At 35.9% G+C, this 45,644-nt stretch carries 39 protein-coding genes, 3 tRNA genes and 18 pseudogenes (1 of these 60 only partly in view); 8 read left to right on the forward strand and 52 right to left on the reverse strand.

Annotation, left to right across the window (positions count from 1 at the left end; translation table 11 throughout):
- The 7 genes and pseudogenes from hemL to hemA all read right to left on the reverse strand — a co-directional run.
- Positions 1 to 60, reverse strand: partial view of a glutamate-1-semialdehyde 2,1-aminomutase gene (gene hemL, locus JCM13188_RS08540; RefSeq protein ID WP_054753459.1) — the beginning only. Its footprint begins 1,227 nt before the window's first position; the window shows 60 of its 1,287 coding nt (coding positions 1-60); its start codon is at positions 58 to 60; the stop codon falls past the left edge of the window.
- 15 nt (positions 61 to 75) lie between these two features.
- Positions 76 to 1,052, reverse strand: a pseudogene (gene hemB / locus JCM13188_RS08545) (porphobilinogen synthase).
- Complete coding sequence (locus JCM13188_RS08550; RefSeq protein WP_054753461.1) at positions 1,045 to 1,368, reverse strand: uroporphyrinogen-III synthase; 324 nt, start codon at positions 1,366 to 1,368, stop codon at positions 1,045 to 1,047. The pseudogene hemB and the gene JCM13188_RS08550 overlap by 8 nt, the downstream one beginning before the upstream one ends.
- An 89-nt stretch (positions 1,369 to 1,457) precedes the next feature.
- Positions 1,458 to 1,823: a uroporphyrinogen-III synthase gene (locus tag JCM13188_RS08555; RefSeq protein WP_054753463.1), complete on the reverse strand. Its 366-nt coding sequence runs from the start codon at positions 1,821 to 1,823 to the stop codon at positions 1,458 to 1,460.
- Positions 1,823 to 2,755, reverse strand: coding sequence for a hydroxymethylbilane synthase (gene hemC / locus JCM13188_RS08560; RefSeq protein WP_054753465.1), 933 nt, complete (start codon positions 2,753 to 2,755; stop codon positions 1,823 to 1,825). The genes JCM13188_RS08555 and hemC overlap by 1 nt, the downstream gene beginning before the upstream one ends.
- Positions 2,756 to 2,765: 10 nt before the next feature.
- Positions 2,766 to 3,593 (reverse strand): cytochrome C assembly family protein, encoded by an 828-nt coding sequence (locus JCM13188_RS08565; RefSeq protein ID WP_054753467.1) that lies wholly within the window; start codon positions 3,591 to 3,593, stop codon positions 2,766 to 2,768.
- Positions 3,594 to 3,608: 15 nt separating this feature from the next.
- Positions 3,609 to 4,977: pseudogene (hemA, locus tag JCM13188_RS08570) on the reverse strand (glutamyl-tRNA reductase).
- 269 nt (positions 4,978 to 5,246) lie between these two features.
- Here hemA and JCM13188_RS18650 point away from each other — a divergent pair.
- Together JCM13188_RS18650 and JCM13188_RS18655 are read left to right on the forward strand one after the other, a co-directional pair.
- A complete protein-coding gene (locus JCM13188_RS18650) occupies positions 5,247 to 5,420 on the forward strand; it encodes a hypothetical protein (protein ID WP_279401613.1) in 174 nt (57 codons plus the stop codon).
- Between the two features lie 3 nt (positions 5,421 to 5,423).
- Positions 5,424 to 5,645: a hypothetical protein gene (locus JCM13188_RS18655; protein WP_279401604.1), complete on the forward strand. Its 222-nt coding sequence runs from the start codon at positions 5,424 to 5,426 to the stop codon at positions 5,643 to 5,645.
- Positions 5,646 to 5,745: 100 nt separating this feature from the next.
- On the opposite strand, the pseudogene yihA reads toward JCM13188_RS18655, so the two are convergent.
- The 12 genes and pseudogenes from yihA to JCM13188_RS20750 form a co-directional block, all read right to left on the reverse strand.
- A pseudogene (yihA, locus tag JCM13188_RS08575) lies at positions 5,746 to 6,331 on the reverse strand (ribosome biogenesis GTP-binding protein YihA/YsxC).
- 28 nt (positions 6,332 to 6,359) lie between these two features.
- The gene (locus tag JCM13188_RS18660) at positions 6,360 to 7,292 is read right to left on the reverse strand and encodes a S16 family serine protease (RefSeq protein ID WP_439646624.1); all 933 of its coding nucleotides are present in this window, start codon (positions 7,290 to 7,292) and stop codon (positions 6,360 to 6,362) included.
- Positions 7,284 to 7,904, reverse strand: a pseudogene (locus JCM13188_RS18665) (AAA family ATPase); the annotation flags it as partial. The pseudogene JCM13188_RS18665 and the gene JCM13188_RS18660, both read right to left, overlap by 9 nt.
- Before the next feature lie 11 nt (positions 7,905 to 7,915).
- Positions 7,916 to 8,143: a hypothetical protein gene (locus tag JCM13188_RS18670; protein WP_279401605.1), complete on the reverse strand. Its 228-nt coding sequence runs from the start codon at positions 8,141 to 8,143 to the stop codon at positions 7,916 to 7,918.
- Between the two features lie 100 nt (positions 8,144 to 8,243).
- Positions 8,244 to 8,615 (reverse strand): LON peptidase substrate-binding domain-containing protein, encoded by a 372-nt coding sequence (locus JCM13188_RS18675; RefSeq protein WP_439646625.1) that lies wholly within the window; start codon positions 8,613 to 8,615, stop codon positions 8,244 to 8,246.
- A 231-nt stretch (positions 8,616 to 8,846) separates the two neighbouring features.
- Positions 8,847 to 10,125 (reverse strand): annotated as a pseudogene (gene clpX / locus JCM13188_RS08585) (ATP-dependent protease ATP-binding subunit ClpX).
- A 233-nt stretch (positions 10,126 to 10,358) separates the two neighbouring features.
- Positions 10,359 to 11,646 (reverse strand): annotated as a pseudogene (tig, locus tag JCM13188_RS08590) (trigger factor).
- A gap of 133 nt (positions 11,647 to 11,779) precedes the next feature.
- Complete coding sequence (locus tag JCM13188_RS08595; RefSeq protein ID WP_054753469.1) at positions 11,780 to 11,974, reverse strand: hypothetical protein; 195 nt, start codon at positions 11,972 to 11,974, stop codon at positions 11,780 to 11,782.
- On the reverse strand, positions 11,953 to 12,273 hold the full coding sequence (locus JCM13188_RS08600; RefSeq protein ID WP_054753471.1) for a hypothetical protein: 321 nt from the start codon (positions 12,271 to 12,273) through the stop codon (positions 11,953 to 11,955). Before JCM13188_RS08600 ends, JCM13188_RS08595 begins: the two co-directional genes overlap by 22 nt.
- Positions 12,231 to 12,764 (reverse strand): tetratricopeptide repeat protein, encoded by a 534-nt coding sequence (locus JCM13188_RS08605; protein ID WP_054753473.1) that lies wholly within the window; start codon positions 12,762 to 12,764, stop codon positions 12,231 to 12,233. Before JCM13188_RS08605 ends, JCM13188_RS08600 begins: the two co-directional genes overlap by 43 nt.
- A 227-nt stretch (positions 12,765 to 12,991) precedes the next feature.
- Positions 12,992 to 13,689, reverse strand: a pseudogene (locus tag JCM13188_RS20745) (aldehyde dehydrogenase family protein).
- The gene (locus JCM13188_RS20750) at positions 13,676 to 14,449 is read right to left on the reverse strand and encodes an aldehyde dehydrogenase family protein (RefSeq protein WP_369404909.1); all 774 of its coding nucleotides are present in this window, start codon (positions 14,447 to 14,449) and stop codon (positions 13,676 to 13,678) included. The pseudogene JCM13188_RS20745 and the gene JCM13188_RS20750 overlap by 14 nt, the downstream one beginning before the upstream one ends.
- A gap of 149 nt (positions 14,450 to 14,598) precedes the next feature.
- Here JCM13188_RS20750 and JCM13188_RS08615 point away from each other — a divergent pair, with 149 nt between their 5' ends.
- Together JCM13188_RS08615 and JCM13188_RS08620 are read left to right on the forward strand one after the other, a co-directional pair.
- Positions 14,599 to 14,829 (forward strand): DUF1450 domain-containing protein, encoded by a 231-nt coding sequence (locus JCM13188_RS08615; RefSeq protein ID WP_054753475.1) that lies wholly within the window; start codon positions 14,599 to 14,601, stop codon positions 14,827 to 14,829.
- Positions 14,830 to 14,864: 35 nt separating this feature from the next.
- Entirely contained in the window at positions 14,865 to 15,341 is a 477-nt protein-coding gene (locus JCM13188_RS08620) for a DUF1189 family protein (RefSeq protein ID WP_054753477.1), read from the forward strand.
- Between the two features lie 129 nt (positions 15,342 to 15,470).
- On the opposite strand, the gene JCM13188_RS08625 is transcribed toward JCM13188_RS08620, so the two are convergent.
- The 7 genes from JCM13188_RS08625 to JCM13188_RS08655 all read right to left on the reverse strand — a co-directional run bounded on the left by JCM13188_RS08625 (position 15,471) and on the right by JCM13188_RS08655 (position 20,030).
- Complete coding sequence (locus tag JCM13188_RS08625; RefSeq protein WP_054753479.1) at positions 15,471 to 16,343, reverse strand: DUF2326 domain-containing protein; 873 nt, start codon at positions 16,341 to 16,343, stop codon at positions 15,471 to 15,473.
- Between the two features lie 542 nt (positions 16,344 to 16,885).
- Positions 16,886 to 17,074 carry a hypothetical protein gene (locus JCM13188_RS08635; RefSeq protein ID WP_054753483.1) on the reverse strand — a complete coding sequence of 63 codons (189 nt, stop codon included), beginning with the start codon at positions 17,072 to 17,074 and terminating at the stop codon, positions 16,886 to 16,888.
- On the reverse strand, positions 17,058 to 17,291 hold the full coding sequence (locus JCM13188_RS08640; protein WP_054753485.1) for an ABC-three component system middle component 7: 234 nt from the start codon (positions 17,289 to 17,291) through the stop codon (positions 17,058 to 17,060). The genes JCM13188_RS08635 and JCM13188_RS08640 overlap by 17 nt, the downstream gene beginning before the upstream one ends.
- Positions 17,291 to 17,575: an ABC-three component system protein gene (locus JCM13188_RS20755; RefSeq protein WP_369404916.1), complete on the reverse strand. Its 285-nt coding sequence runs from the start codon at positions 17,573 to 17,575 to the stop codon at positions 17,291 to 17,293. Before JCM13188_RS20755 ends, JCM13188_RS08640 begins: the two co-directional genes overlap by 1 nt.
- A complete protein-coding gene (locus JCM13188_RS18680) occupies positions 17,545 to 17,907 on the reverse strand; it encodes an HNH endonuclease (RefSeq protein ID WP_369404917.1) in 363 nt (120 codons plus the stop codon). The genes JCM13188_RS20755 and JCM13188_RS18680 overlap by 31 nt, the downstream gene beginning before the upstream one ends.
- Before the next feature lie 1,136 nt (positions 17,908 to 19,043).
- Positions 19,044 to 19,117 (reverse strand) — tRNA-Arg (locus JCM13188_RS08650).
- A 49-nt stretch (positions 19,118 to 19,166) separates the two neighbouring features.
- Positions 19,167 to 20,030, reverse strand: coding sequence for a fructosamine kinase family protein (locus tag JCM13188_RS08655; protein WP_054753487.1), 864 nt, complete (start codon positions 20,028 to 20,030; stop codon positions 19,167 to 19,169).
- A 93-nt stretch (positions 20,031 to 20,123) separates the two neighbouring features.
- Here JCM13188_RS08655 and sda point away from each other — a divergent pair, with 93 nt between their 5' ends.
- Positions 20,124 to 20,270 carry a sporulation histidine kinase inhibitor Sda gene (gene sda, locus JCM13188_RS18685; protein WP_279401607.1) on the forward strand — a complete coding sequence of 49 codons (147 nt, stop codon included), beginning with the start codon at positions 20,124 to 20,126 and terminating at the stop codon, positions 20,268 to 20,270.
- A 145-nt stretch (positions 20,271 to 20,415) separates the two neighbouring features.
- Positions 20,416 to 20,538: a hypothetical protein gene (locus tag JCM13188_RS18690; protein ID WP_279401608.1), complete on the forward strand. Its 123-nt coding sequence runs from the start codon at positions 20,416 to 20,418 to the stop codon at positions 20,536 to 20,538.
- A 61-nt stretch (positions 20,539 to 20,599) separates the two neighbouring features.
- Here JCM13188_RS18690 and JCM13188_RS08660 read toward each other — a convergent pair.
- The 23 genes and pseudogenes from JCM13188_RS08660 to zapA form a co-directional block, all read right to left on the reverse strand.
- Positions 20,600 to 20,676 (reverse strand) — tRNA-Arg (locus tag JCM13188_RS08660).
- A 20-nt stretch (positions 20,677 to 20,696) separates the two neighbouring features.
- A tRNA-Gly gene (locus JCM13188_RS08665) sits at positions 20,697 to 20,770 on the reverse strand.
- Positions 20,771 to 21,105: 335 nt separating this feature from the next.
- A complete protein-coding gene (locus JCM13188_RS20760) occupies positions 21,106 to 21,396 on the reverse strand; it encodes a non-canonical purine NTP pyrophosphatase (protein ID WP_369404910.1) in 291 nt (96 codons plus the stop codon).
- The gene (locus JCM13188_RS20765; protein WP_369404911.1) at positions 21,393 to 21,695 is read right to left on the reverse strand and encodes a non-canonical purine NTP pyrophosphatase; all 303 of its coding nucleotides are present in this window, start codon (positions 21,693 to 21,695) and stop codon (positions 21,393 to 21,395) included. The genes JCM13188_RS20760 and JCM13188_RS20765 overlap by 4 nt, the downstream gene beginning before the upstream one ends.
- A gap of 13 nt (positions 21,696 to 21,708) precedes the next feature.
- Entirely contained in the window at positions 21,709 to 22,455 is a 747-nt protein-coding gene (rph, locus tag JCM13188_RS08675) for a ribonuclease PH (protein ID WP_054753489.1), read from the reverse strand.
- Positions 22,456 to 22,582: 127 nt separating this feature from the next.
- A complete protein-coding gene (gene racE, locus JCM13188_RS08680; RefSeq protein WP_054753490.1) occupies positions 22,583 to 23,386 on the reverse strand; it encodes a glutamate racemase in 804 nt (267 codons plus the stop codon).
- A 2-nt stretch (positions 23,387 to 23,388) separates the two neighbouring features.
- The gene (locus JCM13188_RS08685) at positions 23,389 to 23,865 is read right to left on the reverse strand and encodes a MarR family winged helix-turn-helix transcriptional regulator (protein ID WP_054753492.1); all 477 of its coding nucleotides are present in this window, start codon (positions 23,863 to 23,865) and stop codon (positions 23,389 to 23,391) included.
- Between the two features lie 158 nt (positions 23,866 to 24,023).
- Positions 24,024 to 24,185 carry a helix-turn-helix domain-containing protein gene (locus JCM13188_RS08690; protein WP_054753494.1) on the reverse strand — a complete coding sequence of 54 codons (162 nt, stop codon included), beginning with the start codon at positions 24,183 to 24,185 and terminating at the stop codon, positions 24,024 to 24,026.
- 259 nt (positions 24,186 to 24,444) lie between these two features.
- Positions 24,445 to 24,816 carry an acyl-CoA thioesterase gene (locus tag JCM13188_RS08695; protein WP_279401609.1) on the reverse strand — a complete coding sequence of 124 codons (372 nt, stop codon included), beginning with the start codon at positions 24,814 to 24,816 and terminating at the stop codon, positions 24,445 to 24,447.
- Between the two features lie 92 nt (positions 24,817 to 24,908).
- Complete coding sequence (gene sdhB / locus JCM13188_RS08700; RefSeq protein ID WP_054753496.1) at positions 24,909 to 25,676, reverse strand: succinate dehydrogenase iron-sulfur subunit; 768 nt, start codon at positions 25,674 to 25,676, stop codon at positions 24,909 to 24,911.
- Between the two features lie 15 nt (positions 25,677 to 25,691).
- Positions 25,692 to 27,449: pseudogene (sdhA, locus tag JCM13188_RS08705) on the reverse strand (succinate dehydrogenase flavoprotein subunit).
- A gap of 47 nt (positions 27,450 to 27,496) precedes the next feature.
- Positions 27,497 to 28,117 (reverse strand): succinate dehydrogenase cytochrome b558 subunit, encoded by a 621-nt coding sequence (locus tag JCM13188_RS08710; RefSeq protein ID WP_054753498.1) that lies wholly within the window; start codon positions 28,115 to 28,117, stop codon positions 27,497 to 27,499.
- Positions 28,118 to 28,269: 152 nt separating this feature from the next.
- Positions 28,270 to 30,067 (reverse strand): annotated as a pseudogene (gene uvrC, locus JCM13188_RS08715) (excinuclease ABC subunit UvrC).
- Between the two features lie 97 nt (positions 30,068 to 30,164).
- On the reverse strand, positions 30,165 to 30,479 hold the full coding sequence (gene trxA, locus JCM13188_RS08720) for a thioredoxin (protein ID WP_054753499.1): 315 nt from the start codon (positions 30,477 to 30,479) through the stop codon (positions 30,165 to 30,167).
- 333 nt (positions 30,480 to 30,812) lie between these two features.
- Positions 30,813 to 31,775 (reverse strand): electron transfer flavoprotein subunit alpha/FixB family protein, encoded by a 963-nt coding sequence (locus JCM13188_RS08725; RefSeq protein WP_054753501.1) that lies wholly within the window; start codon positions 31,773 to 31,775, stop codon positions 30,813 to 30,815.
- 29 nt (positions 31,776 to 31,804) lie between these two features.
- Positions 31,805 to 32,576, reverse strand: a pseudogene (locus JCM13188_RS08730) (electron transfer flavoprotein subunit beta/FixA family protein).
- 19 nt (positions 32,577 to 32,595) lie between these two features.
- Positions 32,596 to 33,369: an enoyl-CoA hydratase gene (locus tag JCM13188_RS08735; RefSeq protein ID WP_054753503.1), complete on the reverse strand. Its 774-nt coding sequence runs from the start codon at positions 33,367 to 33,369 to the stop codon at positions 32,596 to 32,598.
- A gap of 12 nt (positions 33,370 to 33,381) precedes the next feature.
- Positions 33,382 to 33,971: pseudogene (gene fadR / locus JCM13188_RS08740) on the reverse strand (fatty acid metabolism transcriptional regulator FadR).
- A 71-nt stretch (positions 33,972 to 34,042) separates the two neighbouring features.
- Positions 34,043 to 35,750: pseudogene (locus tag JCM13188_RS08745) on the reverse strand (long-chain-fatty-acid--CoA ligase).
- Between the two features lie 283 nt (positions 35,751 to 36,033).
- A pseudogene (locus tag JCM13188_RS08750) lies at positions 36,034 to 38,375 on the reverse strand (endonuclease MutS2).
- Positions 38,368 to 40,093: pseudogene (polX, locus tag JCM13188_RS08755) on the reverse strand (DNA polymerase/3'-5' exonuclease PolX). Before polX ends, JCM13188_RS08750 begins: the two co-directional pseudogenes overlap by 8 nt.
- A 126-nt stretch (positions 40,094 to 40,219) precedes the next feature.
- Positions 40,220 to 40,731: pseudogene (locus JCM13188_RS08760) on the reverse strand (CvpA family protein).
- A 27-nt stretch (positions 40,732 to 40,758) separates the two neighbouring features.
- The gene (gene zapA, locus JCM13188_RS08765; protein ID WP_054753505.1) at positions 40,759 to 41,022 is read right to left on the reverse strand and encodes a cell division protein ZapA; all 264 of its coding nucleotides are present in this window, start codon (positions 41,020 to 41,022) and stop codon (positions 40,759 to 40,761) included.
- Positions 41,023 to 41,192: 170 nt separating this feature from the next.
- Between zapA and JCM13188_RS18695 the strand changes: the two genes are divergently transcribed.
- Positions 41,193 to 41,441, forward strand: a complete 249-nt coding sequence (locus JCM13188_RS18695) for a DUF3378 domain-containing protein (protein ID WP_279401616.1) — start codon at positions 41,193 to 41,195, stop codon at positions 41,439 to 41,441.
- Positions 41,442 to 41,472: 31 nt separating this feature from the next.
- Positions 41,473 to 42,074 (forward strand): annotated as a pseudogene (gene rnhC, locus JCM13188_RS08770) (ribonuclease HIII).
- 66 nt (positions 42,075 to 42,140) lie between these two features.
- On the opposite strand, the pseudogene pheT reads toward rnhC, so the two are convergent.
- From pheT to pheS, 3 genes and pseudogenes are all read right to left on the reverse strand, one after another.
- Positions 42,141 to 44,032 (reverse strand): annotated as a pseudogene (gene pheT / locus JCM13188_RS08775) (phenylalanine--tRNA ligase subunit beta).
- Positions 44,033 to 44,091: 59 nt separating this feature from the next.
- Positions 44,092 to 44,565: a YtpR family tRNA-binding protein gene (gene ytpR, locus JCM13188_RS20770; protein ID WP_369404912.1), complete on the reverse strand. Its 474-nt coding sequence runs from the start codon at positions 44,563 to 44,565 to the stop codon at positions 44,092 to 44,094.
- A gap of 18 nt (positions 44,566 to 44,583) precedes the next feature.
- Positions 44,584 to 45,617, reverse strand: a pseudogene (pheS, locus tag JCM13188_RS08780) (phenylalanine--tRNA ligase subunit alpha).
- Positions 45,618 to 45,644: the final 27 nt, after the last annotated feature.

Raw genomic sequence — 45,644 nt, forward strand, 5'->3', positions numbered from 1 at the left:
CCCGCCTGGCAGTAAATCAACCGCTTCGTTAAATAATTCTTGTGATTTTTCGTAACCCATTTAATAACCTCCTTCTTATTGCTTAAGCCATTTTGCGACATCTTTTGCGAAATAAGTCATAATTAAATTAGCGCCTGCTCGTTTCATTGAGGTTAATTTTTCTAAAACAATTTGTTGTTCATTAATCCAGCCGTTTTGAGCGGCAGCTTTGACCATAGAGTATTCACCGCTGACGTTATAAGCCACAATTGGCACATTATAACGGTCTCTGACTTCTCTCATTATATCTAAATAAGTCATAGCAGGCTTCACAATTAGAAAGTCTGCACCTTCCATAATATCAGATTCAGCTTCTCTCTGTGCTTCAAGACGGTTTGCTGGATCCATTTGATAGGTCTTACGATCGCCAAATTGCGGAGTACTGCCTGCAGCGTCTCTAAATGGACCATAAAATGCTGAGGCATATTTAATAGCGTAAGACATAATAGGAATATTCTCAAAACCAGAATCGTCCAAGCCCTTACGAATAGCTGCAACAAAACCATCCATCATATTGGAAGGAGCAATAATGTCTGCCCCAGCCTTTGCTTGCGAAATAGCCGTTTTAACTAATAAAGGTAATGATTCATCATTATGAACGTATTGGTCATGAATCACACCACAATGTCCATGGTCTGTATATTCACACAAACATGTATCCGCCACAACTAGTACATCTGGATAGTTTTCTTTTATAAAACGAGTAGCTTTCTGGATAATTCCTTCGTCATTATAAGCTTCTGACCCTACTGAATCTTTAACATCTGGTACTCCAAATAAAAGAACTGCACGAATACCCAATGAGACAACTTCATCCATTTCTTCGGATAACCGATCTAAGGAAATTTGATAAATGCCTGGCATCGAAGGTACTTCATTTTTTGCCCTTCTTCTTCTAAAACGAAAATAGGATAAATTAAATCTTCGGTTCTTAAATGAGTTTCTCTAACTAAAGCTCTCATACTATCAGAACTTCGAAGTCTTCTATGTCGATCAAAATTTAAATCACTCATCATCATTCTCCTTTATAGAGTAATAGTGAACCACAGCGTCGGATAATCCTTCCAGTGTAAAAACTTCAGGGACAATTGTATTAGTGAAACCAGATTGTTCAGCTTTTTCTCTTGTTGTCTCTCCAATACAAAAGCAAGGTTTGATTAAATAAGCCTGATTGATCCCAACTAACTTTTCGAATGCATTAACAGAAGAAGGCGATGTGAATACTAATCCATCTACATTTTCAGTCAATTCTTGATTTATAATGCTTTCTACTTTGTGATTCACAACAGTCCTATAAACAATCATTGTATCGTATGGAATATTTTGCACGATCTAACTTGTGATCAATCACATCACGAGATAAATTACCTTTTATGAGTAACACATGCTTTGGTTTCATGTCACTTATAAACGAATGACTAAAAATGTTCAGCATCATAAATTTCTGGTAAAAAATGAGCTTGTACGCCATATTGTTCTAAAGCTTCTTTGGTCTTTGAGCCAACGACAGCCTTTTTAATATGTTGAATTTCACTAGGCGAAATTGCGTGATTGTCTAAAGTTTCAAAAAAGTACCGAACACCATTTGCACTTGTAAAAACGACCCAATCAAATTGATTAAATTGATTTATAGTCTCACGATGAGAAACAGATTCCTCTAACTCAAAAGTAATTAAAGAATAAGCAATGACGTTTACACCATGTTCTTTAAGTGGAACGATAAAATCTTGAGCTTTAGCAAATTCACGAGAGATAAATAAGGTCTTCCCCTTTAATTGAGACATTATTGCTCTCCAAGTTCCTTTTTAGCTTCCTCAACTAAGTCTTTAGCCCCTTGTTTAATCAGTTCATTCGCTACTTCTTCACCAGCTTGAATAGGGTCGTTAGAAGTACTCTGTGTTTTAAGAACGGTTTTGCCGTCTGATGAAGACACTAAACCAGTTAAAGTAATTTGGTCTCCTTCTCTAATTGCGTATGCTGCAATTGGTACAGAACAACTACCTTCAAGCATACTTAAAAATTTACGTTCGGCAGAAACGGTTGTTGCCGTGTATTCATCATTAATGTTTGACAATAATTCTTTCAAATCGTCATCACTCTCACGGCACTCTATCGCAAGTGCACCTTGACCAACTGCAGGTAAACTTACTTCTGGTTCTAAGTATTGTGTAATTAATTCAGTTGACCAGCCCATTCGTTTTAAGCCGGCTGCAGCTAAAATAATGGCATCAAAATTCTCTTCTTTTAGTTTTCTGAGTCTCGTTTCAATGTTACCGCGAATCCAATGTATTTTTAAATCTGGTCTGTAAGCTAAAATTTGAGCCCCTCTACGTAGACTACTAGTTCCAACCACAGCTCCTTCTTTTAAATCATCTAACTGAACATGATCATTGGATATAAATGCATCACGGTGATCTTCACGTTCAGGAACACACGCAATTTCGAGACCCTCTGGAAGTTGTGAAGGCATATCCTTCATACTATGTACCGCCATATCAATTTCATGATCAAACATAGCTTGTTCAATCTCTTTTACAAAAAGGCCTTTCCCGCCAACTTTAGATAACGTTACATCTAGAATTTTATCTCCTTTAGTAACGATCTTTTTAACTTCAAATTCATAATCTTTCGTATGTTTCTTCAGCTGCTCAATAACCCATTCAGTCTGGGTCATTGCTAAATTGCTTCGTCTTGAGCCTATTACGATTTTTCGCATCGTAAACCTCCTAATTAAAATGAAAATTTGATAATAATGAGAATAAGAAATAATTTAAAAACAATATCGCAAATGCCATCGTATTCGCATGCGCTAAATCTTTTCCAACTGATTTATTCACAACTTTTCTATAGATGATAAACCCATATAAAATAATGACAATAAATGAACCAATCGTTTTTGGGTCAATCCAATAAAATAGCTCGTTGGCCATATATGCCCATACAACTCCTAATATAAGAGAAATGAACAATAAAGGTGTTGAAATAATGATTAATAAAAATGACCATTCTTCCATTTGCCCTAAACGACCTAACTTTTTAAGTGTCCGTCCCCACTTTTTCTCCTTCAACATCTTAAATTGTAATAAATATAAGACAGAAAAAGCAAAAGATATTGTAAACAGCGTATAGGATAAGAATGCTAGCACAATATGAAATAGCAATAATTCACCTATAAACTGATCTCCAAACGTATTACCACCACTTGTTAAATGTGAAACTAAAAAGACTAACATAATGATGAAGCCAATCACATTCATCACAAACACTAAAAAGTCAACTTTAAAAAAGTAATTGACTACTACGGATACCAAGAGTATTAACCAAGCATAAAAATAAAGACCTTCCGTTATACTCAGTATAGGCAATGTCCCTGTAATATAAATCTCTCTAAATAAAAAAATGGTCTGTAAAAACCAAACCAATAAAAGTAACCAGAAGGCCATTTGATTGGCCTTCCGGTCTTGCTTAACAAAATCATAGAAATACATCATTAAACTTAATCCATATAATATAACGATTAATTCATAAATTCTTAAGTCTTCAAAGGCACTCATGTGAGTTTCCCCTTATTAACGATGTTGAATCGCTTGTATTAAGCCTGATAAAGGTAATGAACGACTAACTTCCTCATGAGACTGATGTTTTGAATTTTGTTTTCTAAGCTCCTCTTCAACCTCATCGTCAATGCCAAACACTCGAATAAATAATTTAAGCATATCATCCGCATGCTCTTCTCCAGCCATTTCTTTAGCTTGAAGAATTGGTTCTTTAAGCATTTGATTAATAATACTTTTCGTATGTTTATTTAATACCTTTTTCTCACGAGCCGTTAAATCAGGCATTTTACGTTCAATGGATGCCATTGTTTGTTCTTGAATTGTTAAAGCCTTTTTACGTAGAGCTGAAATAATTGGCACAACACCTAATGTTGTTAACCATTCTTCAAACTCATCCATTTCGGCTTCAATCATTTCATCAATTTGAGCTGCCGCCTTTTGTCTTTCTGATAAGTTTTGATCAACAATGCCTTGGAGATCGTCTATATCATATAAAAAGACACTATCTAAATCATTAATGGCGGGATCAAGATTACGCGGAACCGCAATATCTACAAGAAAAATTGGCTTCCCATTTCTCTTTTTAATAAGTGAAGACATTTGTTCCTTAGTCAGTACATAATCTTGAGTCCCGGCAGATGTAATTAGAATATCAGCATCTTTTAATGTGGACTCAAAATTCTCTAAAGGAATGGCTTCACCATTAAAGCGATTCGCAAGTTCTTCAGCTTTTGAAAATGTTCTATTAACGACAGTTACACGATCAACACCACTGCCGTGTAAATTTTGTACAGCTAATTCACCCATCTTGCCAGCGCCTAAGATGACAACGTGTTGATTCTTTAAATCGCCAAAATAGTTTTCGATAATTCTACAGCTGCATAACTAATAGATACCGCATGTTCACCTATCTCTGTATCACGATGCCCTTTTTTAGCTGCAGTAATCGCCTGCTTGAACAATTGATTAAAGATGAGTCCTGAAGCCTCACGCACTTGCGCAACATGAAATGCTTGTTTAACTTGTCCCAAAATTTGAGTTTCACCTAAAACCATGGAGTCTAAACCAGCTGATACACGGAATAAGTGGCGAATTGCATCTTGATCTTCATAAATCTCTACATGTTTTGTCACTTCATCAAGATCCACATCGAACCAATTGATACGAAGCGCTTCACATAATAACGACCAGTATGCAACTGGTCTGCCACAACATATAATTCCGTTCTGTTACAAGTTGAGACGATAACATTTTCTAGGATGCTCTTTTCTTGATTCAGAGCAACCATCGCATCGCCTACTTGATCCTCTTTAAAAGCTAACTGTTCCCTTAATTCAACTGGGGCTGTCCGATAGTTTAAGCTTACTACTATGACATGCATACCCTTCACCCCTTATCTATACGAACCATTCTTATAATGTTAGTATACCAATAAAGTCGTTTTTATTACGTTTAAAAACATGAACATAATATGAAAATTTGTGATAGTATTAATTTAGAATAATTATTATCTACTAATACAAGGTTAACACATGGCCATTTAGCCTTCAAGAAAACTGATTTTAGGAGCGTATCTCATGAACCAACAAAATCTTTTTAGGTATTATTCTAATTGGAATCGGTATTTATTTCTTATTACAACAATACTCCATCCCATTTTTATCGCGTTTTGATACGTGGCCAACCATACTTATCATATTAGGAATCGCGTTCTTATTCAATGGTTATACACAAAAACAACATGATAGTATTTTCCCTGGAGTCGTTTTTACTCGGGTTAGGTATTCATTTTCATGCACTGACACATTCCGTACAATGGATTGACCATTGGGGTATGTATACCTTAATTATTGGATTTGCTTTTTTATTACGTTCTCAAAAACAAACCAAGGTATGGTGATCGGTCTCATATTTATTATCATTTCATTTATGGCCATTACATCTATTGCAATGCCTGATTGGTTCAGTTGGTTTGATTTTGTGTTTGTGCAGCTCGAGAAGTTTTTGGCCAATCCTGCTCATTCTAATCGGAAGCATTTTATTATTTAAAAAGTAACATCTTGTGAGGTGCGAAATTTATAAATTTCCTCCAAACAAAAAGGACTTTCTCAGCCACTTTTTGCTAAGAAAGTCCTTTTTCAAACTCATACTATGAAATAAACCCGCTTAAATGTCTCCAAGCTTGATCCTTACCTTCACCAGTCTCGGCAGAAAAAGCAACCAGTTGGTCTTCTGGCTCTAAATCTAACGCTTCCTTAATAACTTTATAATGCTGATCTCTCTTGGCCTTTTTTACTTTATCCAGTTTTGTCGCCACAACCAAAACAGGAAGTTCAAAATGCTTTAAAAAATCATACATAATAATATCATCTTCAGTAGGAGGATGGCGCATATCAATCAGTAAAACCGTTGCTTCAAGAGTTTCCCGCTCTTGGAAATACTCTTCCATCATTCTCCCCCCAAGCTTCACGTTCCTTTTTTGACACTTTGGCGTAACCATATCCAGGTACATCTACAAAAAAGAACGACTCATTGATCTTATAGAAGTTAAGAGTTTGTGTTTTACCTGGTTTTGAAGAGGTTCTCGCTAAGCTTTTACGCTGAATCATCTTATTGATAAAAGATGATTTACCGACATTGGACCTGCCTGCTAATGCAATTTCAGGCAATCCGTCATTCGGATATTGTTTTTTACTAACAGCACTTATCACAATTTCAGCCTGTGTTACTTTCATAATAAATTCTCCTTAGGAACAACACGTATTACTGTTTATTAGGTAGTAGAGCATGTTCTAGTACTTCATCTAAATGTTTAACTTTAATAAATGTTAACCCTTCTCGAACGCTTTCCGGAATTTCTTCTAAATCTTTATCATTCTCAGCTGGCATAATAATGGTCGTTAAACCAGCACGATGGGCGCTAAGTGATTTTTCTTTTAAACCACCAATAGGGAGAACTCGACCCCGTAATGTGATTTCACCTGTCATACCCACTTCTTTACGAACAGGTCTTTCAGTTAAGGCAGACACGAGAGCTGTTGCCATCGTAATACCAGCAGATGGCCCGTCTTTTGGAGTTGCACCTTCTGGGACGTGTATATGAACATCATATTTTTCGTGAAAATCTGGTTCTATTTCAAGCTCATCTGCACGTGAACGAATGTAACTAAAAGCAGCTTGAGCTGATTCTTTCATAACATCACCAAGTTTACCGGTAAGGGTTAATTTACCCGTACCTTTTGATAATGAGATTTCAATGGATAGCGTATCGCCCCCTGCTTGTGTATAAGCAAGACCAGTTGCAGCTCCAATTTGATCATCGACTTCAGCTTGTCCATATCTAAAACGCGGTTTTCCTAATAGTTCGTCTAATTTTTTCTCTGTTACAACCACTCGTTTCTTCTCTTCAGCAACGATAATTTTGGCTGCTTTACGGCAAATCGATGCAAATTGACGCTCTAAGTTACGCACACCTGCTTCACGAGTATACATTCTAATCAGTTTTAAAATGGCTTCATCACGGATTTGCAGTTGCCCTTTTGATAGACCATTTTCTTTAAGCTGTCTTGGAAGAAGGTGTTCTTTTGATATATGAAGCTTCTCAAGCTCTGTATATCCCGCAATTGAAATGACTTCCATACGATCAAGTAATGGACCAGGAATTGTCTGTAAATTATTAGCAGTTGCAATAAACATGACTTTCGACAAATCATATGGTTCTTCAATAAAATGATCGCTGTAAGAATGGTTTTGTTCAGGGTCTAACACTTCTAACATAGCCGATGATGGATCGCCTCTGAAATCACTTGCCATTTTATCAATTTCATCTAATAAAAAGACTGGATTAATGGTTTCGGCCTTTTTTCATTCCTTGAATAATGCGTCCAGGCATAGCACCTACATAAGTTCGTCTGTGACCTCGAATTTCAGCCTCATCTCTTACGCCACCTAACGATGCTCTAACAAATGGCGATTGATCGCTCGTGCAATGGACTTTGCTAGTGACGTTTTACCGACACCTGGTGGTCCCACTAAGCATAAAATAGGGCCTTTTATAGAATTCGTTAATTTTTGAACTGACAAGTATTCTAAAACGCGTTCTTTAACTTTATCTAAACCATAGTGATCTTCATTCAAAATTCGCTCAGCTCTGTTAATTTCTAAGTTATCTGTTGTTTCATTTGTCCAAGGTAACGAAACAAGCCACTCAATGTAGTTACGTATAACTGAACTTTCAGCAGATGTTTGAGGAACTTTCTCATAACGGTCAAGTTCTTTTAAAGCAACGTTTTCAATTCGCTCAGGCATATTAGCTTCATCTATTTTTCTTTTAACTCAGCCACTTCGCCAGTTTTTCCATCTTTTTCACCAAGCTCTTTTTGAATCGCTTTTAGTTGCTCCCTTAAATAATACTCACGCTGGGTTCGTTCCATTGAACGTTTAACGCGTTGACCAATCTTTTTCTCCATACTTAAAACTTCTTTTTCATTATTAATTAGTTGAATAATGAAATCGAGTCGTTCAGGTATATAGACTATTTCAAGCACTCGCTGTTTTGTTGGATTTTTAATGAAAGATTGGAACTAATCATATCAGCAAGGCGACCAGGTTCATCAATATCTTTTACAGAATCAAATGTCTCCTGATTTAACTTCTTTGATATTTTAGTGAATTCATAAAATCATTAATGAGCATTCTCATCATGGCTTGTTGCTCAAGGTTCTCACCTTGCTCATCGTCTAGTGATTCATACTCAACAATAAAAAAGTCATCTTCTTTATTGAAAGCTTGTACTTCTGCACGATGTAAGCCTTCAATTAAGATTCGCCTTGTTCCATTTGGTAGCTTAACCATTTGTTTGATTTCAGCAACAGTTCCAGTTTGGTAAAGGTCGTCTTTTGTTGGCTCATCTAAAGACGTTTCTTTTTGAGTTGCTAACAGTATATGATGGTCTTTCATCATAGCATCTTCTAAAGCTTTTATTGATTTTTCTCTTCCTACATCTAAATGCATAACCATTGATGGATAAACAACAACGCCACGCAATGGTAGGAGGGGGATATCTGTATGTTTATCTGTTCCCAATGATGAACACCTCCAAGATTTTCCGTACTTTAATCATATAGAATTCCAATCATGTTGTAAATTGTTCTTATGCTTTAAATAAACCACTCTTATTATGTACTAATTATTAGAAATAAATAAACTCGCCAAGCTGGCGAGTTTATTTAAGGCCTAACTGTTTGAGTTTTAAGCACTTTCTTTAGGCTCTTCATTCTGATCAATTACCGAACCATCCTTCATGACTAACTTTGGTTTACCGTTATCGAGTTTGACTGTATCTTTTGTAATAATACATTTCTCAATATCATCACGCGAAGGTAAGTCGAACATCACATCTAACATAATACCTTCAATAATGGATCTTAACCCACGCGCTCCTGTTTTTCGTTCAATGGCTTTATTTGAAATTTCACGTAAAGCTTCTTCTTCAAATTCAAGCTCTACATCGTCAATTTCAAATAACTTTTCGTATTGTTTAACTAGAGCGTTTTTTAGGTTTAGTTAGGATTTCAACTAATGCATCTTCATCTAATTGTTCAAGGCTTCCGATTACTGGAAGACGGCCAATGAATTCTGGAATTAATCCATAGCGTAATAAGTCTTCAGGAAGAACCTTTGTTAATAAATCTTGTTCATTGACATTGGCGTTATTTGCTTCAGCACCAAATCCAATGACTTTATCACCGAGCCTACGTTTAACAATTTGATCGATGCCGTCGAATGCACCACCAACCACAAATAAGATATTAGTTGTATCGATTTGAATAAATTCTTGATGAGGATGCTTACGTCCGCCTTGAGGTGGTACGCTTGCTTGTGTACCTTCAAGAATTTTTAGTAAGGCTTGTTGTACACCTTCACCTGATACATCTCTTGTAATTGACGGGTTCTCGGATTTTCGAGCGACCTTATCAATTTCATCGATATAAATAATACCTTTTTCAGCTTTTTCTACATCATAGTCTGCTGCTTGAATTAGTTTTAGTAAGATGTTCTCAACATCTTCACCTACATAACCCGCTTCAGTTAATGACGTTGCATCTGCAATAGCGAAAGGTACATTAAGAATTCTTGCTAATGTTTGTGCAAGTAATGTTTTACCACTACCTGTTGGTCCAAGTAATAAGATATTACTTTTAGCCAATTCAACATCATCGTTTTTTACATTATTTGAATTAATACGTTTATAATGGTTATATACCGCAACTGACAAGGACTTCTTCGCTTTTTCTTGACCAATCACATAATCATCAAGGATTTCACAAATCTCCTTAGGTTTTGGTACATCTTTGAATTCTTCCGTATCTGTTGAACCTAATTCTTCTTCTACAATTTCAGTACAAAGGTCAATACATTCATCACATATATAAACGCCTGGTCCTGCGACTAACTTACGCACCTGATCTTGCGTCTTTCCACAAAAAGAGCACTTAAGTTGCCCTTTCTCTTCATTAAATTTAAACATTATTTCACCCCATAAAAATCAAAGTTTTATCTGTATGTTAACTAGATGTCATATTATTGTTTGTATAAATGAATTCCGTAATTCTCATTATGTACTTGAAAATTAAATTAGTCAAAAGAAAAACTTACAATCATCTTATGCTTTGTTTTTGAAAAGTTACACACCTTTTCCGAATATGTAGATGTTACTTATTGAAAAACAAGGCACGTTCAACACGCGCCTTGTTTTAATTATTATATAGTTTTGCTTTCTTCAACTAAGAAGTCAATTGCTTTTTTCATTTTAAGATCATCTTTAAGCATGTCAGTATTTCCGCCTAACATTTGCTTTAAGTTATCAACATCTGTGTTGTACATAGAGGCCATTTGTTCTAATTCTTTTTTAACGTCTTCTTCTGTTACCTCTAAGTTTCAGCTTCTGAAATAGCTTCTAAAGTTAGATTAGTTTTAACACGTTTCTCAGCGTCATCTTTCATTTGTTCCTTAAGCGCATTTTCATCTTGGCCAGTGAACTGAGCGTACATGTCTAATGATAGACCTTGCATTTGTAGACGCTGCTCAAATTCCTGCATCATACGATCAAGTTCTGAGTCAACCATTGCTTGTGGAATGTTCATTTCTGAGTTGTCAGCTGCTTGATTAACTAGTGATTCACGTTTTTTCAACGTCAGCATCATTTTTCTTCTCTTCTTCTAAACGTTCACGAGTTTTATTTCTTAACTCATCTAACGTTTTCTACTTCTTCATCAACATCTTTTGCGAACTCATCGTCAAGTTCAGGTAATTCTTTTGTTTTAATGTCATGAATTTTAACTTTGAATGTAGCTTCTTTACCCGCTAACTCTTCTGCTTGATAATCTTCTGGGAATGTTACAACAACATCTAGTTCTTCTCCAGCTTCTTTACCAACTAGTTGCTCTTCGAATCCAGGAATGAACTGACCAGAGCCAATTTCTAATGAATGGTTTTCTGCTGCTCCACCTTCAAAAGCTTCGCCATCAACAAAACCTTCAAAGTCAATAACAGCTGTGTCACCTTCTTCGATTGTTCCTTCTTCTTTAACAACTAGCTCTGCTTGTTTTTCTTGAAGTGATTTTAATTCTTCTTCAACATCTTCATCTGTGACAGTTGTATCTTTTTCTTCAACTTCAAGACCTTTATATTCACCTAATGTAACTTCTGGCTTAACCGTTACTTCAGCAGTAAATACTAATGGTTTTCCTTTTTCAATTTGTTCAATATCAACATCAGGACGATCAACCGGAGTAATACCTGCTTCTTCAACTGCTTTCATATAAGCATCAGGTAAGACAATGTCAACCGCATCTTGATATAATGCTTCAACACCGAAACGTTTTTCGAAAATATTACGAGGTACTTTACCCTTACGGAATCCAGGTACCTGCACATCTTTAACTACTTTTTTAAAAGCTTGATCTAAGGCTTTATCAAATTCATCAGTGTCGACTTCAAACGTTAAGACACCTTCATTGCCTTCTTTCTTTTCCCATTTTGCTGACATAAAACTTCCCTCCAAAAACTATTTATTCCAATATTTTTACATAGCGATCATTAAATCTCACTATTCATGCATAATGCAACCACTATATTATAACATAGAAATTTATCCGTTCAATAATCTAAACTAGAAAATGTCAATCCTCAATTTGAGAGAAATATAATTTTTCTAGTTGCTCAATCTCATCCATCCACTTCCTAGTATTTTCAGTTATGTATGTAGGGTGTTCGTCTTGATTTAAATTCAAATATTTCTCAGCTAATTTAGATACCGCTTCAGCGATTTCACTCGGTTCAGCATCAATAGGCGTTAATGGGTATAAAATATACAAAATCGAAACAAAATCTGCTTTGTAAATTGGTATAGAGTAGGATCATCATGTTCAATTTCTTCTAATTCTATTAAACAAGTCTTTGCAAATTCTGTTTCTAGTACATCAGGTAATTCATAAGGCTTTATCCACTTAGACCGATCAAATTTAACAATTTCAATTTGATCTTCAATGCCTTCATCTATACACCATTGTAAGATACCAGTTTTAATAACTGGATTAAGCTGAGCGTCACTTAAATATGGTACTAATCGATCTAAATATGGTTCAATTGAATGTTTACGATGGTATGATAGCAAATTCCATTGTTCCTGGAAATTACCACCTTCGAGTGAATCCAAAAATGTTCCATGTGTTCGGACGAATCTCGCTTAGGAGTTTGCTCTTGAAACTGTTTACTCATATCATACAATTGTTTAAATGGCTCTTCATATTCAACTGGGATGGATTCATGATTTTGAATTTCATCTAAGAGATCAACGAGTTCGGCATATTGACTATTTTGAAATAAGATCGTCAAATAAATATGTAAATACTTATAATAATTCTCATCATCTTCTCGCATCAGTTTCCGGCAGAGACCAATTGCTTGCTCATATTGACTGGTTTCAATTAAACAAATTACTTTTGCCGTTAAAATATCATTTGATGCTTCATCGAACGATTCTAATTGCTCAATATGTAATAAAGCTTCCTTATAATTCTTATGTTTCACTGCTTCAAACGTCTTTGCCTCTAACTCTTTTCTCCATCCCGGGAACATGACGACGTCTTGTTGTTCATAATCCATAATAAAACCATCCCGTCTTAAATAATTTCCCTGTTAACATAATCTACCCATAATCACCTCATTAAAAACATAATGTGTAACCTGTAATTAAAAATTACAGATACCTATTTATCTATATCATACATGATTACGGTTCTATTTAACACAAAAATAAGGCCAAACTCTTAAGTTAAATTGATAAACTAAGAGTTCCAGGCCTCTTTGTACAAATTGAATCAATTAAAAGTTTAGAAAGGATATTCACGATATTCTTTTTGAATCGAAACCCATTTTGTCATCGTAAATTCTTCAACAATCCACGGATTACCAAAACGACCTAACCCGCTTTCTTTAGCGCCACCAAATGGTACTGTTGGGTGATCATTAACGGTTTGATCATTTATATGGGTCATACCACTTTCCACTTGACGTGCTAATTCCTCACCTTCAGTTAAATCCTCAGTAAAGATAGCTGAGCTTAATCCGTAAGGTGTGTCGTTAGCCATTTCAATTGCCTTATCATCAGATTCGGCCTTTATAATGGTCGCAATAGGTGAGAATAATTCTGTTTGCGCAAGCTCACTACCATTATCAACGTCAATAAATACAGTCGGCGTAAGTAAATTTCCGTCCCTCGACCCTTCTAATGCCACCTTGGCCCCGGCATTTTTAGCATCTTCTATAATCTTCGAGGCTTTATCAGCTTGCTCTTCATTAATAAGTGGCCCCACAATCGTTTCTGGATTAGTCGGATCTCCGCATGGAATAGCCTTAACTCGTTCAACAAACTTTTTACAAACTCATCATAATGATCGTGATGGACAATAAAACGGTTTATGGACATACAAATTTGTCCTTGGTGAATAAATTTACCAAATACCGCTGCATCTACTGCCTTATCAACATTGGCATCTTTTAAAACGATAAATGGATTATTTCCCCCCAAGCTCTAATGCTACACGTTTGAGCATACCACCAGCTATTTTACCTATATGTTTACCAACAGGTGTCGACCCTGTGAAACTAATAAGCTGTGAATGAGGACTTTCTAACATAGCATCACCAATCTCATCAAGATCTGTTAATAGGCAATTAAACACACCTTTTGGTAACCCTGCATATTCGAACGCTTTTGCAATAATCGAACCTCCGGACATCGCTGTTTGCGCATCTGGTTTATGAACCACACTATTACCAAGAGCAATCGCAGGTGCGATCGTTCTCATTGATAAGTTCATCGGAAAATTAAATGGTGATATTGACGTAATCACACCAAGTGGTAATTTGTGAACACGGTTCACTCGGTTCTCTATACCCGCAGGTACTTCTTCTACTTTGTCTAATTCATCAGGCATGGTCAATGCTTCCTTAACCAACCCTATTGTTAAATCAACTTCCACATTCGCCTTTATGACACTCCCACCAGTTTCTCTAGTGATGATATCAATTATGTCATCACGATTCTGTTCATAAAATTCAATGACTTTATTTAATACTTGCTTTTTCTCTTCAGCAGATGTTTTAGCCCAACTCTTCTGTACCTCTTTTGCTTTTAAAAAAGTATCTTCTAACTGATTTAATGTCGCGAGCTTAATCGTTTGTAACTCTTCTCCGTTATACGGATTTTGATTATTAAACGTCCGGCTACTCTGCCCTTCAACCCACTCTCCATTAATAAAACTTTTATTTAAAGTTGTAAAATCCAACTACCACACCTCTTTCTTGTCATTTAGACAAACTTATTCTTCCAACTTTTGTCATCATTATTCAAACATAAAAGTTGCACAAACTACAAAGAGGCTTTATAATTATAATTTTGAAAATGATTGTTTAACTAGAAAGGAGGAAAGCAGCTATGGGTCTTGTTGTAGTCGAAATCTGTGACGGAAATCTAATCGCTCAAGTTAACTTAGAGGAAATACTGGAGGAAGAATATCCAGAAGTGGCAGTGATAGAAAATAGCTGCCTTTCCTTCTGCGGACTTTGCGCTGTTAGACCTTACGCATTAGTCAACGGCAAAAGAATCTTTGGGAAAGACACTGAAGATGCCATAACTAAAATTAAAAAGCCATTGAAGACGAATTAGCAGTCTTTTTCTAATAGTGAGCGGAGGGGCGACGAGTGAAATTAGGTACGATTCTTAAAAACAGTTTATTACTACCTAAGAAAGATGCTTTGTTTAAATTAAATCGCATGAACATGAGAGATACACTCGTGTTCATCAACCTATTATTTTTAATTTTATTCTTACCCGATGCAATAAGATTTGTTCAGAATGTTAAAGATACAAACGGTTCGATCCCAGATGTTGTGATTATTCAAGTGGTTTTCTTGTATCCAGCTTTAACGATCTTTTTAACCACATTAATTGTTACAGCTTTAGCTGGTATTTCTTATTTAATTAGAAATAGTTTAAATAGAAAACTAGCTTATCATCAATTATGGAAAATGACATCTTATGCTTTAACTTGGCCAATCATCATTTTCTTGTTCATTAAAATTTTTATGTTAAATTTGTTATTTATTTTAATATCCATTGTCATATTTCTTTATTTAATAACAAAAATGATTTTGATTTATCCTAAACGCCATAAGTAAAAGGCCTGACCAGTACGAAACTGATCAGGCCTTTTTAACGTCCCAGGAGAGATTCGAACTCCCGACCTACGGCTTAGGAGGCTGACATTATACTCTTCCAAAAAGGATCCTACTACCATATCCTTCCTTTTAGTTGCTACTATCTCTCCAGTCTAAAGTAGTCAATAAATTATTCTCTGATAATTGAATAACTTTATTCTTTTTCAAAGTATCTTGAGTTTCTTTGTTATACATGTTTATTAGATCAATCGCTATAAACACTTGTTTAGACATTGAATTATAAAAATCAATGATTTGCTCTACTGCTTCTTTTTCAATGTTTTTAAACAAGAAAGAATCATGAATGATAAATGGTAGTCTAGTTAGTAATAATACAGCTAAATCAAATATCAATAAGTTTGAGTATGCTTTACCAGTACCAGTATTATTAGATATTTTGTATTCATATGATGTGTATGTTAAATCTAATTTAGGAGCACTTCTTTTATCCTCATGAACTAAATCATTTACCTCCTTAATCTTTGAATTAATTTCTTTCTCTATATCTTTTACTATCTTTTCTTTTATTTCATCAAGATCTTGTTCCTTAGCCTTTACATCTGACTTAATAACAGACAACCTTAAATAGTATTCATTTTCTAATTGTAAATTCTTTATTTCTGAGGTATGTTCAATTAACTTATCAATAAATACATTAAGCTCCTCATCAGGGTTTAATAATTGCTCTTGTCTGGAATTTAATTCGCTAATTTCTTTATCTAATACCTTAATCTTTCCATTCAATTCTTTCCTCGCTGTTTTTAGTTCATTACTTAGTATAGAGCTGATACCATTGTGAAAGGATTCTATATCAGTTAATTTTTCTATATTGACATTAGGGAAGAAATCTTTAAGGTTTTCAAACCCAGCATCAGCAGATTTCTTTATTTTTCTATTTGTCCTATTTAATCTAGACCTAAGATATTCTCGCTCCTCAAGCAACTTATTTTTTTCTTCCCTCACTTTAATTAACTCATCAGAGACTATTTCGCTAACATTTATAGAGGGACTGTAAGCCTTCTTACCAACCTTTTCAATCTCCTTAGTAAGTCTTTCAATTTCTTTTAAATTCTTTTCATATTTCTTTTTGTGATCTTAGGAATAAATTTAAAATTACCTGCTTTATTCAATACTTCTTTTTACTTTCTAATGTCTTTAATTCCTTATCTTCATTAGCAATCTCCTCATATTTGTAAAACAGCTTGATTAGGTTTGAAACTGTTTCACTAAACTTTTGATTCGGTACATTATGGAGAGGCTTTTTTACATCATGATTATTTTTGCCCCACACTCTTGAGAAAGTGCTAACAATAGATCTAAAAGTTAAATAATCTGATTCTAGCTTGTACAAACTCTTTAATTTTTTGTAAAATCCCCAACCTTCATCTGATCTAATTGCTCATAATTGCTGTTACTTTCATATACTATATCTGGCTCCTCAGTGCCCCTAATAAAGTAGTATTCAACCCCATCAAATTCAAACTTGAATAAGAAATCATGATGACCTAATTTTCTGCCATATCCTTGTTATGTGAAGTATATGTATTACCACCAAAAACAAAATCTACAATCATTAGTAAAGTTGATTTACCAATTGAGTTTGAACCTTTATTGTCACCTAGCACTACATTTAGACCTTTTTGAAATTCAATTGCTTCCTCTTGAAATATTTTACTCTTAATTTTTGTTAACATATGAAACTACTCCTTTATCAAAATCCACTTTGACAGCATCAAGCAGATATAATACATCAAGTGAATAAATAAATTCATCTATTTCTTCAAATTGATCTCTTGTGCTGTAATACAAATCCTTAATAGTTATTTCACCATCTACTAAATACTCTAGAAGAATTGTTATCTTTCCAATCACTGACTCACTAAACCTAGTTACTTTACTTGGTAATAGCATTAAAACACCTCACAATTCTGAATGAAAAAGGAAATTATTATTCCACACGCACCTAAAGAGCTATTGCCTGTTACTTTGGATAACCACTCAGTTAATTGAGTGTAAATTACTTCTTGCGAGGTTTCTGTTTTTGTTAATGTGCTATAAAAAAGACTTACTTGTAAAGCTATTCTATGGAATGATTGCGGATAATTGCTATCTAACTGGCGAAATTGCTCTTGAATATATAAGTAGTAATCTCTTATTTCATTCCTTATCCTTCTTTTGTTATAGGAGTTAGAGATTTATCTGCTTTTTCATCTAACCTTAAAGCATTCATCTCCAATTGCTGAGAATATCCTTCACCAAAGCCCTCTACTAGCGTAGTAATTACTTCTTTAATTTCATTCTCAATATGGTGATCATGGTACTTTGTCCTTGTTTCATTCTTACTCAGAATATTTTTCTTAATGCTAAATAATTCTCTATATTCTTCTACTGTTCTAGGATTATCAAATTCTTTATGACAATCGCGACATAAAGCAATAATATTATTTAAATGATTTACATCCTCATGTAATTTTTTCTCACCCTTTAACAGTTTCTTTTCCTCTTCTGTAGGGTTAAGGGGATATATATGAGCACCTTCCCATCTCTTATATTTCCTACCTTTTTTTCATAAATAAGAGGCTTAGCACAAATTGGACATAAACTGTCAACTTCAGAAAGTAAAATTGCATTCTCATGCTTGCCTAGGGGTTTTCTTTCAGCCATAAAACTCACACCACCTTTAATACAAAAGTACAACTTAGTACAATATTCGACAAAACCATAAAAATCCTCTTTTACCAAATAATTAAATAAAAAGAAGCTAGAATTACTGCTCTAGCTCCGCTGATTGTCCTTTATAGTGTATTTGCATATCAATCTCTGCCTTGTGATTTCCAACCCTCTTATACTCAATCTTGTCTATTACAGATGACAACAATAGATTCATTTCTTTTGCTTCTAAGTTTAACTCACATTTTAAACAAGCTCTTAGCCTGATTAAGACAGCCTCTAGCTCTTTTACTATTTCACCATTATCCTACTATTCAATTTTTCTAACTGTACCTCAGTATGCTCTCTTTGAGCTTTTAACTGCTTTTTTAATTCTGTGCATCTTCTTCAGTAAAAATTTCAGCGATATAATCTTGATGAACCTTTTTGATACTTGACTTGATACTCTTTAGATTGTTAGTTAATACATTTTTCTCATCTAGAGGATTACTCTTAATTTCCTTAAAAGTTTATTACTATCCTCTAGGTAAAGTAACACTATAAACCCTACAAAAGCTAGTAGAAGAAAAATTCTCTCAAGTTATCAATAACTTCCTCAACATCTATATCCAAGTATTGAGTAGTAACTGCTAGGCTTGAATGCTCAAGAGCTTTTGATATTAAAGCAAGATTTACCCCCCTTGCCCAACAAGCTATTTGCATAACCTCTTCTAAGAGCATGAGGGTTAATATTCTAGAGATTATAGCTCTTTGCATATTTGCTTAATTGTTTTGAAATTGCATTGTTAGTTGATTTTGTTTTTAATGATGTCCCTTTACAGCTAATAAATAAATTAGAAATCTTTTCACCATATTGAGATCTTAATGGAGGTACTAAAACTATGCAGGAATATTGTAGGGAAAAAAGATGCCACACAGAGTTATAATCTGCGTTAGCATCCTTTATCTGTGCAAAACCCTAGTTAAAAAGGTTTAGCACAGATAGTTTGTTAACGTCCCAGGAGAGATTCGAACTCCCGACCTACGGCTTAGGAGGCCGTTGCTCTATCCTGCTGAGCTACTGGGACAGACACTTATTTATTAAACCAATCATTAAGAGATTTTTCAAGCCCTTTTTTATCCAGCATACTTATCTAAAACACGGTCCACTGCGGAACCATACATCTCACCAAAAATATTTAAATGAACAAGCAAATAATATAATTGATATAACTCCTTAATATCATCATAGTAAGAGCTTAATGGATAAATTTCTTGATAGGCTTGATAAAACTTCTTTGAAAATCCACCAAATAGCTCTGTAAACGCTATATCAAAATGCCTGTCACCATATAAAAATGAAGGATCAATTAAATAAGGTTTACCATTAGATCCTGTTAACCAGTTCCCACCCCATAGATCACCATGTAAATAAGTGGGTTTAATTTCTTTTGGAATAAACTGATTTAAATCAGTAATAATTCTTTCTAACTTCTCTCTTCGCCTGCCAGTTAAGCTACCAAGATCAACCCCAATTTCAAGCTGAGTTTTTAACCGACATTCTTTATAATAGTCCACCCATTCATTATAGAGTGTGTTTGGTTGTTTAAGTGTACCTATATAAGTGTCATGATGAACACCATGCCTAGCTGCGTTAGTTTGATGCAATTTCGCCAAACCTTGACCCAATTCATATTCAGTGTTTGAATTTTTTTCACCTTCTACCCATTCCATAACTAAATAAGCTCTCCCTGGTTGATCTGAATGTGCGTAAACTTTAGGAACTTGAATAGTCTGGGTTGATCTAATTAATTCTAATCCTTCTTTTTCATAAGCAAAGAAATTTTCTGGTGCATTCGGGTGATGCTTGATGAAATAAGTTTGACGTGCTGTTCTTACAAAAAAGCTTTCATTGATTGAACCACCACTAACAGGTTGTTGACTCACGATATCACTTTTGTCTTGTGCATGATGTAATGCCATTTGAATAATGTCTCTCATTACAATTCACCCTATTTAACTAGATTATGGTTTATATTCTAACAAAAGGGTATGTTGTTGGTAACAAAGTCGTAAGTAAAAGGGGTGGAATGGATGCATTTTTTAAATAATGACCAATTAATCAGTGCATATATCAAATCCATAAACCTTGAATTAGAACTAGATTTCATCGAACTATTAGAGCAAGAATTATATATGAGGAAAATTAACCCTGATACAGTCAGGCTTATGATTGGTTAAATATAGTACTGCTGACTCTCGCTTTTTATAGTGAGAGTTTTTTGTTTATGATCCTTTGCTCAATTTTACGAATGATTTTTGTTAATTGATAAAGATATAATTAAGAATTAGACAAATAGTTTCGGAATATGGAGGGCTTACAAACATGCGAGATACTTTCTTTATCGTGCTCTTAGTCTTTGCGATCTTGAATTTAATTGCAACAGTCGTCACAAGTATGGTTATATCTTCAATCACACAGCAACCAAAACCTGAGCAATCAAAATAATTAGGAACATAAAAAAAGCTCAATCTCTTAATGGCTAAAGAGATTGAGCACATTTTTAAAATGGCGTCCCAGGCAGGATTCGAACCTGCGACCCACAGCTTAGAAGGCTGTTGCTCTATCCTGCTGAGCTACTGGGACTTATGTATTAAAACAAAAAATGGAGCGGGTGATGGGAATCGAACCCACGACATCAGCTTGGAAGGCTGAGGTTTTACCACTAAACTACACCCGCATAATATGTAGTAAATAATAATTATGTAACTGACGCATCTAATCTACTAACACTATGCCCCTGCATCTACCAGTTTATTCGAAGATGTTTTTATGCTTCGGGGCAACTCGTAGCAAACTCATAGTAGTTTTGCTCGTCACTACACCCGCATAATATGTAGTAAATAATAATTATGTAACTGACGCATTCAGTCTACTGATCACTATGTCCATTATTTAAATGTATCTTTATACATTTCTGTTGCGGACAAGAATTATTATATAAAAATTTCCTCGCACATGTCAACCTATATTAAGAATTAATTTAAGAAACTGGGTTATCTCCCCAGCTTCTAATTATAATAAATCTTTTATTTGTTTCAGCATTTGGTCTAAGGCATATTTTCGATGACTAATCTGATTCTTTACCTCAGGTCCTAGTTCAGCCATAGTATGATTATAACCATCTGGAATAAATATAGGATCATATCCAAAACCTTCTGTACCTTCTGGCGCTTCCGCGATCCTTCCTTCACAACGACCTTCAGATATAATCGTCTCTTCTCCAGGTCTCGAATAAGCGATGACAGATACAAAAGCAGCGTCACGATTGTTATTACCGTCTAAATTACTAAGTAATTTCATCATGTTATTGTCATCATTTTATCTAAACCTGCATAACGTGCAGAGTAAACACCTGGCTCTCCATTTAAGGCTGTAACTGTTAAGCCAGAATCATCCGCCATAACCGGCACATCATAAGTTTTAGAATACGTATCAGCTTTTAGCCTAGCATTCTCTTCGAAGGTAGTTCCTGTTTCTTCAACATCCCCTACATTTTCAAATGCATCTATCAAACTCACCATCTGAATATCTAATGAATTAAACATTTCTTGAAATTCTTTTATTTTCCCTGGATTTGTTGTTGCCACATAAACCTGCTTCATAGCTTACTCTCCTTTACTTTCCTTCACCTATTCGTTCTGCAACATCACCAAGTGCATCCTTTTGTATGGAGAACAATTCATTAATTCCCTTTTGAGCTAATGAAATTAATTCGTTTAATTGGTTAGGAGAGAATGTAGCTTCTTCACCTGTTCCTTGTAGTTCAACAAATTCATTTTGATCAGTCATGACAACATTCATATCAACTGATGCTGTTGAGTCTTCTTCGTAACATAAATCAAGGATTGAACTTCCCTCTTCAGTAACACCAACTGAAGTTGCGGCTAAGAAATGTTTAATCGGCATTTTTGAAATCTTCTCTTCTTTTAATAGCTTGCCACATGCTAAAGCAACAGCTACAAACGCCCCCGTAATAGAGGCGGTTCTAGTTCCTCCATCTGCTTGGATAACATCACAATCTACCCAAATCGTACGTTCACCAATTAAATCAAGGTCAATGACCGCTCTTAAAGCTCTACCAATTAAACGTTGAATTTCCATAGTTCGGCCTGATACCTTGCCTTTTGAAGACTCTCGAATATTTCTTTGCTCAGTAGCTCGAGGTAACATCGCATATTCAGCAGTGATCCAGCCTTTACCTTGACCACGCATAAATGGCGGCACACGATCTTCAACACTTGCGTTACAAATGACTTTTGTTTCTCCTACCGTGATTAATACAGATCCTTCTGGATGTTTTGTAAAATTAGTAATCATGTTAACTTCTCTTAATTGTTCGGCAGTTCGGCCGTCAGTACGCATATAAATCCTCCTGAACTAACTAAATATAATTGCAAATTTATTTTATTCTAATTACCTGTTTCTAAACACCACGCACAGTATATCATAAAAAAACTTATACTTCATTGCCTTGAAGTATAAGTTATGGCTAGGATAAAGTAATTTGTTTTAAAGAAGCACTCTTTAACTGAAATATTTCCTCTTTTAGATGCTGAAATACATTTAAACTTCCTGTAGTAAGTATGACGGGTTCTTCCAGTTTACCTTCTAGTGAATTGTACATATTATAAAATGTTAATAACGTACTTACTTCAAAACCTGTCTCTACAGCTGATGAAAGAACTGTAATTTGTTCCCCTACTACTTCTTCAATTAACGGTTGAATAATCGGGTAGTGAGTGCAACCTAAAATAAGCGTATCAAGATTAGGGTGGTCTTTAATGAATTCTAGACTTTCCTTCACGATTTCTAAAGCTCCAGGCTCTGTAAATTGCCCACTTTCAATTAATGGGACAAACTTAGGGCATGCTACTCCAACTGTAGTCAATGAAGGTTTAATACTTTTTAAAGCCGTTTCATATGCTTTACTTTTAATCGTGTTCTCTGTTCCAATTATTCCAACATGATTCGTCTTCGTTGCCTTAATGGCTGCCCTAGCTCCTGGTTCAATTACTCCCACTACAGGAATCGGAAGCTGCTCTTTTAACTGATTAATCACTAAAGCTGTTGCGGTATTACATGCAATTACTAACATTTTAATATCAAATGTCATGAGGTGTGTTACCATTTCCCACGTATATTGAATCACTTCATGTTCTTGTTTCGGACCATAAGGACATCTTAATGTATCACCTAAATAGATAAATTTTTCTTTTGGCAGTTGCCTTTTCAACTCATGTAATACAGTTAATCCACCTACACCAGAGTCAATAACCCCTATTGGTTGTTCCAAGTTCATTCTCCTTTATCTAGATGTTTCGAATTCTCTTCATGGAGTTTCATTTCGTCAAATAACTTAGACATCAGTATGTGTAATGACTTAATTTCATCTTGAGAAAAAGATTGTAGAACCTCTTGTAAATATAGTTGCCTTTTTTCAACGACTTCATGAATGATTTCTTTACCTTTATCTAATAAATGTATTCTTACTACACGACGATCTCTAGGATCACGAACACGCTCAATTAGTCCGTTTTTCTCCATACGGTCAACTAAATCAGTAGTGGTACTAAAAGCTAAATACATCTTTTTAGACAATTCACCAATCGTCAAATCTCCCGAATCTTTTAACCACTGCAGCGCAACAAATTGAGGTGGTGTAATCGGGTAATGATCTAAAATTTCACGACCTCTTTGTTTAATGATATGCGATATGTAACGAATACTTTTTTCCAATTCAGTAATCGTTTTTGCATCGATCGTTGATTGCACAGGATTTCCTCCTCAAAAAAGTCTATGTACATATTCTCACGTTTTTTGTAGAAAAATTCAAGTAAATCCTTGTTTTGTCATCTTAATTTAAGATTTAACAATAACTGATGTATAAGTCTTGAAAGTAAAGGAACCGGCTAGTTTACAGCCGGTTCAAATTACAGCTGAATCTCGCCAAGTCGAATCAACTCGACAACAGCTTGAGAACGCCCCTTCACTTGTAATTTTTGAATGGTGTTTGAGATATGATTTCGCACAGTCTTTTCTGAAATAAACAATTGTTCAGCTATTTCCTTAGTTGTCTTATCCTGTACAAGCAATTCAAAAACTTCTCTTTCTCTTTGGTCAGTATATTAGTAGGACGATATTTTTGCTATCCAAACGGTAACCCCTCCTCTATCAAAGAGTGAGCTACTTGTTCCTTATGAGGAATTACTTAGTCATGATAGTTTATGTAAAAGACCTTAATTTGGTTCAAACATTTTAACTACATATTTACAGATTCTCTTAATGTTGATAGTTGTGCCCTCTGGTGATCGTCAAATGGTACTGATCTTCCCGTTTTAGGATTAATTTGAACTACTGTTCCACGCCCCGTGAGACAAAGTTCACTTCTCTGATTAATCGCCATGTAATGTATATCAACCGAACTATTACCGACATTTGATGCTTTAACATAAATAGATAATTCATCACCAAAAACACTTGCTTCATGTAATCACACTTTAAGTCACCAACTACTGGTACTTTATTTTGTTCTTCAGCTAGGTGTCCGAATAAGTTAAGGTGATTAAAATATTTTATTCTTGCTTCCTCAAAATAGATAAAAGGTGAGACATTATTCATATGGCCAAACATATCCGTTTCAGAAAAACGAATCTCAATTTTTGAAGAAAACTTAAAGTCTGCTCTCCATTGATTTAAATCTTCGATGTAACTAGGTAATCTCATAGCGTTGCCCTCCCAGAAAAATGAATACTCATTCATTTTTTATTTTAAATGAGGGGCTGACTTATTTCGTCAGCCCCTTTAAATGATTAGTCTTAAACTTGTTGATCACTACCGAAGAAGTTTCTGAATGAATTTACAGTAGCTTCACGGTTAAGTGCTGCGATTGATGTTGTAAGTGGAATACCTTTTGGACAAGCCTGTACACAGTTCTGTGAGTTACCACAGTTCTGAAGTCCACCGTCTCCTGTTACAGCATCCATACGTTCCGCTTTATGCATGGAACCGTTTGGAGTAGAGTTGTGTAAACGAACTTGTGATAAGGCAGCTGGACCAATAAAGTTAGATTTACTGTTAACATTAGGGCAAGCTTCTAAACATACACCACAAGTCATACATTTAGATAATTCATAAGCCCATTGACGCTTGGTTTCTGGCATTTTTTCACCAGGACCTAAGTCGTGCGTACCATCAATTGGAGTCCAAGCTTTCACTTTCTTAAGTGAATCAAACATGCGACTACGATCAACAGCTAGGTCACGAATGACTGGGAAAGTATCCATTGGTTTTAAGCGAATTGGTTGTTCAAGTTGGTCAACTAAAGCTGTACAAGACTGTCTAGGCTTTCCATTAATGTTCATGGAACAAGCACCACAAACCTCTTCTAGACAACCCATTTCCCAATGTACAGGTGTTGTTGGTTCTCCTTTAGCATTTACTGGATTTCGTCTAAGTTCCATTAATGCAGAGATCACGTTCATATTACGTCTATATGGTATTTCGAATTCTTCTTCGTAAGACTGTGAATCAGGGCTATCCTGACGTTGTATAATAAGTCTTACTGTTTTTGTTTCTTCCGCCATCAGTTTTACCCCCTTTTATTTTGATTTAGAATAGTCACGCTTACGAGGTTCGATTAGTGAAGTATCAACCTCTTCATAAGTAATATCTGGACCATTTTTCTCAGGGTTAAAGCTAGCTTTTGTTGTCTTTAACCACTCTTCATCATTACGTTCAGGGAACTCAGGCTTATAATGTGCCCCGCGACTTTCATTACGATTATAAGCACCGATTGTAACAACTCTTGCTAATTGAAGCATATCTTGAAGCTGACGAGTAAACATGACACTTTGGTTACTCCATCTAGATGTATCAGCAAGATTAATATCTTTCCAGCGTTCCATCAGCTCGACAATTTTCTCATCTGTCTTCTTGAGCTTTTCGTTTTCACGAACCACTGTTACGTTATCCGTCATCCATTCACCAAGTTCACGGTGTAACTGATATGGATTTTCACTACCTGAAGTCATGTTCATTAAACCTTCAAATTTCTCTTGTTCTTCTTTAAGCTTTTCATCAAATAATGAAGAAGTTTGATCATCAGCAAGTTCATCTAAACCATCAATGTACTTAACAGCGTTAGGTCCAGCAACCATACCACCATAAATACAAGATAGTAATGAGTTAGCACCTAAGCGGTTAGCACCGTGGATTGTATAATCAACTTCACCCGCTGCAAACACACCAGGAATGCTTGTCATTTGATCAAAATCAACCCATAAGCCACCCATTGAATAGTGTACAGCTGGGAAGATTTTCATTGGAACTTTACGTGGATCATCTCCAACGAATTTCTCGTATATTTCAATGATTCCACCTAACTTAACATCTAACTCTTTTGGATCTTTGTGAGACAAGTCTAGGTAAACCATGTTTTCCCCGTTAATACCTAGCTTCTGATTAACACAAACATCAAAAATTTCACGTGTTGCAATATCACGTGGTACTAAGTTTCCATAAGCAGGATACTTCTCTTCTAAGAAATACCAAGGCTTACCATCTTTGTATGTCCAGACACGACCACCTTCACCACGAGCCGATTCACTCATTAAGCGGAGTTTGTCATCACCTGGAATAGCTGTTGGGTGAATTTGAATAAACTCACCATTCGCATAAGCTGCACCTTGCTGATAAAGTCTAGAAGCTGCAGAACCTGTATTAATAACAGAGTTAGTAGATTTACCAAAGATAATTCCTGGACCGCCTGTTGCAACAATCACTGCGTCTGCTTTGAAAGCTCTCATTTCGTGAGAACTCAAGTCCTGCGCAATGATACCGCGCGAGCGCCCATCGTCATCTAAAATAGAAGAGATGAATTCCCATCCTTCATATTTTGTTACCAATCCGTTCGCTTCATGGCGACGCACTTGTTCATCTAAAGCATATAAAAGCTGTTGTCCTGTTGTTGCGCCCGCGAATGCAGTACGGTGATGCTGCGTCCCACCAAACGACGGAAATCTAATAGTCCTTCTGGTGTACGGTTAAACATAACACCCATACGTTCTAACATATAAATAATTCCCGGAGCTGCGTCACACATAGCTTTAACTGGAGGTTGGTTCGCTAAGAAATCTCCCCCCATATACCGTATCATCAAAGTGTTCCCAAGGTGAGTCACCTTCACCTTTCGTATTAACGGCACCGTTAATACCACCTTGTGCACAAACGGAGTGAGAACGCTTTACTGGAACAAGTGAAATTAAATCGACGTGTACACCAGCTTGAGCAACCTCTATTGTTGCCATTAAACCAGCTAAACCGCCGCCCACAATAACGACATTTTTGTTATTACTCATTATGTTGTTTCACTCCCTTATCAATCCAAATACAATTTTATTAACTATTAAGAACCTGAAACAAAAGCAATTAATGATGAGATTCCCATATAAGTGAAAATCGCAAATACACCAATGGTAATGTAAGTCATAATAACTTGTGATCTTGGAGTTACTGTTAATCCCCAAGTTACGAAGAATGACCATAATCCATTAGCAAAGTGGAATACAGTTGAAATAACACCAACAATGTAGAACCAGAACATAAATGGTTCAGATAGAATTGTTGACATTAAATCGAAGTTAATCTCAGTTCCATAAATCGCATTCGCTAAACGTGTTTCCCAAACGTGCCATACAACGAAAATTAGCGTAATGATACCTGTAATACGTTGTAATACAAACATCCAGTTACGGAAATATCCAAATTTAAACGAATTTGGAGAAGCCGTAAACGCGATATAAACCCCATAGATTGCGTGGAATAATAGAGGTAAATAAATTACAACGATCTCTAATAATAGACGCAATGGTAGGCTTTCCATGAAATGCGCAGCAGCGTTAAAAGCTTCTGGACCATATGTAGAAAAGTAGTTTACAACCAGGTGCTGCATTAAAAATAATCCAACAGGTATGACACCTAATAAAGAGTGTAGCCTGCGATAAAAGAACTCACGGTTTTCCGCCATGTGTTACCCCCCTCGTTTTGTGTAAAATAATCTTTCTTAAAGACATTCATAAAAGTAAACATGACATGTTATATTGTACTTCTAACAAATTAAAGCGTCAAGAAATCCTTACCAACAAACTGGCGTTTTTTTCTACATATTTCTACATAACGTTATTCTTGTTCATCCCCATTGTTTTCATTCAAGAAATACGTTTGGATATTCTCAGCTATGTTAGCAGGTATTCCTAGCTTTGCCATCTCATCAGTCGTAGCATTTTTTAATGTTGTCGATTGAACCAAAGTGTTGGACTAATAAGCGTTTTCTCTTTGGTCCAATACCTTCGATCTCATCCAAACTAGATTGAATCGCACTCTTTCCTCTAAGTTGTCTATGAAATGAAATCGCAAAACGGTGCACTTCATCTTGAATTCGTTGAACTAGGTAAAACGATTGATCATTTCTTTTTAGTGGAACAGGCTCAGGTGGATCTCCATATAGTAATTCACTTGTTTTGTGCTTGTCGTCCTTTGCCAAACCACAAATAGGGATATCTAACCCTAGTTCATTTTCTAATACATCTTGTGCAGCTGACATCTGACCTTTTGAACCGTCCACCATGATTAAGTCAGGGAGTGGCTGTTGCTCTTTTAATACCCGTTTGTACCGCCTTCTAACCACTTCTCTCATCGTTTCATAATCATCAGGGGATTCTACAGTTTTAATCTTATATTTTCGGTAATCATTTTTCTTTGGTTTACCATCTACAAAAGATACCATTGCCGATACTGGATGAGTACCCTGGATATTAGAATTATCAAACGCTTCAATTCTGTGAGGGGTTTCTATATTTAGGATTTCACCTAACTTTTCAACTGCTTTAATCGTGCGTTCTTCGTCTTGTTCAATCAGTGAGAACTTTTCATTCAATGAAATTTGGGCGTTTTCCATTGCTAATTCTACTAGGTCCTTTTTCTTGCCTCTTAGTGGTGTTTTAACTTTTACCCCAAGGACTTCAGATAACAATTCCTTGTCACTACCTACTGGTAAATAAACTTCTTTAGGTTTAATATGGTTTGAATGCTGGTAAAACCTTGCTATATAACTAATAAATGATTCTTGAGCATCATTATAAAACGGGAATAATGACACATCGCGTTCTATTAATTTACCTTGTCTAATAAAGAATACTTGTACACACATCCATCCTTTATCAAAAGCAAAACCAAATACATCTCGATCAGTTAAATCTTGAAGATCCATTTTCTGTTTCTCCATGACACTTTCAATATGTTCAATCATATCGCGATATTCTTTTGCCTTTTCAAAGTCTAGATTTTCTGCAAATTGATGCATTTTTTCTGTGATTTCATGTTTGATTTCTTTATGTCCACCGCTTAAAAACGATGTAATCTTTTGAACCAATTGTTCATTTGTTTCCTTACTCACAGGATATTCACAAGGCCCCAGGCATTGATTAATATGGTAATATAGGCAAACACGCTTTGGCATCACATTACATTTCCTTAATGGATATAACCGATCTAACAGTTTTTTAGTTTCTCTAGCTGAATAGACATTTGTATAAGGACCAAAATATTTACCATTATCTTTTTTAACTTTTCTAGTTACGATAAGCCTCGGGTGTTCCTCGTTGGTAATCTTTAGGAATGGATAGCTTTTATCATCTTTAAGCATGACATTATATTTAGGGTCATACTTCTTTATCAAATTCATCTCTAAGATAAGCGCTTCCATCTCTGAAGATGTAACGATATATTCAAAATCATAAATTTCATTAACTAAACGTTGGGTTTTAAGATCATTGGCACTCGTGAAGTAAGAACGAACACGATTCTTTAATAATTTTGACTTACCAACGTAAATCACTTCACCTTTTTTACTTTTCATTAAATAGCAACCGGGCTTATCTGGTAAAATTGCTAATTTATCTTTAATGTGATCAGCCATCAATTAACACCTCATATTATGTGAGATAGCTCTATTTTATCATGAGTTAGGTAAAGCATAAAAAGAAGAGCCAACATCAGTTAGCTCTTCTTAGTTATTATGCATGTTTTTGTACGAATTGTTGTAGAGCATCTTTTGGCTGGAAGCCCATTGTTTGGTCAACTTTTTCGCCATCTTTGAATAAGATTAAAGTTGGGATGCTCATCACACCGTATTTTTGTGCTGTTTCTTGGTTTTCGTCAACGTCTAGCTTGACGATTTGTACTTGGTCGCTCATTTCTGAATCTAATTCTTCTAAAACAGGAGCGATCATTTTACACGGGCCACACCATGCTGCCCAGAAATCTACTAATACTAGACCATCTGAAATTTTTTCACCAAAATCTTGGTCAGTTGCTTTTACAATTGCCATAGTTAAATCCTCCTCAATTTCAATTGTATCGTAAGTATATCACGCTAAATCTTATCTTTGCCAATACTTTGTTTCTCATTACAATATATTGTTACACAATTATCAAACGTGCATTTAATTAATAAAGAATTATGTTGGTGGAAGACTCTTCGCTTTCCACGGGCAACGCTTCAGCCTCCTCGTGAGCTTCGGCTCACTGCGGGGTCTTCAGCTGTTGCTTTTCCCGTAGGAGTCTACGAGCCTCCACCAACATTTAACAATCCATATAAAAATTAACCTAAGCTCAAATAAAGAGTTCTTTACCTAACCTAAGGTAAAGAACTCTGAAAAATATTACTTAACTTGTAGTGCTTTTAGTTCTTCAGTTAGTTTAGGTACAACATCAAATAGGTCACCAACAATACCGTAGTCAGCTACATTAAATATGTTAGCTTCTGGGTCTTTGTTAATAGCTACGATTACTTTTGAGTTAGACATACCTGCTAAGTGTTGGATGGCACCTGAAATACCACAAGCAATGTATAAGTCTGGTGTTACGACTTTACCAGTCTGACCGATTTGTAATGAATAATCACAATAACCGGCATCACAAGCACCTCTCGATGCACCCACAGCAGCACCTAATACATCGGCTAATTCATGTAAAGGCTCGAAACCTTCTTCACTTTTAACACCACGTCCACCAGCTACAATGATGTTAGCTTCTGATAGATCAACACCATCAGATGCTTTGCGAACAACATCTTTAATGATTGTTCTTAGATCTTTAATATCGACATCTAGTGAAGAAACTTCACCTGAACGGCTTCCATCAATCTCAAGCGGCGCAATATTGTTCGGACGAATCGTAACAAATGTTTTTCCATCTTTAATGGATTTTTTCTCAAATGCTTTACCCGAATAAATTGGACGTAAGAACTGATCTCCTTCGATTCCAGTAATATCAGAAATTAGTCCGTTGTCTAGTTTACTTGCAAGTCTTGGTGAAAGATCTTTACCTGCTGAAGTATGACCCATTACTAAACCGTCTGGATCTTCCTGTTCAATAACGGCCATAGCTGCTTGAGTATATGCATCAGAAGTATAGTTAGATAGACTATCATGTGATACTGTCACAGCACGATCCGCGCCGTATTGGATCATTTGGTTTGCTGCATCTTCTAAATTTTCGTTACCTAATACAACTGCTACAACTTCTGCACTCTCATCAATTTGACGCGCAGCAGCAACTGTTTCAAAAGAAACGTTACGTATTTCACCATCTTTTAATTCTGCAAATGCTAATAGTTTAGTCATAATTCATTCTCCTTTCTACACCTGTCAAATTAAAGTACCTTTGCTTCAGTTCTAAGTAGTGATACAAGTTCTTTAACTTGTTCATCTGTCTCGCCTTCTAACACCTTACCAGCTTCTTTTTCAGGTGGAAGGAAAACGTCAACTGTTTCTGTTTTCGCTTCAACATCATCTTCATCAAGATCTAAATCGTCAATTTCTAATTCTTCTAATGGTTTCTTCTTAGCTTTCATAATACCTGGTAACGAAGGATAACGTGGTTCATTTAAACCTTGCTGACAAGTTACAAGTAGAGGTAGCGAAGTTTCGACTTTCTCTTCGTCACCTTCAACATCACGAACGATATTAACTGTATCGCCATCAATATTAAGTTCAGTAATTGTAGTAACATAAGGCATATCTAAACGGTCTGCTAATCTAGGACCTACCTGACCACTAGCCTCATCAATTGCCACATTACCTGCTAAAATTAAGTCAACATCCTTGTCTTCGAAATAAGCTTCAAGGATACGGGCTGTAGTATACTGATCCCCTTCTTCAAGGTCATCTTCAGTATTAATTAGAACTGCCTTATCGGCTCCCATTGCTAATGCTGTACGCAGTTGTTTTTCTGATTCTTCATCACCAACTGTTACGACTGTTACTTCTCCACCATGTTCATCACGAACTTTAATAGCTTCTTCAATCGCATATTCATCATATGGGTTTATGATGAATTCAGCACCATCTTCTTCAATAACCCCTCCGCTAATTTGAATTTCTCTTCTGTGTCAAACGTTTCTTCATTAGTACATAAATGTTCATAGGATTACCTCCTTCAAGTCTATTGATCTTTAAAATTAGGTTTACGTTTTTCTATAAATGCTGCAATCCCCTCTTTTGCATCAGAATTGCCGAACACTTTACCAAATTCGACAGACTCCGCCTCAACACCTTCTTTAAATTGAGAAGTTTGTGCAAATGGTAATAATTTCATAACGGCGTTGATTGAAGGACCACTCTTACTAGCAAATTTATTTGCTAGTTTCATAGAAAATGAATCTAATTCATCTTCTTCTACTGCATGATTTGCTAATCCTAAACTAGCGGCCACTTCACCACTTATTGGCTCACCAGTTAAAACCATTTCATAAGCTTTTGGTATTCCAACATATCTTGGTAACCTTTGGGTACCCGCGAAACCTGGTATGATTCCTAAGTTCAATTCAGGTAGACCTAGTTTTGCTTGCTTTGTCACTACTCTTACGTGACATGCCATCGCTAATTCAAGGCCACCACCAAGAGCGGCTCCATGAATTGATGCGATTACTGGAACATGAAAATGTTCTATCCTACTAAAAAGATCTTGTCCCTTTTTCGCAAGTGCTGCGTAATCGCTTTCACCTTGAAGTGTTGTAAATTCTTTAATATCTGCACCTGCGGAGAAAAACTTACCTTCACCTTTTAGTACAACCGTTTTAATCGTTGAATCTTTCTCAACCTCATCTAAAACAGTTGATAGGTCTTGAAGGATGCCTGATGATAAGGCGTTTGCTGGAGGGCTTTCAATTGTAACGATTGCTACATGTCCTTCCTTGTTCCAAGTTAAATGCTCCATCAAGACAACTCCTTATGTTTGATGTATTTTAAGGCCATTTGCAATGATGAAATGAACCTCTTTAGCTTGTTCGACTAGATCATATCTTTGCTCTTTCATCACCCAGTTTGTTACCACTTCATCAAGTGTACCAAAAATAACTTGACGCACTAATTTGACATTTAAATGAGAATGAAATGATCCATCTTCCATTCCTTCCTTAAGAATTTGATCCATTACTCTTAAGTATCCTTTTAAAACGTCATTAATCTTCATGCGTAATTCTTTTTTGGATTGCCTTAGTTCTAGCTGAGTAACAATGGCAAGTGAGGGATCCTCAGATAGCTGACGAAATGCATCTCTATGAGATTGTAAAGCTTTTCATCAGCTGAATGATGATCGACAATAACATCTTCAATTCGTGAAATAAACTGCCCCATTTTTTTCTTGAAAAACAGAAACAAGTATATCCTCTTTATTTTTGAAGTATAAATAAATTGTGCCATCTGCGACGCCAGCTCGCTTAGCAATCTTAGAAACCTGTGATGCGTGGTAACCATTTTCAGCTATAACTTCTACGGCTGCATCAATAATTTTTTATATTTTGGTTTATTGTTCTTCATAATAGTACTCCTTGAAACTGAATGAATGGTCATTCACTTATCATAATATAAGCAAATTGAATTGCTGTCAACTAAGATGTTGAATTTGCCTCTTCTGTTTTCATTTTTTCTTTCTCTTCATCCACTAATTTTCTTCTAAGAATTTTTCCTACAGCTGTTTTTGGTAATTCTGTTCTAAATTCATATAGCTTCGGAACTTTAAACGCTGCTAGGTTCTCACGACAATATTGATTTAATTCTTCTTCAGTTAGTTGTTCGCCATCTTTTAATACAATATACGCTTTAACCGTTTCACCGCGATAAGGATCAGGAATTCCTGCGACAACTGCTTCTGCAATCGACTCATGCTCATAGAGTACTTCTTCAACTTCTCGCGGGTATATATTAAACCCACCTGCGATAATCATATCCTTTTTACGGTCAACTACATAGAAATAACCATCTTCATCCATGTATCCCATATCACCAGTTAATAACCAGCCATCTTTTAATGTGTTAGCTGTGTCATCTGGTCGGTTCCAATAGCCTTTCATAACTTGAGGTCCTTTAACGGCAATTTCACCAACTTCACCTATAGGTAATTCTTCTAGAGTGTCGGATTTAAAGATTTTCGCATCTGTATCAGGCCAAGGGAGTCCGATTGTACCTGCTCTTCTGTTTTCATAAATTAAGTTAGAATGGGTTACAGGGGATGATTCAGTTAATCCATATCCTTCAACCAATTTACCTCCAGTTACCTTCTCAAAACGTTGCTGAACCTCTACAGGCAGTGGTGCAGAGCCACTTAAACAAGCTTCTATTGAAGACAAATCATAATTTTTAATTTAGGATGATTTAATAGCCCAATATAAATTGTCGGTGCACCCGGGAATAATGATGGTTTTTGCTTCTCTATTAATTTTAACACTGTATCAACATCAAACTTAGGTACTAATACCATCTTCTGAGCCATCATCACTGACAAATTCATAACAGCTGTCATACCGTACACATGGAAAAACGGTAATATTCCCAAAACGACTTCATTAGCATATTCAGCTTTATACACCCAATGACGAGACATTTGTGTATTCGAAACTAAATTCAAGTGTGTTAGCATAACACCTTTTGGAAAACCAGTCGTTCCACCTGTGTATTGTAAGAGAGCAAGATCTTCTTGGGGGTCTACGTCATAGGCTGTATAATCCGTACTCGCTTCTTCTAACATCTTCGTCCATACATGTGTATCCCCTTTATGTTCTGGTTTTACAACGATGTTATATTCTCTTTTTTGAATGAAAGGATAAACTAAATTTTTGGGAAAAGGCAAGTAATCTTTGATACCGGTTACAATAATGTGTTCTAAATCTGTATCATCTTTTACATTATTCGCTCTAGGTAACAAAATATCTAAACAAACTAGGAATTTTGCACCAGAGTCTTTTACTGGTATTCCAATTCACGTTCCGTGTATAACGGGTTGGTTTGAACCACAACTGCTCCACCTAACAGTGCACCATAGTACGATATAACGGATTGTGGTGTGTTCGGAAGCATGATCGCAACGCGGTCACCTTTTTCTAATCCAAGTCCTTGCAGATAACTTGCGAATTTCTTTGCAGAGTTAAAAACCTCTTCATAAGTTAACTCTTTCCCCATAAAATGAATAGCCACTTTATCCGGAAACTTCTCTGCAGCATCTTTTAAGAAATCCTGTAAAGGTCTTTTGTCATATTCAATAGACCTAGGAACCTCTTCAGGATAGTTCTTAAACCACGGTTTTGATAAATCTACCCCCACTATTAACAGCCTCCTTTAGTATATACTAATTAATATTATAAACAATAATTCGACAAAATTAAAATAATTATTCTAATTATCAGATAAAAACAAATATAAAAAAGTAGTTCACGAGACCTATAAACCTTACTGTGCTTCGTGAACTACTTTAATATTAGCTATAAATTAAAAAGATGACCCCAACAATGATGAATACGATTGCAACAACCATTAACACCTTTGCCAATGTTTCCATAAAATATTTACCTCATTTCATACATATGCCATTCTCTAACTAATTAGACTATTTAAGTTCTAAAATTGTAACACCACTTCCACCTTCATTTGGATGGCCAAATCGTTTTCCTTTAACTGAACGGTGTTCATCTGCAAATTTTGAACAGCCTTCATAAGAGCTCCGGTTCCTTTACCGTGTATAATAGAGACTTGATGATAATTAGCTAATAACGCTTCATCTAAATATTTCTCTAAACGTTGAAGTGCATCTTCATAGCGTTCCCCTCTTAAGTCTAATTCAGGCTTCACATGATAAGCACTACCTTTAACCGATGCAACTGGCTTTGTTTTTAAAGGATCTGGCCTTTTGATAAACTCAAGTTGTTTAGTAGGTACTTTCATTTTTAATATACCAAGTTGTACTTCATACTCATGATCATTTTTTTTGTTCTACAATGTGGCCGTTTTGGTTAAATGAGAGAACATGAACTTCATCTCCTGGCTGAAACTGATGAATCGTTTTAGATTCCTTCCTAGGCTCATTTTCCTTGTCTTTAAATTGTTCTTTCTGATCTGATAATTTCTTTTTCGCATCAATAAAGTGATGCTCTTTCACTTGAGCTTGATCTTTCATTGACCGAATTTCTTCTAGTATGGCCTCCGCTTCATCCTCTGCTTTATCAACAATCGTGCGTGCTTTTTCTTTAGCCTTACTCATATGCTGTTCTTTATGTTTAATATATTGTTCGTACTCTCGTTTTAAACTATTGTGTAGTTCTTGTGCTTCAATTAAATATTGATTGGCTTCTTCAAATCGGCTTTCTGCCTGACGCCTTGATTGATCAAGCGAAGTAATCATATTTTCAACCGATCTTGAATCTTCATTAACCATTGATTTGGCCTTTTCGATAATACCTTCACTCAATCCTAATCGCTTAGAAATATCAAACGCATTACTACGTCCTGGTACACCTAGTAATAGTCGGTATGTTGGTTTTAACGTCTGTACATCAAATTCAACCGAAGCATTAATCACATCTTCGCGATTATAACCATAAGCTTTGAGTTCTGGATAGTGTGTCGTCGCAATCACTCGTGCTTGTCGTTCAATCACATAATCCAAAATTGCCATCGCAAGTCCAGCACCTTCTTGAGGATCTGTACCTGCGCCTAACTCATCGAACAGCACTAACGAATTATGGTTAACATCTTCTAATATTTGAACAATGTTACTCATATGTGAAGAAAACGTACTTAAGCTTTGTTCAATTGATTGTTCATCACCAATATCCGCAAAGACATGATCAAATACAGCTAACTCACAACCATCCAAAGCAGGTATTTGTAAGCCAGATTGAGCCATTAACGTGCAAAGACCTACCAGCTTCAAAGTGACTGTTTTACCACCTGTGTTCGGTCCAGTAATAACAATTGCTGTGTAATCTTGTCCAATTTCAATATCATTACTAACGACCTCATCGTTTGAAATGAGAGGGTGCCTTGCTTGCTGCATTTTAATAAACCCGTTTTGGTTCATTTTCGGTTTAGCTGCTTTAAGCTGTCTTGATAATTTACCTTTTGCTACGATGTAATCAATTTTTGAAGAAGGTCGACATTATGTCTTAATTCTTCTGAGTCAGCCTGAACGTAACTCGTCAGTTCTCGTAAAATTTTCTCAATCTCTTGCTCTTCAGCAAGTCTTGCTTCTTGTAATTTATTATTTAAGTCGACGACTGCTTGAGGTTCTATAAATAACGTTTGTCCTGACGCTGATTGATCATGAACAATACCCCCAAAAGATGACCGATATTCCTGTTTAACTGGTAACACATAACGGTCATTACGAATCGTTACAATGGAGTCTGATAACATATTACTTTTTGATTTAGTAAAAGAATCTAGTTGGTCACGTACACGACTTTCATAAGTTCGAATTTGATTTCGAATTGTTCTAAGCTTACTAGATGCCCCATCCATAATGTGACCATGATCATCAACGCAATTTTTAATTGAACGTTCTAGCTGATTTAACGTCACAAGCTCATCTATATAGCCTTTTATAATTGGTAGTGACTCTTCCTCTAAACTTTCGATAAAACTCTGTAACTGTTTGACGGCATATAACATATTAGCGACACTCATTAATTCATTAGCAGTTAAGGTCCCGCCAATTTCAGCTCGTTTAATCGCTGGTCTTATATCACTTATTCCGCCTAAGGGTACATGACCTTTTAAACGCAAAATCGTTACCGCTTCATCCGTTTCCTCTTGCCACTGAACAACTTCATCTAAATTAGTTGACGGGAATGTTTTTAAAGCGAGCTCTTTACCTAAGCTTGTAGCTGCATGTCCTTCTAGCCACTCTTTTATTTTCTTAAATTCTAATTGATTAAGGATTTTTTCATTCACTGTTAATCACCTTTTTCTGCTTTAAAAAACCTAACAATTGATCTAAATTCCACGTATTAACGACAGAGTCTTTCATAATCATACCTTTGCGTGCAGCTTGTACTCCTATTTTCATATCATCTAACATTTTAAAATTATGAGCATCTGTATTAATGGCTATTTTAGCTCCTTGATCTTGCGCAACTTTTAACCAATCCCAAGATAAATCTAAACGATTTGGGTTCGCATTTAATTCAATAATGGTGTTCGTTTCGGCAGCACGTTTTAATAAACTGTTCTAAGTTTACAGAATAACCATTTCTTTTTCCAATCAATCGACCTGTTGGATGAGCAATCATATCTACGTATGGGCAATCGATTGCTGCCATTAGACGCTCCATGATTTTCTCTTCAGACTGGTTAAAGCTTGAATGAATGGATGCGATCACAAAATCTAGTTGACTTAAGAAATCTTCACTAAAGTCTAATTCTCCATTTGGTAATATATCCATCTCAATTCCAGAGAGAATAGTTAAATCAGAATGGCTTTCATTCCACTCTTTAATTTTGGCCTGCTGCTCTAATATTCGTTTTTCGTTAAGACCATTAGCAACGCGTAAAAACTTAGAGTGATCCGTAATAACGATATACTCATAACCTCTTTCAATAGCTTTCTTTGCCATTTCATCGATAGATTGTGCACCATCACTCCAAGTAGTGTGCATATGGAGGTCACTACGAATATGTTGTAAATCAACCAATTCAGGTAGGGAATTAAGTTCACACTCTTCTCCAGTCTCCCGTACTTCTGGTGGAAGGTAAGGTAGATCTAGAAACTCGAAAAAATCTTTCTCAGTTAAAAAATGTGTGAATTTTCCCCGATTCGGATTCTTCAATACCGTATTCACTTATTTTATAGCCCTTATCTTTAGCAATACGTCTCATTTCAACGTTATGATCTTTAGAGCCTGTAAAATGGTGTAAGGTGTAATAAAGTGATCTGGCTCAATTAATCTAAAATCTACAGATAAGTTCCATTCTCCATCGACCAACACAGTCACTTTAGTCGTTCCTTTAGAAACAACTTCTATAACATTCGGTAATTGAACAAGTTGTTCTGCTACTTGTTCTGGTTGTTCAGTTGCAACAATAAAATCAAGATCCTTAACTGTTTCTTTTAACCTACGCAGTGAACCAGCAATGGAAAAATCTAATATATGGTTCATCTGTCTGAGCCTAGCTTCAATTTCCTCTTTAATTGGAATAACATAAGAGACCGGTAGTCGCTCTGGACGTAATTGAGCGTCGTCTAAAGCTTTTAGAATCTTCTCAACTGATTTTTTCCCAAATCCACTCATCGTCTCAACTTCACCGTTTTCACACGCTTTACGCAACGTCGCTTCGTCGATGACGCCAAGCTCTTGATACAATCTAGAAAGCTTTTTCCCGCCAAGACCCTGTATTTTTAAAAGAGGAATCAACCCTTTCGGAACCTCTTCAGTTAACTTACTTAATGTTTCTGTTTGACCATTGTTAATAAACTCTTCAATGATCGCTTTGGTTCCTTTACCAATTCCAGATAAAGCACCAAAATCATCAATTTCATTTAAGGAGCGGTCGTCCCTCTCCAACGCTTGAGCTGCTTTTCGGTAAGCTGATATTTTAAAGGCGTTCTCACCTTTTAGTTCTAAGTAAGTCGCAATTGTCTCTAAATGTTTAATTACCTGTTTTTTATCCATTTATAGTAACCACCTTTAATTTTAGCGATAACTACCTACGCTCATTTTATAGTCGAAACTAGTTCAAAACAAATCATACACAAAAGAAAGAGGTTGACTCACCATGATGAGTTAACCCCTCTTTGATCAGTTTACGGTTGTAAACCATTTATCTTTTAATTGTTCCGAAATAACCGGAGTTTGTTCGATCATAAATGTTGCAAGAGCAGAGTCGTTAACTAAATCTTGAACCATTCCTACAGGAACAAGTGATGCAAAGAATAAAATTACAAATAAAATGACATACATTTCTACAAAACCTAAAATCGCACCAAGTAAATTATTCACACTGTTTAAGATGGGGAGGTGAGCAACAAAATCTAGCAAATTGGCTATAATTTGCATAACAATTTTGACCACCATAAAATAACGATAAACGCAACCGCGTTATAGAAAGCATATTCTAAATCTACTGAATTAAATACTTCTCCCCAGAAAGATTCTTCACTTAATTCAGGATATGGAATCCACAGCTCCAGGTGAGCACCTAAATCTCTAAAATACATTAATGCGATCACAAAAGCTACGATAAAACCAGTAATATGTAGTATTTGTAAAATGAATCCTCTTTTTAAGCCAATTAAAAACCTAATATTAATAGTATTAAAAGTATTAAGCTAACCATTTTATCGTCTGTTTTTCTTCCTTTCTTTCTGTACTAGTGCGTTGTATTCTTCTTTTAATTTTAAATAATCACTCATGGTATTTAGAGCAGTTAGTACAGCTAATTGTGATGTATCTAAAGAAGGCTTCACATAACGTAGCTCTTCCATTTTCTGATCCACAAGGCTTGCGACCATTTTAATATGTTCAGTAGACTCTTCACCGACAACAGTAAATTTACGATTACTTATTTCGACTGTGATTCTATTTTTGCTTGACTCTGACATCACGAGTCCTCCTCAAATACATTTCTATTCCATATAGTAACACGTTTTAATAGAATTGGGAAAGTAGATTATAAGGATTCATAGATATTGGCACAATGATATAATAAGAATAGCACAAACAAAGGAGCAAAAATATGGGACAAACTGTTATTAAACTAAAACCAGAAGAAATGAAAAGATTAGTTAACCACTATTCACCTTACCGTGAATCTAATAAGCCACCTTATTCAGTGCTCAGCGCTACACTAAACGGTTGCAAAATTACAGCTTATGAATCCGGCAAAGTTATGTTCCAAGGTGCTGATCATCATAAGGAAGCGAGTAAATGGGGAACGAGTAGTAAAACTAACTCTAAATCAGCTAAAACACCGACAAAAAAATGTTCCAGATTTTATAAATCGAGATCACATCGGATCTGATGAGGCGGGTACAGGTGATTATTTCGGACCCATCACAGTAGCGGCTGTATACGCAACTGAAAGGCAACAGGCTTTACTAAGAGAATTAGGTGTTAAAGACTCCAAAACCATGAAAGACCCAACCATAAAATCAATTGTTAAAGATATTTTAAAAACAGATATCGTTTATAGCTCACTCACGTTAAATAATGAAAAATATAATAAATTACAGCGCCGTGGGTGGTCTCAAGGACGAATGAAAGCTTGGATGCATCATCACGCAATAAAAAATGTATTAAATAAGTTAGACGGTTCCATTAATCCAAGCGGTATTCTAATAGACCAGTTCTGCAAGCCTGAAATTTTTCATAATCACGTTAAAGCAACAGGGGAAACGTCTCATACTGGATTAACCTTTATGACGAAAGCAGAGAGCTACTCACGTCCGTTGCAGCTGCTTCTATGATTGCGAGATATCGATTTATTTATGAAATGAACCGGCTCTCAAAAGATGTTGGCTTTGAACTGCAAAAAGGAGCCTCAAAAGTCGTTGACCAGCAAATTAAAAGAATTATTGATATAAAAGGTCAAAATTACTTAAATCAAGTTGCGAAAGTACATTTTGCAAATACTCAAAAAGCTCAAGCAAAATAATATAAAAGAGAAACACCTATCAACTATTTTTCAAGTTTCTGATAAGTGTTTCTCTTATTTTATACATTAACCTCTTAGCACTGCATTGTATTCATTTTCTAAATGTTTAACAATCGCATGTCTTGCTTCCTCAATTTCTTCATCTTTAAGTGTACGGTCATCATTCTGGAAGAGTAAATTAAAGGCAATTGATTTCTTACCTTCTTCCATATGCTCACCTTGATAAACATCAAAGACACGTACCGACTCTAAATGAGGCTGACCTTGATCAAGAATCGCTTTTTCTAATTGTTTAGCTGGTAGTTCACGATCAACGACGAACGCTAAATCTTGAGCAATCGCCGGATACTTCGTAATCATACGATAAGATTCTTGACCAGTAACCGCGTTTAATACACGATCTAAATTTAAATCGAATACATAAGTTTCATCTAAATCATACTCTTTTTGTACTGAAGGATGGAGTTGGCCAACATAACCAATGACCTCTCCATTTAGTTTCATTAGTGCCGTACGACCTGGGTGCATACGCTCTAATTCAGCTTTTTCAAACACAACTTCGTCATCTAATAAATGGTTAAATAAACCTTCTAAGATGCCTTTGATCACAAAGAAATCAACTGGTTTCTTTTCACCTTGCCAAGGGTGGTTTTCCCATAGACCTGTCACAGCAGCTGCCACTCGTATGTTTTCGGAAGGTTGTTCACCCTTTTGTTCTTGTAAATAAATGGAGCCGACTTCATAAAGTGCGACATTATATTGGTTCCTTGCAACATTATGCTGAACACTTGATAATAGCTCAGGTAAGGCACTTAATCTTAGATGGCTGTGTAAATCTGTCATAGGCAGTGCTAAGCCGACTGGTTCATAACCTTGATTCTTAATTTCTGGGCTAACAAATTGATTAGACCATTCTTCTTTTGTAAGTGAATAAGTTAAAGATTCATTCAGACCTGCTTTTTGTAAATAATGGTTCACTTCTCTAAGCAGTTTCTGGCGTTTTGTTAGGCCACCTTGTTTCATCACCCCAACTGGTAATGTATATGGAATACGATCGTAACCATATAATCGTGCTATTTCTTCTACCATATCTTCTTTGATAGCAATATCCTGTCTGCGTGCTGGAGCTTTCACCGTGAATGTTTCGCCATCCACTTCAAAATCAAATCGTAATCGTTCTATAATATTTTTCATTTCATCAACTGTAATGTCCGTACCGATTTTTTGATTAATTTCTTTAGCATTAAACGTTACAGTCTCAGGTGTCCAATCAGTAGATCCTGCTTCAACTAGTTCACCGAGTACTTTCCCTCCAGCGACTTCAACTAATAGTTCAGCTGCTCTTGTCGCTGCTTCTTTAACACGAGTTATGTCAATTCCTTTTTCAAAGCGCGCACTTGCTTCGCTTCGTAGTCCATGATCTTTAGAACCTTGACGAACAACCCCTGGGTTAAAGTATGCTGCTTCAAGAAGAATCGTTGTAGTATTATTTTGAACTTCCGAATCTTCTCCGCCCATAACACCAGCAATTGCATGGGCTTCATGACCATTAGTAATGACAAGGTGGTTGGATGATAATGTACGTTCTTCTCCATCTACGTCTTAATAGTCTCACCGTCTTGGGCCATTCGTGTGACAACCTTTTTAGAGCCAAATCGATCATAATCAAATGCGTGCAACGGCTGGCCATATTCCATTAAAACATAGTTCGTTACGTCTACTACATTATTAATTGGGCGGATACCTGCACTTATTAATCGATTTTGTAACCAAAGCGGTGATGTTTGTATGTTAAGGTCCCTAATAATCCATGCACCATAATACGGATTAGCCTTCTCATCTTGAATCTCAACTGAAACATACTCACTTGAAAGCTCCTGTTCCATGAGTACATCTGGTTCAGGCAGTTTTATCTCTTTTTCATAAATAGCTGCAACCTCATAAGCGACACCAATCATACTTAAGCAATCAGATCGATTTGCTGTCAGTTCAATCTCAATAATTTCATCATCAAGATTTAATAATGGGCACGCCCGCTCCCCAGCATTAACCTCTTCGTTAAAGACATAAATACTATTTTTAAATTCTTCTGGTACATTTTTTCATCAAAGCCTAACTCTTGTAGAGAGCAAATCATACCTTCTGATGCTTCACCACGCAGTTTAGCTTTTTTAATTTTCATGCCACCCGGCAAGCGTGCTCCAGGCTTAGCAACAATAACATGCTGACCTTCTGACACATTCGGAGCTCCACATACGATTTGTGAAAGCTCACCTTCTCCAACATCCACCTGACACAGGTTTAATTTGTCTGCATTCGGATGCTGAACACATTCCTTAACATAACCTACGACGATTTTGTCATCATTTAAAATAGGTCCTCTAACCTCTTCTACCTCGAGCCCACTCTTTGTCATTGCCTCAGCTAAATCATGAGTATTAATTTCATCTAAATCAATGTATTGTTCTAACCATTTTCTTGATACTAACATCTCTTATTCACTCCTCCCTTATACCCCATGGAATTGCTTTAAGAATCGAACATCATTCGTGTAGAAATGACGAATGTCTTCAACACCATACTTCAACATGGCAATTCTCTCTGGACCCATTCCAAAAGCAAATCCTGAATATTTCTTTGAATCAAAGCCTGCCATTTCAAGTACATTTGGATGAACCATACCTGCTCCCAAAATTTCGATCCAGCCTGAACCTTTACATACAGAACAACCTTCGCCGTGACAAATTTTACAAGAAATGTCCATCTCAACAGACGGTTCTGTAAAGGGGAAAAAGCTCGGGCGCAGGCGAATGGCACGATCCTCGCCAAACATGTGTTTAGCAAACGTATTTAATGTACCTTTCAGATCACTCATCCGAATATTTTCATCAACGTATAACCCTTCAATTTGCGTGAACTGGTGTGAGTGCGTGGCATCATCTGTATCACGGCGATACACTTTACCAGGACAAATAATTTTTACTGGACCTTGGCCCTCATGCTTTCTAAGTGTACGCGCTTGAACTGGTGAAGTTTGAGTACGCATTAATAATTCTTCCGTAATAAAGAACGTATCTTGCATATCACGAGCAGGGTGGTTCTTAGGTAAATTTAGTGACTCAAAGTTATAGAAGTCCGTCTCGACTTCCGGACCTTCCGCAACCGCGTAACCCATACTTGTAAATAGATCTTCAATATTACGAATCACATTTCTTAATAAATGTGGTCCACCTGCTTGAACGGGACGACCAGGTAGCGTGACGTCAATTGATTCTTCTTTTAGTTGTTGTTCTAATGCAGCTTGTTCTAATTTAGTTTGTTTGCTCTCTAATGCTTCAGTTATTTCGTCTCGTACTTCATTAGCTAATTGCCCTATAACGGGACGTTCCTCTTTTGAAAGCTTCCCCATCCCTTTTAAAACTTCAGTTATTTGACCTTTTTTCCCTAAGAAATAAACTCTCACGTCTTGAAGCTTTTTTCATCAGCAGCAGATTGGATTTGTTCCAACGCTTCATTTTTAATTTCTTTTAATCGTTCTTTCACCCTTGATCCTCCTCATATTTTTATTCC

The organism is Piscibacillus salipiscarius JCM 13188 (assembly GCF_001311865.1).
GTDB classification, from domain to species: domain Bacteria; phylum Bacillota; class Bacilli; order Bacillales; family Alkalibacillaceae; genus Piscibacillus; species Piscibacillus salipiscarius.

What these genes read in the sequence shown, in the direction of transcription:
- sda (WP_279401607.1), top strand. Translation starts at nt 20,124, where the DNA reads ATGCATTTTTTAAATAATGACCAATTAATCAGTGCATATATCAAATCC.
- JCM13188_RS08605 (WP_054753473.1), bottom strand. Translation starts at nt 12,764, where the DNA reads ATGGATTATGAACAACAAGACGTCGTCATGTTCCCGGGATGGAGAAAA.
- JCM13188_RS20760 (WP_369404910.1), bottom strand. Translation starts at nt 21,396, where the DNA reads ATGATGAAATTACTTAGTAATTTAGACGGTAATAACAATCGTGACGCT.
- JCM13188_RS08655 (WP_054753487.1), bottom strand. Translation starts at nt 20,030, where the DNA reads ATGAGAGACATTATTCAAATGGCATTACATCATGCACAAGACAAAAGT.
- rph (WP_054753489.1), bottom strand. Translation starts at nt 22,455, where the DNA reads ATGCGTACTGACGGCCGAACTGCCGAACAATTAAGAGAAGTTAACATG.
- JCM13188_RS18675 (WP_439646625.1), bottom strand. Translation starts at nt 8,615, where the DNA reads ATGGTTATGCATTTAGATGTAGGAAGAGAAAAATCAATAAAAGCTTTA.
- JCM13188_RS08725 (WP_054753501.1), bottom strand. Translation starts at nt 31,775, where the DNA reads ATGACTAAACTATTAGCATTTGCAGAATTAAAAGATGGTGAAATACGT.
- JCM13188_RS08695 (WP_279401609.1), bottom strand. Translation starts at nt 24,816, where the DNA reads ATGAGATTACCTAGTTACATCGAAGATTTAAATCAATGGAGAGCAGAC.
- JCM13188_RS18660 (WP_439646624.1), bottom strand. Translation starts at nt 7,292, where the DNA reads ATGTTTATTGCAACTGCTAATAATTTACAGACAATTCCTGGTCCATTA.
- JCM13188_RS08565 (WP_054753467.1), bottom strand. Translation starts at nt 3,593, where the DNA reads ATGAGTGCCTTTGAAGACTTAAGAATTTATGAATTAATCGTTATATTA.
- hemC (WP_054753465.1), bottom strand. Translation starts at nt 2,755, where the DNA reads ATGCGAAAAATCGTAATAGGCTCAAGACGAAGCAATTTAGCAATGACC.
- JCM13188_RS08710 (WP_054753498.1), bottom strand. Translation starts at nt 28,117, where the DNA reads ATGGCGGAAAACCGTGAGTTCTTTTATCGCAGGCTACACTCTTTATTA.
- ytpR (WP_369404912.1), bottom strand. Translation starts at nt 44,565, where the DNA reads ATGTTAGTATCAAGAAAATGGTTAGAACAATACATTGATTTAGATGAA.
- JCM13188_RS08555 (WP_054753463.1), bottom strand. Translation starts at nt 1,823, where the DNA reads ATGTCTCAATTAAAGGGGAAGACCTTATTTATCTCTCGTGAATTTGCT.
- JCM13188_RS18695 (WP_279401616.1), top strand. Translation starts at nt 41,193, where the DNA reads ATGAAAAGATTAGTTAACCACTATTCACCTTACCGTGAATCTAATAAG.
- zapA (WP_054753505.1), bottom strand. Translation starts at nt 41,022, where the DNA reads ATGTCAGAGTCAAGCAAAAATAGAATCACAGTCGAAATAAGTAATCGT.
- JCM13188_RS20765 (WP_369404911.1), bottom strand. Translation starts at nt 21,695, where the DNA reads ATGAAGCAGGTTTATGTGGCAACAACAAATCCAGGGAAAATAAAAGAA.
- JCM13188_RS08635 (WP_054753483.1), bottom strand. Translation starts at nt 17,074, where the DNA reads ATGTTAACAAAAATTAAGAGTAAAATATTTCAAGAGGAAGCAATTGAA.
- JCM13188_RS08615 (WP_054753475.1), top strand. Translation starts at nt 14,599, where the DNA reads ATGGGTCTTGTTGTAGTCGAAATCTGTGACGGAAATCTAATCGCTCAA.
- JCM13188_RS08735 (WP_054753503.1), bottom strand. Translation starts at nt 33,369, where the DNA reads ATGGAGCATTTAACTTGGAACAAGGAAGGACATGTAGCAATCGTTACA.
- trxA (WP_054753499.1), bottom strand. Translation starts at nt 30,479, where the DNA reads ATGGCAATTGTAAAAGCAACTGACCAAGATTTTGGTGAAAAAATTTCA.
- JCM13188_RS08640 (WP_054753485.1), bottom strand. Translation starts at nt 17,291, where the DNA reads ATGCTATTACCAAGTAAAGTAACTAGGTTTAGTGAGTCAGTGATTGGA.
- sdhB (WP_054753496.1), bottom strand. Translation starts at nt 25,676, where the DNA reads ATGGCGGAAGAAACAAAAACAGTAAGACTTATTATACAACGTCAGGAT.
- JCM13188_RS18690 (WP_279401608.1), top strand. Translation starts at nt 20,416, where the DNA reads ATGCGAGATACTTTCTTTATCGTGCTCTTAGTCTTTGCGATCTTGAAT.